The following is a 57,671-nucleotide window of genomic DNA, read 5'->3' on the forward strand; positions in this document are numbered from 1 at the left end:
TTCATCATCGTGCTGACGGTGATCGTGGTGCTGCTCATCCTCGTCGCACTGCTGCGGGCCATTGTCGCTCCGCTGTATCTCATTGGTTCGGTGATCATTTCGTACGCATCGGCAGTGGGTATCGGGGTGATCGCGTTCCAGTTCATCGGTGGACAACCGTTGAGTTGGAGTGTGCCGGGCATGGCGTTCATCGTGCTGGTCGCGGTGGGCGCGGACTACAACCTGTTGTTCATCTCGCGCATCCGTGACGAATCGCCCGACGGTATCCGTTCCGGGGTCATCAAAACGGTCAAGTCGACCGGCGGTGTGATCACCTCTGCCGGAGTAATTTTCGCCGCGTCGATGTTCGGCCTGCTGATCGGAAACCTGCAGTCGATGGTGGAAGCGGGCTTCATCATCGGCATGGGCCTGCTCCTGGACACCTTCCTGGTGCGCACCATCACCATTCCTGCTCTGGTCGTGCTGTGTGGGCAGGCCAACTGGTGGCCCTCTGCGATCGTGGAACCTTGGTTCCAGAAGCATTTTTCGCGCTCGAAGGTTGACGATCAGGATGCGGCAACGCCGGAGTTGGAGGAGCCCGAGTGTCCTAGCGGCGATCCGATACCCGAGGAGCCGCTGATTTCCGTTTCCCGCGAAGCCGAGCTCGCAGGCCGTCGATGACTATCGCGAGTCCGTCCTCGAAGTCGGCATCGAAGTCGGGCTCATAAAGCTCCGAGAAGACCTCCAAGATCGCCGGATACTTCTGCAGATCGAGCTTGGCGATCAGATTCTCTTCGGTGTACGGATTGGGCCCCGGATATTCCGAGCCATCGCGGGCCTGTTGTTCGATGGTGAAACCGATTGTGTAGTGGTGGATCACGGGAGATAGTCGGGCCGCTTCGCGAACAGTGAACCCGGCCGACGTCATGGCATCGAGCATCGGCTCCAGCATGTCGGCGGCGTTGGTCACAAAGGTGCCTGCCAGGATCCGGGCGCCCTGGTGGTAGCGCAGCATCGCCTGCCGTAGTGCACGAGCGCCGTTGGCCAGGAAGATATCCCATGGCGCCGAGGTGTCGTCGAAGGCATCATGGGCATCGCTCATGATCGCCTCACCCATGAGGTCGATGAGTTCGCGCCGGTTCTTCACGTGCCAGTACAGCGCCGGTGCCTGCACGCCGAGGGATGCCGCTAATGCCCGCATGGTTAGGCCGTCGCTGCCCTTTTCGTCGAGCAGGGCCAGCCCGGCTCGCGCGATCGTCTCCCGATTCAAAATCACGTTGACACCTTAACATTGTTAAAGTAATTATGGAGTCAATACCAATAACGACGTTAAGGAGAATTATGACCGAGCATGCAGTGGTCATCGCAGGTGGAGGCCCAACCGGGCTGATGCTGGCCGGTGAGCTGGCTCTCGCCGGTATTGACGTTGCGGTGTTGGAACGCCGGGGCAGCCACGAAGAGGTGGGATCACGTGCGGCGGGCGTGCATTCGCGCACCATTGAGGTGTTCGATCAGCGTGGGATCGCCGAGAGATTCCTCTCTCAGGGGATGACCGGCCAGGTCACCCATTTCTCGGGGATCTTCATGAGCATCGAGGATTTCCCCACCCGTCACCCCTACGCCCTGGGCCTGCTTCAGCACTACACCGAGAAGACCTTGGCGGCCTGGATCACCGACCTCGGCGTGCCGATCTACTACAACGCCGAGGTCGTCGGGTTTACCCAGGACGACTCCGGTGTCGATGTGGAGCTTGCCGACGGGAGTGCGCTGCGTGGGCTCTACCTGATCGGATGTGACGGCGGGCGCAGCACCATCCGTAAGGCGGCGGGGATCGGGTTTCCCGGACATGATCCGTCGTGTTCGGCGATGCTGGTGGACGCCGAGATCACCGAGCAACCGCTCGAGTTCGGTCTGCTGCGCAAGCCGGGACAATCGTTCCTCGGCATCCTGCCCTTCGAAGAGGGGTGGTGCCGGTTAGTGTTCAGCACCGATCTTGACCGACTGGGTGTCGAGCCGACATTGGAAGAGGCGAAGGAAGCGCTCATCGCCATCGCCGGAACGGATTTCGGGTTGCACAGTCCACGCTGGATGTCGCGGTTCTCCGATATGACTCGCCAGGCCGACCGCTACCGCGACCGTCGCTTGTTCCTTGCCGGAGATTCCGCGCATATTCACTTCCCGTTCGGCGGACAGGGGCTGAACACCGGTGTTCAGGACGCGGTGAACCTGGGATGGAAGCTGGCGGCGGTGATCAAGGGAGAAGCCCCCGACTCGCTGTTGGACACCTACCACTGCGAGCGCCATCCGGTGGCCGAAAGGGTGCTGCACAACACCATGGCCCAAACACCGTTGTCCGACGCCGGGCCGCGGATGGATGCACTGCGTGACATCGTGGCCGACCTGCTGGCGATGGATGAGCCACGCAAGCGCATCGCCGGCATGATGAGCGGCCTGGACATCCACTACGAGCTGGGCGAGGGGCATCCGCTGCTGGGGCGCCGCATGCCGGACCTAGACGTGGTCACCCCGGATGGGCCCACCCGCGTCTACCCCTACCTGCACGCCGCCCGTGCTGTGGTGTTCAACTTTGGCGAGCCACAGAGTCTGAACGTCGACAGATGGGCCGACCGGGTTCAGCTGGTTGACGCGAAATACTCAGGTGCATGGGATCTTCCGGTGCTCGGTGAGGTCTCGGCGCCGGATGCGGTGCTGGTGCGACCCGACGGGTACGTCGCCTGGGTGGGGGAGGGGTCCGATGCGGGCCTTGGCGAAGCGCTCACCCGCTGGGTGGGATCTCCCGCCCCGGCGTAGTGTGGCGCGGGTGGCCGAGACACTGGAGTTCGGAGTCTTCATCCCGCAGGGCTGGCGCCTGGATCTGGTAGGCATCGCGCCCGATTGTCAATGGGACGTCATGCGTGATCTGGTTCGCTATGCGGAGGACGGGCCGTGGGACTCGGTGTGGGTCTACGACCACTTCCATACCGTGCCGGTACCCACCGACGAGGCGACTCATGAGGCGTGGACGCTGATGTCCGCCTTCGCGGCGGTGACCTCGCGAATCAAGCTCGGGCAGATGTGTACGGCGATGGGATACCGAAACCCGGTGTATCTGGCGAAGATCGCCGCGACAGTGGACATCATCTCGGGCGGACGCACCCAGATGGGCATCGGCGGCGGCTGGTACGAGCACGAGTGGCGCGCCTACGGCTACGGCTTTCCGGACGCCGCCGAGCGCCTCGGCCGATTGCGCGAAGGGGTGCGCATCATGCGTGACGCCTGGCGGGATGGGCGTGTCACCCTGGACGGCACCTATTACCAGGTCGACGACGCCATCGTGGCGCCCAAGCCACTGCAGCCCAAGGGCATTCCGCTATGGGTCGCCGGTGGCGGCGAGAAGGTGACGTTGCGGATCGCGGCACGTTATGCCCAGTACACCAACTTCGGGCAGACTCCCGAGGAATTCGAACACAAATCGAAAATTCTTGCGGCGCACTGTAAGGACATCGGCACCGACTTCGATGCGATTGTGCGAAGCGCCAACATCAACGTCGTCATCGGTGCCGACGATGCCGAGGTGGCGGACCGGCTGGCTGCCATCAAGGCGCGGCTGGTGCCGGTTGTCGGCGAGGACATCGCCGATGTCACGGTTGGCAATCTGACCGCGACCGCCGGAACTCCCGAGCAGATCGCAGAGCGTCTGGCTCAGTTCCGCAGACTGGGTCTGGGCTATGCGATATGCAATTTTCCGGAAGCGGCGTACGACCGTTCCGGGATAGACCTGTTTGTGCGCGAAATAGTCGCCGCCCGTGTGTAATTGAGTTAATTAGACGCTTTGTCTATTACGGATTCATCGCCGGAGAATATCGCTTGAACGAATGCTCTGGTGATTCGAATTAATCCGATAGTACTTTGCGCGTGAATCGTTTTACGCCTGCTATCGGACAGGGTGTTCACGCTCATGAGAGTTCTACGGTTCTTGGTTGTCGTGTCCGTCCTAGTGACCATCGGGATAACATTTCCATCTGTCTCGCAAGCAGATACGGCCATCGAAGCAGAATCGATGTCCTATACCAGCGGCGGCGGGGGAGCCTGGGCGGACGGTAGCGCGTCCGGTGGCACCCTCCTGGGCCTATACGGTCAGAATGCTATTGCCACAAACACGGTGTGGCTCCAAACTTCGTCGAGAATAGTTATTCGGGCGCGTGGGCAGCAATGTTTGGGCGCGCCGGCCATGCGCATCAGCGTCGACAATGCCGAGGTGGGCAATTTCACCGTATCGGCAAATGGCCTGACCGATTACACGGTGGATTTGTCCATCGCCGAAGGGGCGCATTCCATCACCATTACGAACAGCGCGGCGTACAGCACCTTCTTCTGCGGGCGAATGCTGGTGCTGGACAAGGTGACGGTGGTGTGGACCGCGCCCACCACGACGCCGACAACCACCACGGCGCCGTCCTCGGACTGCGTTGTGAATGAGTACCAGGCCAGCTACTACAACAACACCGCGTTGAGCGGTGACCCGGTGGTGCGACAGTGCGAGACATCGGTGGGTGGCTACTTCCGAAGTGCCGCACCGGTATCCGGTGTCAACACGTCGAACTGGGGTGCCCAATATGCCGGAACGATCCACTTTCCGGTCAGTGGCAACTACGTGTTCAGTGCGGACACCGGGAACATGGCGGTGCGGGTGTGGCTTGACGGACAACTGGTGATCGACAAGGGGGCGGTGAGCTGGGGCCGAAATCTAGCTGCCAAGAACGTCACCGCGGGTGATCACGCGGTTCAGGTTGCCTTCTGGAAGTCGTCCGGCGATTCCTTCGAGTTCTTCTCCGTCTCGCAAATGGGGCCGGGCCCGGCCAGTACCAATGGCAACTACTTCTCGGCAGACTCCTTCTGGAACACACCGATCCCCGCCGACGCCCAGATCGACTCTCGCTCCGACGGTTGGGTGGCGATGCTGGGAAACCAGAATGGCATCTCGCTGAACAGCAGCACGTGGACGCAACCCATCTATGTCGCGCCAGCGGGCACCCCTACCCGCGCCATCCGGATCACAAACTCGAACAAGTACCTGACGGTTCCGTACCTGCCGTCCTATAGGGCGAGCCCTGACGGTGACAGCGCGCTGATCATCGTGGATCAGGCGAAGGGATGTGCCTATGAGCTGGAGATGTTCAATAATTCCTCCTCGGCGGTGGCCTCCGCCTCGTATCACGCCTACACGGGCACCGGCGGACACACATCGGGGCCGGCCCATGCGGGCGGCGAGCTATCTTGGCTGGCAGGGCTCATCAGATCGTCCGAGGTGAACGCGGGCGGCATCAACCATGCGCTGCGCTATGCGCTGCCTATCGGCTCACCACGATTCGCCTATCCGGGCACCCGTTCCGACGGCACCACGCCCGGCGGCATTCCGCAGGGGACCAGGATGCGACTCGACCCGTCTCTGAATCTGGACCAGTTCGCCCTGACTCCGTTTCAGCGGATGGTGGCTATCGCCTTGCAGAACTACGGCGGCTACAACGCCGATACCGCCGGGGTGCTCGCCGTCGCCACCGAGAACACCATGGCCTCAGCGCCTTTCAACCTGCCACTTTCGGGGTTGCCGCAGACCCTCATCCAGCATCTGCAGTTCCTCAAACCCACTGTGGCGTCTACTGACATCCGGTTGGACGAGCAGGCCGACCAGACCTGTGCGCAACAGCAGTAGGGCCCATTGTTTACAACCCAACCGATACCGTAAGTTACGGGAATGCCTTCGCTTGACGCAGTCGATGAAGCCTTCCTGTCCAGTGCTCCCGTGCGAGCCAGTCACACCATCTCGGTACCGGTGTCCGCCGACACCTTGTGGCGTGAGCTGACCAACGACACCACGTTGCGGTGGTTGGCGCCGGGTATCAGGGTTGTGTGGGGTAGCCCGCGCGCCGGGGTCGGAGCGGTGCGCAAGATCGGGCCGGCTGTGGGACCCAAGGTGAACGAGCACTACTTCCTCTGGGAGGAAGGACGTCGGAAGGCGTTCTACGTGACGAGCATGCCGGTGCCTGCTCCCGGCTTGCGTGCCTTCGCCGAGGACTACGTGGTGACGCCGACGGATCGCGGTGCCGACTTCACCTGGGCATGGGCCATCGACGGCACGGGACCGATTCGTAATGCCACCCCCGCGGTGAACGCCATCGTCGGATTCTCGATGAAGCGCACTCAGCGGTACTTCGACAAGATTGCCGCCGCCGGAAGGTAAGAGTTCGCCCGTACAGTGAATCCGTGCGTGCGTTCGTTCTGCTTACGGTGTTCCTGGTGGTGGCGGCGTGCGCGCCTGCCCGGAATGAGACGGATGCGGCAGCCCAGAATCCTTGCGATGTAGGCCAATACTGGACGCGGTACTACAACAACACCGAGCATTCGGGCACCGCGGTGCTCGCTCGATGCGAGTACTCGGTCGGTGGGAACTTCGCGGGATCTCCAGCACCGGGCGTACAGGCCGACGGATTCTCGGCCGACGCCATCGGCTCGTTGCGATTCCCGGTGACGGGTCAGTATCAGATCGCCTCGATGAGCGGTGGTGTCGTCGCGCGTGTATGGCTGGATGGCGAGCTGATCTTCGATCATGCCGATACCCGGGACTGGGGGACCGATCTCGCCACACGCACCGTGGAGGCTGGTGTACACGCGGTCCGCGTCAGCTATGCCGGGGCCAGCGGGCCTGCGGTACAAGAGTTCTCGGTGTCTCAGGTCGCGCTTGGTCCGGCTTCGGGCAACGGCAACTACTTTGCGGCGAATTCCTTCCTGAATCAGCCCCTCCCGCCCAATCCGGCGGTCGACCCGCGTTCGCCGAATTGGGTTGCCGCGCTGATGCATCACCCGGATGTCAAGGCAATCGACGTCAACGAGGACATCTGGACCACCGCCGTCTACCACGCGCCCGCGGGCACCCCGACACGGATCGTCGCCGTCCGCAACAGCGGGAAGTCGATCGAGATCCCCTACCTGCCGCATTATCTGCCCACCCAGGACGCCGACGCCCATATCGCGATCATCGACGACACCACCGGGTGTGAGTACGAGTTCCAGTCCTTCAAGCCGGATGCGATGTCGGCCATTGCCCAGGCCACCTACCGGGTGAACACCGGATCGGGCGGACATGTCAGTGGGCCCGCGCATTCGGGCGGCGAGCTGTCCTACCTGGCCGGGCTGATCACGCCGGAGGATGTGCAAGCCGGCGTGATTGATCACGCACTGAGATTCGCCATCCCGATCAACGCCCCCACCTACGTGTACCCGGGTACCCGGTCGGACGGCACGGTCCCCGATGGGGTGCCGGAGGGGATCAGAATTCAGCTTGATCCGGCCCTGGATTTGCGGACGCTGAAACTGAGCCCCTTCCAGCAGATGGTTGCGACGGCGCTGCAGAAGTACGGCGCGTTCGACGCCGATGTCGCCAAGACCTTCTCGCTGACGGCGCGCAGCGTGATCGACGGCACTCGGTACCCGATCCGGGTCGACGATCTGCCGCGCGAGTTGATCGGGCATCTTCGTTTCCTCACGCCGTCGATCAGCTCCACGGATATCCAGCTGGACACCGCTGCGGACCAGGGCTGCCGACAGCAGCGCTAGTCTGGTAACGCTGATACCCTTCTTTCGGTGTCGCGACGCTCTGTGGCTGCTTATGAGTGCTTTCTGGCCACGAGAAAATTCGGGGCCCTGGATGGCCTGCGGGCGCTGAGCGTCCTGGCGGTGATCTGGCACCACACATCAGGGACGCCCGGTCCGAGGATCTCGCACAGCGGATTCATGGGCGTGGACTTCTTCTTCGCGATCAGTGGCTTTCTCATCACCACGCTGCTGATGCGTGAACGAGATCGCACGGCGGACATCTCGCTGCGAAACTTCTATGCGCGCAGGGCGTTACGAATCTTCCCGCTGTACTACGCGGTGCTGGCGCTGTATGTCCTGCTGGTGTTCGCCACCGAACGCGATACGCCGAAGGGCGAGCAATTCTTCCGGAACCTGCCCGCGTTCCTGACCTACACCGTCAACTGGTTCGTCGACCTGTCCGCCGGTACCTCGGTGCCGTTCTACTTTTCGTGGTCGCTGTCCACCGAGGAACAGTTCTATGTGTTGTGGCCGCCCCTATTGGCCGGCGCGCTGCTCCTGGGCAAGGGAAGAATCGGGCCCCCGCTTGCCGTGCTGTTCATCCTGGTCGCGGTATCGGTGGGCGCAGGCATGTTTCTGGACACCCGGGTGCTGCCCTGGCGCATTCTCGCGAGCCTGTCCCTGCCCATCCTGCTCGGTGCCGCCTCCGCGATCGTGGTGAACACGCGTGGTGGCTACGCGGGAGTCTCCGCGGTGCTGGGGTGGTGGTGGTCGGCCCCGGCCGTGCTCGCGGCGATGATCGGCGCGCTGTGGTGCGGTGCCCCGCCCTGGTCGATACAGGTCATCATGGTCACCGCGGTCACCGCCGTGACCATCCGCGAGGACACCCTCATGCACCCAGTGCTGACCTGGCGGCCGCTGGCATTCATCGGTGTCATCAGTTATGGGATCTACCTGATGCACATGTTGTGCGCCAACGTCGTTCGCCGCGTGGTGCACGAGGAGCAAGGGTTGGTGCTGTGCGCCGGGACAACGGTTCTCGTCGTCGCCGTTGCCTATGTCAGCTTCCGGTACTTCGAGACCCCTCTACTGCGCATCAAGCGCCGCTTCGAATCACCTGCGGAGCGATCCGGTGACGAACTGTCCCGGACCGCTAACCAATTGCCGGTCCGAGCAGGTCGTCGGCATCGGTGATCCGGTAGCCGTAGCCCTGCTCGGCAAGGAATCGCTGCCGGTGGGCGGCGTATTCGGCATCGAGGGTGTCGCGCGACACCACCGAATAGAAATAAGCCTGCCCGCCGTCTGCCTTCGGCCGCAGCAGCCGCCCAAGTCGCTGCGCTTCCTCTTGGCGTGACCCGAACGTACCCGAAACCTGAACCGCTACAGCTGCTTCCGGAAGGTCGATGGAGAAGTTGGCTACCTTGGAGACCACCAGGGTGGCGATCTCCCCGCGACGGAAAGCGTCGAAGAGCGCTTCGCGCTCGGCGTTCTTGGTGGAGCCCTGGATCACCGGGGCGCCGAGCTCGGTGCCCAGCTCGTCGAGCTGATCGAGGTAGGCGCCGATCACCAGCGAAGGAACTCCCGGATGGCGGGCCAGGATCGACTTCACCACGTTGATCTTCGTGTGGGCTGTCGAGCACAGTTTGTATCGCTCGTCGGCCTCGGCCGTCGCGTAGATCATCCGTTCGTTATCGGTAAGGGTGACCCGCACCTCGATGCACTCAGCGGGGGCGATCCAGCCTTGTGCCTCAATGTCTTTCCACGGTGCGTCATAACGCTTGGGCCCGATGAGGCTGAACACGTCGCCCTCGCGGCCGTCCTCCCGGATGAGGGTGGCGGTCAGTCCGAGGCGGCGGCGCGACTGCAGGTCGGCCGTCATCCGGAACACCGGAGCGGGCAGCAGATGCACCTCGTCGTACACGATCAAGCCCCAGTCCCGGCTGTCGAAAAGCTCCAGGTGACGGTATTCGCCCTTGGTGCGCCGGGTGATCACCTGATAGGTCGCGATGGTGACCGGCCGGATTTCCTTGCGTTCACCGGAGTATTCGCCGATCTCCTCTTCGGTCAACGAGGTCCGCGCGATCAGCTCCCGCTTCCACTGCCGCCCGGCGACGGTGTTGGTCACCAGGATCAGGGTGGTCGCCTTGGCCTTGGCCATGGCCGCGGCACCCACCAGCGTCTTACCGGCACCACAGGGCAGTACCACCACGCCGGAACCGCCCGCCCAGAACGAGTCGGCTGCCATCTGCTGATAGTCCCGAAGCTCCCAACCATCCTGAGCCAGGCTGATCGGGTGCGCTTCACCGTCCACATATCCCGCGAGATCCTCTGCCGGCCAGCCGATCTTAAGCAGCAGCTGCTTGACGCGGCCACGCTCGCTGGGGTGCACCTGCACGGTGTCGTCATCGATGCGGGCGCCGAACATGGGGGCGAGCTTCTTGTGCCGCAGCACCTCTTCGAGGACGGCGCGATCCAGGCTCACCAGCGTCAGACCATGGGCCGGATGTTTGACGAGCTGCAGGCGTCCGTAGCGGGCCATGGTGTCGACGATGTCCACCAACAGCGGTTGAGGTACCGCGTACCGGGAGAAGGTGACCAGGGCGTCGACAACCTGCTCGGCGTCATGCCCGGCGGCGCGGGCGTTCCACAGCGCCAGCGGGGTGATGCGGTAGGTGTGCACGTGCTCGGGTGCACGTTCGAGCTCGGCGAAAGGGGCAATCGCCTGGCGTGCCGCGTCTGCCTGGTCGTGATCGACCTCCAGCAGCACGGTCTTATCGGATTGGACGATCAGCGGTCCATCGGTCATTCGGTCCAGGATAGTGATGCCCGGAGACATTGGCGGGTGCTGTATGCCCTGCTAGATTGCTGCGGTGACGACACCACAAGACCGCAGCACCCTGGCCGAGATTTGGCAGCGCCGGTTCGCGTTCTATGACCAGTACGCTGCGGCACCGACGAAGGAAGAGGCCAATGCCATCTTCCGGGCCGGGTCGTTCTGGACACGTATCCGCTTGACCAGTAATTTCCTGGCCTTTTTCTTTGGCCCGATCTACTTCTTCGTCAAGGGGATGTGGCGCAAGGGCCTCGTGCTGCTGGGGATCACCGTGAGTGTCAGCATCGCGTTGGGAGTGCTGGGAGCCTCCGACAGTGTGACGCGCGCGTTCTCCTTTGGCTTTGCTGCGCTGTTCATGGGAATCGCCAACCAGGCCTACTACCTGCATTGGGTGCGCAAGAGTGAGTCCTGGAACCCTTTCGAGGGTGTCCGCTGAGGGGTTAACCAGCCGTCACGGTCAGGACGGTGGGGAAACCGCGGTGATGCGGTGAATCGCGAAGTCGCGGATTCGCCCGGCGGCGGTATCGAAGGCCGACAGCTGCCCACCGCGCACGCTGATCGGATTGACCACGCGCGAGGACGCCACCCCGGCCGGGTCCACGTACCCGATCAACACGCTGGTTTGAGCCTTGGCGGACTGCTGCAACAAGGCCACCGCATGCGACGGCTCGATGCGAACGCCGTCGTGATCGCCAGCCGCCCGTAATGCCTTGACCACCGCGGCGGCCGCGGGCTCGCTGAGCACGGGTGGCGTCCAACCCATCCGGTGCGGCTGCGGTGTCACCCGCGCGCGGTGCGCCCGCAGCGCCACGATCGTTCCGGTGGCATCCTCGGCGGCGGGGGCGAAGCCCGCCGAGCGCAACCCGGCCACCAACTCGGCCAGGGGAGCCAAGGACACCGCGACCGTCGGCGCCAGCAGCCGCAGCCCCAGATCCTCGGCCACGGCCGATGCCATCACTTGCGTCAGCAGGGCCACGTCATCGCAGCGCAGGAACGAGCTGGCCACCCCGGCCCGAAGCTGCCCATGCCGTCGCGCGACATCGTCGATGAGATACGTCAGCGATTGGGGGACAGGGGTTTTGGAGCGTGAACCGAAGAAACTGTGTAGCGACGTCGCGGTCCGCCCCGAATCCAGCGCGCGGCGGATGCTTGCCTCGCTGACCCGAAAGACGCTGGCTGCCCCCGCCGATTCGAGGTCCGCCACCGCCGTCAGCTCCAGTTCCACTTCGCGCGTCAGCGGTCCGGGGGCGACGACCGTGAGATCGGCCTGCACCAGGAAGTGATCGATGGGGCTGGGCAGTGCCTTGTCCATCGCGGCCAGCGTCGCGCCCTCATCGCCGGCACTGTCCAAGAAGGTGCGCACGTGCGTCGTCAAAGCGCCGCGCCCGATCACTCCCATTGTCGTCGCCTCGAACAACAGGGCCGTTACCGGTTCCACGCCCAGCCGGCCGCCCCAACGCGGTCGGCGCCACCGCATTACCCGCGACGTTTCCTCGGCCCGCAGTCCTTGCCCGGGCTCCAGCTCGCCGAGGATCTGCAGCAGTAGCTTGCGATCATGTGGCGCTGCGGTCGAGCGCAGTGAATCAGAAAGCGCCGCAATGGGTTTGTCCTCGCTGGTGCGCTTACCTATCAGATCCGGCCGCGCCGCCAGCATCAGCCAGGCCGACATCAGCCGTAACCAGCGGGTTGCGGTGGGCAGCTCGGCGAAACGGTCGGCCTGTACGGTCGGCGCCCAATGCCAGCCCTCGGCATCGGTCTCGATATCGGGGTCACCGACCGCGATCAGCTCCGCTGCCGCCAGCACCTCCAGCAGTAGTCCCATCCGGCTGTCGTCGATCCCCGTCGTCTTCGCGAGCCGTTTGACCTCGCGCACCCCCAAACCGCCGCTGCGCAGCTGCGGCGCCGGGTTGACCCCGAGCTCGTCGAGCAGCAGGCCGACCTCGCGCAGGAGATCGAGGGCGGCACCGGCGGCAGCGGCGTCGGCTTCAGCCTGGGTGGCCGTCGTGATTTCCACGATGGGGGGCTGCAGCCGGTCTGGCTCCTCACCACGGAGCAGCTGTGCCACGAATCTCGGCAACAGCACCGTCTCGTCGTCGATGCGCTGCAGCAGCCCGGCGGCCAGTAGCCGCTGCACCGGGCGATCTGGTGGGGCGTCGGGCGCAGCATCCCGGGTGCGGCCGATCGGGGATCCCGCGATGAGCGCCCGCAGCAGCTCCATCCCGCGTTCATCGGTCGCTTCCAGGGCGGCACGGGCAGCGTCGTAGGAGGCCGGAGTCTGCTCGCTGATCACCTGACCAACAACCCAGGGCAGACCCAACCGCGTTTCTCCCGCCAGGTGCAGTTCGCGATCCCCCCACACCAGCGCCAGCTCGCGCAGCCGATCCAGGGTGGCGCGCACCTGCAGTTCAGTGGCGCGACCGTCGACCTGGGCGAGCACCTCCGAGAGCGGAACACCAGTGATGTCCGCACGTGCCACCAGCAGCGCGTCCAGCACCGCCAGGGTCAAAAAGTCCAGGCTGTCGGTCGCCGCGCGCACCGATTGGCGTGAGAGCGCCCGGCCCGCCAGCGCCGCCAGCGAACCCGGAGGTGGCGAGGCCAAATCGGGTCGCAACTGGACCAGCCGCACCAACTGTTCGTCTGGCAGCTGGCGCAACCAGGTAGCCAATGCCGCATCCTCACTCATCGGTCACCAGCGTAGAGGCGGGTTGGGTTCGCCGTCGGCCCCCCGGCCTGCCACAATGGCTTCGTGGCTGACAAAGAGCAATACGTCGACAACGGCTGGCCCGCACATGTGGACGGTGAGCACGCGGTCTCCGAACTCGCGGCCGACCGCACCGGAGCGCTGTCACCCTTCGGCGACATCGAGTTCCCGGTGGAGTCCGTGCCCTACGTGCACCCCGTCACCGTCATCAACAAGTAACGGTGTCCGACGGTCTTCGCGGCAGCGAGGGGTCCCCACCTGACCGTCTCTCCCACATCGACGAGCACGGGTCCGCGCACATGGTCGACGTGTCGGCCAAGCAGGCCACCGCACGCGAGGCGGTCGCGGCCGGATGCTTCGTCACCACCCCGGACGTCCTGAAGTTACTGGCTGATGGCGCGCTCCCGAAGGGCGACGCCATCGCCACCGCTCGTCTGGCCGCCATCATGGCCGCCAAGCGCACCAGCGAGCTCATCCCGCTGTGCCATCAGATACCGCTCACGGGCATCGACGTCGACTTCCAGATCGACACCGCCAACGGGTCCGTTCAGATCACCGCCACCGCGCGCACCCGGGACCGGACCGGGGTCGAGATGGAAGCGCTGACCGCGGTGACGGTCGCCGGACTGACCCTGCACGACATGGTCAAGGCGGTCGACCCGGCATCGCGCATCGACGATGTCCGGGTACTGCGCAAAGAAGGCGGCAAGACCGGAACATGGACCCGACCCTGAGATCTGCGCGGGTTATCGTGGCCTCGACCCGGGCGGCCACCGGCCAATACCCCGACAAGACGGGGCCCGTCATCGCCGAATGGCTTGGTGCGCAAGACTTTCATGTTGAAAGGCCGATCGTCGTGCCGGACGGCGACGCGGTAGGGGAAGCCATTCGTTCGGCGTTGGCCGATCGGGTTTCACTGGTCATCACCACCGGAGGTACCGGGCTGTCGCCCACGGACGTCACTCCCGAACAGACCGCCGCGCTGCTGGACCATCAGATACCCGGCTTGGCCGACGCGATCAGACGCTCGGGACTGCCGACCGTACCCACCAGCATCCTTTCCCGCGGCGTGTGTGGAGTCGCCGGTCGCACTTTGGTGGTCAACCTGCCCGGTTCCACCGGCGGGGTGCGCGACGGGCTTGCGGTGCTCGGGGGCGTGCTGGGCCATGCACTCGACCAGATAGCCGGGGGTGATCACGTATGAGCGCTAGCGTCACTCGAGCGCTATTGACCGGGGAACGCATCTCACTGATCGAGCACGAGCAACTCGTCGATCACGAATCAGCAGGGGCTACAGTCGGATTCGTAGGGAACGTGCGTGACCACGACGCGGGTAAGACCGTGCTGCGGCTGGAGTACTCGGCGCATCCGTCGGCTCAGCAGGTGCTGACCGATGTGGTGGAACGCATCGCCGCGGAGGCCGAGGGTGTGCGCGCGGTGGCGGTGAGCCATCGCATCGGCGCACTGACAGTCGGCGAGGCAGCCTTCGTAGTGGCGGTGAGCGCCGACCATCGTCGTCAGGCATTCACCACCTGTCAGCGCCTCGTCGACGATGTGAAGGCTGCGCTGCCGGTATGGAAGCACCAGTTCTTCGCCGACGGCAGTGACGAGTGGGTGGGGTCGGCCTGAAAAATCCGGTCACCGATTGGGGTCTGGTACCTAAAAACCCAGATCAGGGCACTGATGGTCCAGTGGGTGCAGTAACTTCCTTGGTTCATGAGCACTCCAGTGCAACCGAGACACCGCAATACGGCTCCTGCACCCCAGATTTTCCCGCACCCCGGTAAACGTCCGGCGCGGCCCGACGACGATCCCTTTCATCTCCCACCTGATGGCTTCTGGGACGCTGAGCCCGGAACAGTTCTGCGTGCCCGCCCGGCAGACGTCGGATTCCTGGGGCTGTTACGTCAGCGAGTGACGGCCTGGCAGTTGCTGTTTCGCACCACAGATCCGCATGGCGCGCCTGAAGTCTCGGTTACCACGGTGCTGGTGCCTGCGACCCATGACCCGCACTCTCCACGCCTGTTGGCGTATCAGTGTGCGATCAACTCCAGTCAGCGATCCTGCTTTCCCTCCTATTGCCTGCTACAGGGTGCACGGGGACCTTTCGCCAACCCACAGATCGAATTGCTGCTGATGGCCGCCGGGTTGCGGCAGGGGTGGATCGTGAGCGTCGCGGACCACGGTGGACAGCCCGGCCGCTATGTCGTCGCGCGTCAACCCGGCTACCACGTACTTGACGGTTTGCGCGCCACGCAACAGTTCGCCGAGCTGCGGCTTCCGTCCGATACGCCGATCGGGCTGTGGGGATATTCCGGTGGCGGGCTTGCCAGTTCGTGGGCGGCGGAAATGGCACCTAGCTATGCTCCCGAGCTCAACATCGTCGCGGCGGCGTTGGGCTCACCGGCGTCGGACCCCGGCAAGATCTTGGATCGGGCCGACGGAGGATTGTTCGCCGGGCTGGGCTTCGCGGCCATTTCTGCCTTGCGCGGTAGCTATCCGGCGCTGGATTCTGTTTTGACGCAACACCTTACGCCCAAGGGTGAGAAGATCATGACGACGGTGCGGGGACTTTCGACGGGACAGGCCGTCGGACGGTATGTGATGCGTAACCTCGACCGCTATGTAGACCTGCCCATCGCCGATCTGATGGCGCTGCCCGATGTCGCGGCCATGAGTGAAGATCTGCGTCTGGGCAAGGCGGCGCCAACCTGCCCTGTGTACATCTACACCGCAGTGCGCGATCAGCTCGTGGGTATCGACGAGGTGGATCGCCAAGCCGATTTCTACGCCACGCACGGCACCGACGTCACCTACCGGCGCGACATGCTCAGCGAGCATGTGTCACTGGCCCTCCTGGGCGCACCTGCCGCCCTGCGCTGGCTGGCGCAACGCTTGGAGGGCATGGAACCCGAATCCGGTACCCGCACTGTGGGATCCATGCTCGCCTCGATACCCGCGCTATGGACCTTCTCGGTGATGTCCGCGGCCGCGGCCCGCGTACTTGGGGGCCGCCAACTGTAGGTCTACGCGCGTTCTGCGATCACCGTGTACACGGGGATGTAGAGCAGCGGATCGTCGATATCTTGTTCCAGCCGGTCGAGTATTTCGGGGTCTCCGCGGTAGGTTCCGCGAATCGTGTTGAGAAACTCGGTCTTTGGTGCGGCCATCGTGGTGGGATTCAGCTGCAGCACGGTCCACCCATTGGCGGTCAGCGTCTGTTCGATCTGCTCCGCCCGCAGGGCGTTCTGGAACGGTGTCGGCACGCCGTGTACTCCACCGTGTGCGAAACACCATATGTACCAGCGTGCTCCGGGGCGTGTGGCGCGGTGCAGAGCACTCGCGTACTTCGCGTTTCCCTCATTGTCGAAGCAGTGATAGACGCCGCTGTCGATCACGGTGTCGAACCTCGATTCCCAGCCGTCGAGCTCGGTCGCATCGGCAACCTGGAAGTCGATGGTGACGCCTGCCGCGGCCGCCCGACCCTTGGCTTGTTCGATTGCCGAAGGTGCGAAGTCCAGTCCGGTGACGTTAAAGCCCTGTTGGGCAAGGTAAATAGCGTTATCGCCGAGCCCGCAGCCGATATCCAGGACCTCGCCGCGGACCGCGCCGAGTAGAGCCAGTTCTTTGATGCGAGGTTTGGCGTCCTTGGAGTCCCACGGGACGATGGGCCCGCCGTCCTTGATGCTCTCTCGGTACAGATCCTCAAATGTGTTCTGGGTGGGTGCGGTCATGATGTTTAGCCTCTTTCTGCGACGATACTGAAAAACGGCATGTGGATGATGTCGTCATCCAGCTGCTGGAGACGCTCGAAGGTCTGCTGTGCTTGTTCTGCCACGCCCGGGCGCTGAGAGCGCTCGCGCATATCGGCGGGCATCCGCTCGGGATCGATGCCGGCCAGCGCGGCACCGACGAATGCCGCTCGCGATCCGAGATAGGTTGTCCGGCCGAAGTATTGGATGTTCCAGTTGGCGTCGGACAGTACCGTCTTGATCTCTTCGGGGTCTTGCACGCCGAATGGCATCGCGATGCCATTGACGGTGCCGTCGCCAAAGCAGGCGATGAACCAGCGGGCACCCGGCCGGGTGGCCCGGTGCAGTGCGCTCGCGTACTGCTGATGACCTTCGTGATCGAAACAGTGATACACGGCGCTGTCGATCACGGTGTCGAACCGCCCCTCCCAGCCGTCAAGCTTTGTCGCATCGGCGACCTGCAGATCGACGGTCACACCCGCGGCGGTGGCCCGTTGTTTCGCCTGCTCGATGGCGGAGGGAGAGAAGTCCAGACCGGTGACCGACAGGCCTTGCTGAGTGAGATAGATGGAGTTCTCGCCGAGCCCGCAGCCGATATCCAAGATCTCTCCGCGCAATGCGCCGTACGCGGCGAGTTCTTTGATCCGCGGTTGTGCGTCCCTGATATCCCAGGGCACGCCCGCGGCGGGGGCGCCCTCGAACATGGGTTTGCCGTTGTAGACCGCTTCGAATGTCTCTTGACTGGGAACGTCCGGGGGAGTGGTCGGTGCCGTCATGCCCACCAAAGTACGCCTCGAAGCTGGGGCGTCAACCCTCTTGACACTGGGCCTACACTTCGCGCCGAAAGGGTTACCCCGCAACGACAATCGCCCCGGCCGTGAGGGCCGGGGCGATTGTCTGGTGTACGAGTTAGCGCTGGGCCAGGGCCAGGATTGCGTCGCTGGCCTTGACATCCTGCGTCTGCATGGCGAAGACGATGTCCTTGAGGTACGACACTCCGCGACCATCGCCGGGCGCGACGTCCGTGGTACCGGGGGGCAGGTTGTTCGGATCGGGCAGATGCCGGACGACACCGGCGATCGCTTCGGGGCTGGTCGGCACACCGTTGGAGGCCACCGGGCCGGCATCGAACGCGGCCTTACCGGCGGCGAAGCCGATGTCCGCGGCGTCCGGGACACCCGCGGGAAGCGGGATCTCGGGAGCAGCAGCCGGGGCCGGCGCGGGCTCGGGAGCCGGGGCGGGCTCGGCGGGCGCCGGGCCGGACTGGAACTCGTACGGCAGGACCTGGTCCTCGGCGGCGGGGGCTTCGGGAGCCGGTGCCTCTTCCGGGGCGGGAGCCTCGTCGACGACAGGTGCTTCGGGTGCCGGGGCGGCGATAGCTTCGGGTGCTTCAGGAGCCTCGGGCTCGGGGGCCGGGGCGGGCTCGGCGGGCGCCGGGCCGGACTGGAAGTCGACGTCCTGGGCCTCGGGGGCAGGCGCTTCTTCGGGGGCCGGGGCCTCTTCCACGACGGGTGCCTCGGGGGCCTCGGCGACGAACTGCTCATCAGCCTCGGGCGCCGGAGCGGGCTCGGGTGCTGGGGCGGGCTCGGCAGCGGCCTGCTCCTCGTGGTGAGCGGCAGGGGTGATGTTCGCCGCGGGAGCGGTCCGGGGGGTGGCGCCGGACAGGCCACGACCGCAGACCGGCCAGGCTCCACGGCCCTGACCCGCGAGCACCTTCTCGGCGATCGCGATCTGCTGCTCCTTGGTGGCCAAGTGAGCGGACGGGGCGTACTGGCCGCCACCGCTGTTGATCCAGGTGCTGGGCGAGAACTGCAGTCCGCCCTGGTACCCGTTACCCGTGTTGATGGCCCAGTTATTGCCAGATTCGCAACGCGCGACCTGGTCCCACTCGCCATCGGTGGCTGCGTTGGCCGTTGCGGCCATCATCAGACCGCCACCGACAAGGCCTGCACCTGCTACCGCGACCTTGGCCGCTTTAGCGCCCGCCTTGGTGGGCTTACTGTGCCGTCCACTCATATGTCCGTCGTATTCCTCTCTGTGACGCACCTGCGAAGTGAGCTGTCGGGTTCGAGCGAGAGGTCGCCCGGCCCGGTTTCCCGGGCTTCACCCCAAGAACCATGAAGGTTCATGCTGGAGATCAAGATCTCCGGCGGTTGGGTTCCCCGCCTCCGTCCCTTGATTTACCGACGAGGTGCCACACCCGAGGGACGGAGCTCGGTGCGCGGGTATGGACTGCGGATGACGGTACGTGTCGATCCGCATCTCGTCATGTTGGACATTTCACGGTGTTTCGTCCACGGCGGGGTGGGTTTATTCCCGTTGCCGGTGAGGTCTGTGCAGGTTATTGCGTAGCTCCACCGCCCCGTGTCTACGCCGTGACCGTACTGTGACCTTGGGATGTGTGTCGTAGATCACGAAATTGTCTAGGTATCTCTATATGCAACTCTCAGAGATGCCTTAGAGCTTCCTTAGGAAATTGGCGGGCCAGCGCTCTTCTATCCGCCAGCGAACGGAGGCAGAACATCCACGACAGACCCTGATTCCGGCCGGTGGGAGCGGTCGCGGACGGCCACGCCGTCATGAAGGAAGGAACAACGCGCCAATACGCGTTCCAGTTCCGGCCCTTTTGCGGCCAGCTGGCGCGTCAGGTCATCGAAAGATGCCCCCGCGGGGAGCTCCACGGTCTCTTCTTCGATGCCTGCGGCGTTCGCGGCAGCGGCGAAGTATCGGATTCGGATGCTCACCTAACCGCCGATCGCGCTCATGGGACGGTCAGGCTGCAGGAACGACGGGTCATTGATCCCGTGGCCCGGTTTCTTTCCCCACATGGCGGCCTGCCAGGCCGAGGCCACCACATCGTCGTCGGCACCCGAGCGGAGCAGCCCGCGCAGATCCGTTTCGGTGGTGGCGAACAGGCAATTGCGTACCTGACCGTCGGCCGTCAGCCTGGTGCGGTCGCAGTCTCCACAGAACGGTCTGGACACCGACGCGATGATCCCGACCGTGGCGGGGCCCCCGTTGACCAGCCAGCGTTGTGCTGGGGCGCTGCCACGGGGTGCCGGATCCGCGCTCAGCGTGAATTCCCGGCTCAGGGCGGCGTGGACCTCGTCGGCGGTCACCATGTGAGCGCGGCTCCAGTGATGCCCGGCATCCAGTGGCATCTGTTCAATAATCCGCAGCTCGAAACCGCGCTCCAGACTGAACCGCAGCAGCTCGACCGAGTCCTCCTTGTACTGCTCGGGGGTCAGCACCGCATTGATCTTCGTCGGGGTCAGCCCGGCAGCGCTCGCGGCTTCCAGGCCGGCGAGAACGTCGGTCAGCCGGTCTCGGCGGGTGATCGCGGCGAAGCGGTCCGCATCCAACGTATCCAGTGACACGTTGATGCGGTCCAGCCCGGCGTCCCGTAGTGCCGCGGCCTTACGGTCCAGACCGATGCCGTTGGTGGTCAGCGCGATATCCGGGCGTGGTGACAGTGCGGCCACCGCGGTGATGATTCGCTCCAAATCCTTGTATATCAACGGCTCTCCGCCGGTGAACCTGACGCTACGGATTCCGAGTTCGGTCACCGCGATGCCGATCAGCCGGATGTATTCCTCGGCGGTGAGCAATGCGTCGCTGCGCAGCCAGTCCAATCCCTCTGCCGGCATGCAGTACGTGCAGCGCAGATTGCACCGGTCGGTCAAGGACACCCGTAAGTCGGTCGCGATGCGGCCGAACGAATCGATTAACGGGGTCATAAGTCCAGCGTAGCGACCACTTGCGTGCGCCGAGTAGGATGACCAGTCACCGCGTCCTATTTGGGGCGCGTTAATCATGTGAGGTGAGTGCAGTGCCAACCGGCAAGGTCAAGTGGTACGACGCCGAGAAGGGCTTCGGCTTCCTGTCGCAGGAGGACGGCGAGGACGTGTACGTCCGGTCCTCTGCGCTGCCTGCTGGCGTTGAGGGGCTTAAGGCCGGTCAGAAGGTCGAGTTCGGCATGGCCGCGGGCCGGCGTGGCCCGCAGGCGCTGAGCCTCAAGTTGATTGACGCGCCGCCCTCTGTGCAGAAGACGCGCCGCGAGAGCAGCGGGCCGGTGAACCACAAGCACACCACCGATGAGCTACACGGCATGATCGAGGACATGATCACCCTGCTGGAGGGCACGGTGCAGACCGAGCTTCGCAAGGGGCGCTACCCGGATCGCAAGATCGCCCGCAAGGTTTCCGAAGTTGTGCGCGCCGTCGCCGCTGAGTTGGACGCCTGACCTGACACCCCTGCGCGCCGAGGATGTGATCGCGGCGCTCGATGCCGCCGGTGACCCCGGCCGGGCCCAGAAATCGGCACGGTTCTTCAAGACCGGGCCGGGCCAGTACGGCGAGGGCGACGTCTTTGTCGGTGTGTCGGTGCCCGATCAGCGTGCGCTGGCACGGCAATTCCGTGGCATCGGACGTGATGCGGTGGTGCGGCTACTGGCCAGTGAGGTGCACGAGCACCGATTGACCGGGCTGATCCTGGCGGTATGGGAGTTCGCGCATGCCGAGGGCGCCGAACGTGACGCGTGGGTGCGGATGTACCTGCAGCAGGTCCGCGGAGGCCGGGTGAACAACTGGGACCTGGTTGATTCCTCGGCTGAGCAGATTCTGGGGGAATGGCTTGTCGGCCAGGACTATTCGCTGTTGCTGGAACTAGCGGCAGAAGATGACCTTTGGCGCCGGCGGGTGGGCATCATCGGCACCTTCGCCTTTACCAAACGCGGTGACGCGCAGCCCCTCCTCGCGGTGGCGCCGCTGGTGATCGACGACCGGCGTGACCTCATCCAGAAGGCCTACGGCTGGATGCTGCGTGAAGTTGGAAAGCGTTGTGGAGCAGATGTTCTCACCAGTTATCTCGATGCGCACGCCGCGGCGATGGGTCGTACCGCACTCGGTTATGCCACCGAACACCTTGATGCCGTGGCACGTGCGGAGTATCGCGCTCGGCGCTAGTTCTGCCAGACTGTGGCCACGGACCAGATTGCGTGGGTGACCTCCAGCAGGTCGCCGGTCTCGGTCTGAACCACCGTCGGGAGCTTGATTTCCAGGCCCAACAGCCGCCGTCCCTCGCTGTCGATCGTCGGGATGGTCACGGCGGTCCGATGGTCGCGGTACACGCTTGATTCGGCCCGTTTGTGGTCGACGTCGTCTACCGGCGCATAGATTCTGGACAACATCCATGGCGCCTGGGCGATGCGCCCATCTACCGAAAGCTGCACGGGTTCATGAGCGTTGACGGCCAACTGGACGGTGTGTCCGGGCGGGTCGCACTGGTCCAGCTTGTTCTTGTCGCAGTACTGATAGGGCGCGGCGTGGATGACGGTGCCGTGGGTGAATGCGCTGATCTCGGGCCGCTCCGCCGGGCCTTCTCTGTGCTCGTGCAGCTGCCAGGCGATGAACCCCACCATCGCGGCAGCGGTCAACACCAGGACGGCGGCAAGTGCCGCCAGTTTTGCCTTCACGCGACTACCTTGCCACCCTCTTGTTCGGCCATCACCGGGCGGTTACCGCCCAGGCCCGGAACGAGGGAGGCGCCACGGAAGCTGGCCAGTGTCTGCGCCAGGCCGAGGATGAGCACCGCGGATATCACCGTGAACCCCACCCACAGATCGGTGTAGATCATCACGCCGATGGCGCCACCGAGTACCCAGGACAGCTGCAGCAGCGCCTCGGAACGCCCGAAGGCCGACGCCCGGGATTCCTCAGGCAGGTCATCTTGCAGCGAGGCATCCAGGGACGCCTTCGCGATGGCGCTGACTCCCGATGTCACCAGCGTCGCGAACACCACGACCGCCAGCACCCCGGTGACCGCCGCCGCGAGCGCCACCACCGTGACCGCACCGGCGCACCGCACGACAAGCAGGGCTGGGCGGCCGAGCTTGAGCCGTGCGCTGGTGGCGTTGCCCGCGAAGTTTCCGATGCCGGCGGCGGCGCCGATCATGCCGAGCATCGCGAGCTGTTGAAAGCCGTGCGCGTCATGGGACTTGGCGACGAAGGCGGGGTACAGCGTGAGGAAACCGACCATCACCTTGATGGTGCTGTTGCCCCACAGCGCGGTGATGATGTTGCGGCCCAGTGGCTGGCGGATCTTGTCTTGCTGCTTGTGGGAGCGCCGGAGCAGGATCGTCGGGTGTTCACCGTCGTCGCCGTGGTAGCCGAAGGTGGTGGGCACCTCACCGGCGGTCACCTCGACCCACTTGGGGATGCGCATGGATGACCAGGCGCCCACCGCCGCCGCGGCCATCACGGCGAAAAGTGCTCCGGGCAACTGGAACACCCGGGTGAACGTGAGCTCGCAGGCCCCGGCGATGGCGCCGCCCACGATGGTCCCGCCGACCAATCCGAAGGTCGTAAGCCGTGAGTTGACGCGCACCAGGTCGATGGTCGGCGGCAGCACCCGCGGCGTCACGGCGCTACGCAACACGCCAAAGGACTTGGACAGCACCAGCATTGACAATGCGCACGGATACAGCACCCAGGGAGGGAAGCTTCCGCTGGCGCCGTCGTAGTTGGCGATCATGATGACGGCCAGCGCGATGCGCAGCCCGAATGAGGCCGCCAACGCCGCCCGGCGCCCGTGTTGCAGGCGATCCAGCGCAGGGCCGATCAACGGGGCGATAACGGCGAACGGCGCGATGGTGATGAGCAGGTACAGCGCCACCTTGCTCTTGGACTCAGCGGTGGCCGCGGCGAAGAAGAGTGTGTTGGCAAGGGCCACCGCCATGGCGGCATCCACCGCGAAGTTGGCCATCACCGGATAGGTGAGCGCGGTCAGGCCAGATTTGTCGGCGCCGTCGGCGGTCGCGGCCTTGTGGAACAACCCGTACATCCGGGAGCCCATCTCACGGCTGCGCATCGCGGCCACCCGGGTGACCGTCAGCTTTGGCGGGATCTCCCGCTCAGGCCGGGGACGTCGTCGCGACTCGTCCCGGCGTTCCTCGCCCAGGGGCGGCAGATACCGGTTCGATGAGCCGCCGGCACGACGAGGATCCCGCTTGGCACCGCCCGTCGGATAGTTGGCCATACCGGGGTGGGAGTTTGCGTCGCGCGGATCCTGATTTCGGCGGCGAGATGGGGAGTCGCTACTGCCTTGGCGGTTCCCGAACCGCGCGTAGTCGTCCCGCACGCATCGATTGTCCCTCACGGTGAGAAGATGGTCAGCGATGGACATCACTATCTCCGGCCGCGACGCCCTCTACACCTGTATCGACCAGGCTCGTACGGCCATCGTCGAGTTCAGTGGGGAGACCGTGGGCAAGTACCTCGGGGCCTCCTCCGAGAGCACGGATCTGCACGCGTTGACCCACCGCTTCGAAGCCGATCTGCCGGGATACCGCGGATGGCACTGGGAGGTGGTGATGGCCGCGGCACCCGGCGCCACCGTCGCGACCGTCAGTGAGGTGGTGCTTGTTCCGGGAACCGAGGCGCTGCGCGCGCCGAACTGGGTGCCGTGGGAGGAGCGCATCCGCCCGGGTGACCTGGGCCCGGGCGACCTGCTCGCCCCGCCGCCTAACGATCCTCGCCTGGTACCCGGATACACCGACAGCGGAGATGCACAGGTAACCGAGACCGCCGGCGAGATCGGGCTGGGGCGTAAGCAGGTGCTGAGCCTGACCGGGCGTGTCGACGCCGCGCAGCGCTGGTTCGACGGCGACTGGGGTCCGGACACCGAGATGGCGCGCGCCACCCGCCGGGTCTGCCGATCCTGCGGCTTCTACCTGCCACTGGCCGGCTCGCTGGGTGTCGCCTTCGGGGCGTGTGCCAACTCGATGTCGGCCGACGGCCGCGTCGTGCACATCGAGTACGGCTGCGGCGCCCATTCCGATACGCCGCAGCCACTCAACGCCGCGATGCCGCTGTACGAGCCCTTCGATGACGGCGTCCTGGATCTGGCGGACTAAACGCCTTCTGCGGCCGCTTTGATCCTGGCCAGCGATGTCCGCATGCCCTCCAGCAGTGCCTCGTCGAACACCTCGGTGCCGCCGAGCATCAGATTCTGCAGGTTGGTGGAGATCGCCGAGCGCTTCTCACCCATCACGCGCCGTTCGGTGACCCTGGTGCCACCGGCCGCGGTGGGCTCCAGCTCGTAGCTCCACTCGCTCAGGTTGTCTTTGACGTGCCAGGCCAGCCGCTTGTTGGGCTCGACGGCAGTCAGCACGGCGCGTGTCGGCCAGACCTTCCAGCCCTTGCGGTTGTAGTTGACGACATTGGTGCCCGCCTGCACAGGACCGCGCACGAACATCTTGCGGGTCTGTGGGCTCCACCGTGGCATGTTGTCCAGGTCGGCGATCAATCCCCACACCTTCTCCACCGGTGCATCGATCTCGACGGCGGTTTCCAGCAGTGATGCGTTGGGCATGAGATTGCTCCTCTTTCCGGGATATTGCGGGGTTGATTCGGCTACAGGCCGGTTTGCGCGCCGCGTGAGCCGCGCCGCACCGCACGAACTTGTAGCAGGACGATGGTGGTGCCCAACGCGCCGGTACCCAGTCCGGCGAGCGTGACGGGACGCCAGCTCTCGAGCGCAGGAATGGTGAAGGCAAGGATGTTGGCAATGAGCCACAGCACTGTGCCTGCGACGACAACCGGCCACGGATTGAGCAGTGCGGCCGGGAGCGGGGGCGGTTGGGGCGCGGGGGTGTCCACTAGATGCGCAGCATACGTGCCACGAACTACACCGGGCTAGGTCCCTGTGAAAGCCCTGGACGTGCCGTAAGGTTTGGGCCGTGAGCGACCCCGATGCCCGGTTGGCCAGCGATCTGTCGCTTGTTGTCATTCGCCTGGCCCGGCATCTGCGGTTCCGGCGCGCGGATTCGCCGGTCTCGTTGACGCAGCTGTCGGCATTGGCGACGTTGCTTAACGAAGGGGCGATGACCCCGGGTGCGCTGGCCGCCCGCGAGCGCGTACAGCCGCCGTCGATGACGCGGGTGATCGCCTCGTTGGCCGAGCTCGGGCTGGTGGAGCGCTCGGCGCATCCGACCGACGGCCGCCAGGTAGTTGTCTCGTTGTCGGAGGCGGGTGCCGATATCGTGCAGGCCGATCGCAGCGCCCGCGAGGAGTGGTTGCGCGAGCACCTGGACGATTTCACCCCGGAGCAACGAGCCGTGCTGCGGCAGGCGACCGACCTGCTGTCGGCGCTGGTCAATGAAAACGGTTAGCTGACAATCTCGTTAGTCTCTAAAATGATTCACCGTGGCTGACCGCGGCGGGATATTCGTATCGCTGCGCACACGTAACTACCGGCTATGGATCAGCGGTCAGATGGTGTCGCTCGTCGGCACCTGGATGCAGCGCGTCGCGCAAGACTGGCTGGTGCTGGACCTCTCGCACGGCAACGCCTTCCTGCTCGGTGTGGTGATGGCGCTGCAATTCGGGCCGACGCTGCTGCTCTCGGTGTGGGGGGGAATGCTGGCCGACCGCTACGACAAGCGCCGGATGCTGATGCTGACTCAGGCATTGATGGCGCTGTTCGCGTTGACCGTGGGGCTTCTGCAGATCACCGGTCTTGTCCGGATCTGGCATGTGATGGCGGTGGCCTTCGCGATGGGATGTGCCGCGGCGATCGAGGCACCCACCAGGCAATCCTTCACCATTGAGATGGTGGGTCCGGAGCATCTGCCCAACGCGGTCGGTCTCAACTCCATGGTGTTCAACCTCGCGGGCATCATCGGGCCGGCGATCTCGGGAGTGTTGATCGGGCTCGTTGGTACCGGCTGGGTATTCCTGCTGAACTTCGTCAGTTTCATTGGTGTGGGTATCGCGTTGTGGCGGATGCGGCCCGCGGAGCTACACCCGAGTGACCCGGTTCCGCCCGCAAAGGGCCAACTGCGTCAGGGCTTTTCGTATGTATGGCACCGCCGCGATCTGTTCATGATCATGCTTACCGTGTTCCTGGTCTCGACATTCGGGCTGAACTTCTCGCTGACACTCGCGGTGCTGGCGCGAGAGACCTTCGGTCGTGGCGCGGAGTCATACGGGCTGCTGTCGACGGCGCTGGCCGTCGGCACATTGTTAGGCGCCACGCTGGCTGCCCGGCGCACCGAGAAGGTGCGTATGAATCTGTTCTACAGCGCCGCTATGGCTTTCGGGGTTTCCGAGGCTGTCGTCAGCGTGATGCCGACCTATCTGTCGGTGGCCGTCGCGCTCATCCCGACGGGTCTGCTTGCGCTGACGTTCACCACGTCGGCGATGAATATCATTCAGCTGTCCGTGGATTCGCAGCTGCGAGGAAGGGTGATGGGCATTTACATGGTGGCTTTCCTGGGCGGCACCCCGCTGGGCAGCCCGTTGGTGGGCTGGCTGGCCGATCTGCACGGCGGACGGATGCCGCTGCTGATCGGCGGGGTGGTATCGGTGGCTGCCGGGCTGACCTGCGCGGTGTATCTGCGCCGTCATCCGTGTCCGGTTGTGGCCGAGGTGGTTCCGGAAGCCGGCCAGATACGTGCCGGGCTGGTTCCGCCTGCTCCGGTCGCTACCCCGGTGTGCGAACCGACGCCGCTGGCGAGGCGGACGTAGATGCTGGTCATCGATATCGACAACGCTGCCGACCCTCGTTTGGACAGCTTCCGCGATCTCAATAGTGTCGACCGCAGGCCCGATCTGCCCAGCGGGAAGGGGCTGGTGATCGCCGAGGGTGTGTTGGTGGTGCAGCGCATGCTGGCGTCACGATTCGCACCTTTCGCACTTTTGGGTACCGACCGTCGATTGACCGAGCTCGCAGCCGATCTCGAGCCTGTCGATGTTCCGTACTACCGGGCAAGTCCCGAGGTCATGGCGGAGGCCGTCGGCTTTCATCTCAACCGCGGAGTACTTGCCGCGGCGAGGCGCCCCGTGGAACTGTCGGCGACCGAACTCATGCAGACCGCGCGCACGGTGGCGGTGCTGGAGGGCGTCAACGACCACGAGAATCTGGGTTCGATTTTTCGCAACGCCGCGGGAATGGGGGTCGATGCGGTGCTCTTTGGCAGCGGGTGCGCGGACCCGTTGTACCGGAGGGCGGTGCGGGTGTCGATGGGGCACGCGCTGCTGGTGCCGTTCGCTCGTCTTCCCGAATGGCCGAAGTCGTTGTACAGATTGCGGGACAACGGATTCCGATTGTTGGCGATGACGCCTGCCGGAGACTCGCGGTCGCTGGCCGATGTGATTCCGCCGCTTCAGAACGAGAGGGTGGCGCTGATGGTGGGTGCCGAGGGACCTGGGTTGACCGACGTGGCTTTGCGTGCCAGCGATTTCCGTGTACGCATCCCGATGGCTAATGGCACCGACTCGTTGAACGTGGCCACCGCTGCGGCGCTGGCGTTCTATGAGCGCGCTAGGCTCGCGCCGTGACCGGCGATAAGCAGCCCGTGCGGCGGGCAACGAGCTCGGCGGAATCCGACACCCCGTGGGTCGAGGGCATCGTCTCGGCGATGTGTGTGGCCGTGGTGGTCGCGGTGGGCGTGGTGGTGCTGAGCCTCGGTCTTGCGAAGGTACATCCGTTGTGGGCAGTGCTACTCAATATTGTTGCAGTGGGCGGTCTTTCGCCAACATTATGGGGTTGGCGGGAACGCCCGGTGTTGCGATGGTTCGTGCTGGGCATCGCGATCGGGATCGCCGGCGGATGGCTGGCGGCCGTGGTGACCGCCCTGATCACCTAGGGTGCGGTCTCGCTAGTTCTGGCCGCTGGAGCGAACCCCGAGCAGCACGTCTTCCCAGGTGGGCACCGCGGGCTTGCTACGCCGTGAGCGGCGCGGCGCGGGAGTCGGCTGGGCGTCGTTGACTTCCTCGACCGGCTCCGGCTCGCGGATGGGCTCGGGCTGCGGCGCGGGGCGCTCGGTGAACAACTCCGGTTCGGGCTCGGGGAGAAGCGGAGCCACCGGCGCAACAGTGCGCAGGCTGCGGGTGAACGTCGGGTCGATGAGCTCGCGGGCGGAATCATCGAGCGCGGTCACTGTGCCGCCATGTGCCCCGGGGGTGAACCGGAAGTGTGCCTTGTTGTCCGACCGGCCCGCACGCCACTGCAGCTGGACGGTCCATCGTCCGTCCTCGACCTTCCAGGCGTCCCACTCGATGGCGTCGGGGTCTAGTCCCCGCGCGAACATTGCGCCGGCCACGGTATCGGCGAGCGAGTTGACGGTGGGGCCGTCGCTGCGGACGGGGTGGGCCGCGGTTGCCATCTCGGCAGCGCGCTGCCGTTCCAGTAACACCGGATGGGCGAACCGTTCGATCCGCGCGACATCGACTCCGGCGGCGGTGGCGACCTGCTGGACGGTGGCGCCGGCCCGGATGCGGGCCTGAATTTCCCGGGGTCGCAACGAGCTCTCCATTTCGATCTGAATCTGCCCGAGGCGGGACAGATCACCCCGGGCAGCTGCACGGAGCCTGTCGTCGGCGTCGATGACGAACTTGTCGCTGCCGTTGGCATCCTGGCAGACCACCCGCTTGCCGTCGGCTGATAGGCCGATGACTTTCAGTTCGCGCACGATGTCCTCCTCGCCCTGGTCTGGATGACCCAGTTCTTGGGACCTTAGTGCAGGTAGAGGGCTATTCCGCGGTGACACGCGGGGGTGTGGGCTACTTGCTTTTACGGACAGTTCGCGCTATGTGACGCATGTGGCAGGTGTTGTTTGCCACTGGTATCGATCGCGCTGACCCGACGGGGCCGGTCTAGCCGGGTAGCGCGGATCCGTCGCAGTTACCCGGCTAGACGCCCAACTGCCTTATGGGCAGGTGACCTCGATTTCGAAAGGCTTCTCGACGGGCTGCATCGGGTTGGCCATGTCGACGCCGGTGGCCGTGCCGCTGATGTTGTACTTCTTCCCGTCCTTCTTCACGGTGGCCTTGCCGCCCGGCGCGCCCTCGGTGTAGCCGAGCGAGACGCCGTTGATGTTGCCGAGGCCCACCGAGGTGACGGAGGGTGAATCGCCATCGCTCAGTACGGCCGCGATGGCCTGGGCCCCGCTGCCGATGCCGATGTTCATCTTGCCGCCAACGGTGCTGCAGGCCACGGACCCTTCGATCTTCTGCTCCTTGCCGTCGATCACGACTTTGGCGGTGCTGTTGGTGGCGACGGCGCCGCCATTGCCACTCACCGTGGTGCTGGACTTATCGCTCGAACAGCCGACCAAACCTGCGGCGATAATCGCCGCGCCGCCAATGGCGACCACAAGCCCACGCTTCATTGCGTTCTCCTTATGTGTGATGGGGGTGGAGCCGAACAGGAGAAGTATGAGGTCGTGAGGGGGTCTGGTCTGCGGAATCGCAGGTATACCTACGTACCCAGATTTGCGATGTCGATACCGGCCGACAGCAGGATCACCGCGACCACAGTCAGGGTGGTCAGTGCGATGGGCCTGCCGCCGTGATGCCAGTGCCCTCGCGCCAGCGCGTGATGGCGCACGGTGCTGATGGCGGCGATTCCGAGTACAACCGCGGTCGCGACCAATGAGGCCACCGCGGTCTGCTTGTGGATGAGCGCGTGGGTCAGGAATACCGCTGCGGCTCCGGCGGCGGCCAACCCGGTGCGAAGCCAGGCCAGCGCCGTGCGTTCGACTGCGTGCGTCTCGGTGTCGGTTCTCATCGGTAGAACACGGCAATCGATGCCAGGATCGCGACGAGTCCGATGCTGACCGCGAGCAAGGGCACCAGCAGGGTGCCCTTGAGGGGCTGGTCCCGATCCATCCGGTCTTTCACGTCGCGCCAATGAACGTATGCGCCAATGGACACCACCACGGCCAGGGCCAGGCAGGACGCCGCCAGTACATGCCGGACCCCGGCGTGGTGAAACGGTTGGACGAGGGTTTGTACTGCCACACCACCGGCGAGCAAACCGAGGGCGGTCCGAATCCAGGACAGGAACGTGCGCTCGTTAGCCAGCGTAAAGCGGTAGTCGATCTCGTGATCTTCGTGCGGTTCCGTCACCCCGACCAACTTACCGAGCGTGAGACCGATGCCCGGACGAGTTGAGCATCACGTCAGATGCGCGCGCGGCGGAGCGCCGTGCCAGCGCGTGTAGGCATGTGTGAACGCCGCGGGTTCGGAGTACCCCAGACGGTCGGAGACCTCTTTCACGGTGAGGCCGTTGGCGAGGAGTTCCTTGGCCAGGGTCTCGCGTACCTCGTCGAGCAGTGCCCGATAGGAGGTGCCCTCGCGTGCCAGCCGACGGTGCAGCGTGCGCTCGGCGATGTGCATGCCCGCGGCGATGTGGCCCATGGTGGGCACCTGCCCGGGGACTCGAAGCAGCTGGTGGCGCACCTCACCGGCGATACCGTCACGGGAACGCCGTTGTTCGAGCAGCTCCTCGCACTGGCGCACGCACAGGGCGGCCGTATGCGGATCGGCGGTCGGCAGCGGTGCCGCCAGCAGCTCGGTGGGGAACACCAGGGCATTTCGGGGCGATTCGAATTCGACGGTGAGTAGTTCGGCCAGGAGGCGCAGGGGTGTATCCGGGCCGCTGCGAAGCTGTACGCGTGCCCCTGTCGGCATCGCGCCGCCGAACAGGATGGGAACTATGCCGGCGATCGCGGCCAGATCGCGTTCCAGTAGAAACCGGCGGACATCGGGCGGGATTTCGCTCTCGTCGAGATCGAAAATGCTGTCCTCGTCGCCGATGGTCAGCGTGAAGCGGTGAAATGTCGAACTGAGCTGGCTGAAACGTAACCCGACCGCGAGCGCGTCGCGCATGGTCGGGCTGGACAGTAGGGCGAATCCCAGGATTCCGGCACTGGCGATTTGATAGCGGGTGCCCACCTCGATCCCGAGCCCCACCGGATCTCCCGTGAGCGCCAACAAGTTCCGCACGATCTGCAGTTCCTGAGCCCCGCCCACGACGGCGTCGGGCCCTACCAGGTCGGCGTCGGTGAGACCCGTCTCCGCCAGGCATGGGCCTGTGCCGTAACCGCGGTCTCTGGCCGCTTCGACGAGGTTCCGTGTCGCGGTGGGTGAGCGCGGATAGTCCCAGAATGGGCGACCACCATCATCGGACACTGTCCGAATTTATCAAGTCTTTGGCGGATGAAGTCATTCAATGCCAGATGTGCGATCAATACGTTCAGGCCATGACAAGGACGTCTGATCACATGTTCGGGCAGGTGGCGGTCATCACCGGCGGTGCCAATGGCATTGGTGCCGAGGTGGTGCGGCAGCTCTCGCGGCGGGGAGCTTCGGTGGCGGTGCTGGATCGGGACGCCGCCCGGGCGGATGCATTGGCTGCTGAGTTGGGGGACGGGGTGGCCGGGTTCGCCGCCGATGTCACCGATCCCGAATCGATCGCCACGGCAATGGACGCTGTTGTCCAACGATTCGGTGGAATCGACATCGTGCTCGCGAACGCGGGTATTGCGGGCCCCATCGCGACGGTCGCGAGCGTTCGGCCGCAGGAGTGGCAGCAGGTGATCGATGTGAACCTGGTGGGCGTGTTCCACACCGCGCGGATCGCTATTCCGCACGTTCGGGCGCGACGCGGATACGTGATGGTGGTGGCCTCTGCGGCAGCCGGGCTTCCCGGTCCGACCTTCAGCGCCTACATGGCCGCTAAGTGGGGTGTTGAGGCACTGGCGCGTGCATTGCGAATCGAGCTGTCCGACAGTGGTGTTGGTGTCGGTATCGCGTATTTCGGGCTGATCGACACCGAGTTGGGTAATTCGATAGCACGCAACCACGGTCTCGGGGCCATCATGTCCACCCTCCCGGATTTTGTTGGCAAGGCTGCTCCCGTCAGCGCCGCCGGCACGGCGATTGTCGAGGGCATTGCACGGCGCAGTCGTCGGGTGTACGCACCACGCTGGGTGCCATTGTTGTTGGACCTAAGGACAGCCGTCTATCACCTGGACGGACTACTCGGTCGAAATAGACGACTGCGGAAGGCGATTCGTGAAGCGGATGCGGGGATAGCGGCATGATGCGCCGGTCACCTTCCGTCGCGATCGTCGGAGCAGGCATGTCCGGTCTGTGTATGGCGGCGATGCTGCACCAGGCGGGCGTTGCCGATATCACCATTCTGGAGAAGGCGGATGAGGTCGGCGGCACCTGGCGAGACAACACCTACCCCGGCCTGAGCTGTGATATCCCTTCTCGTTTTTACCAATTCACCTTTGCGCCGAAGCCGGACTGGACCAGGTTCTTCTCGCCAGGGGGTGAAATCGGTGAGTATTTCCGGCGTTTCGCCACCGAGTTCGATCTTCGCCGACGCATTCGGTTCGGTACCACGGTCACCGAGGCCCGGTTCGAGGACGGCCGGTGGCGGGTGTGGACCGATCAAGGCGATGTCTTTGTCGTCGATTTTTTGATCTCGGCTACCGGCATCTTGCGGGAACCGCGATATCCGGCCATCGACGGGCTCGCCGATTTCCACGGTCCGGTGATGCACTCGGCACGCTGGGACCACTCCTTCGACCCCACGGGGAAACGCGTCGCGGTCATCGGTACCGGATCGACGGGGGTGCAGATCGTCTGCGGCCTCGAACCGGTTGTGGGCGAATTGAAACTGTTTCAGCGCAGCGCCCAATGGGTGGTGCCCGTCCCCAATCCGTCGTACACGAAGCTGGCGGACATGGTGCGTGCCAAGGTGCCGATCCTCAGTGCCGCGGCCTACCACGGCTACCGCAGTGTGTTCGAGTTCCTTGCCGCGGCGTTGGTTCGTCCCGGCTGGCAACGCCGCCTGATTTCTGCGCTGTGCAGGGCCAACCTGCGGACCGTGACGGATCCGGACCTGCGGCGCAGGCTCACCCCGGACTACCAGCCGATGTGCCGAAGGCTGGTGATCTCCGCGGGGTTTTATCGTGCGATGCAGCGTCCCCACGTCGCCCTGGTGGACACGGCGATCGATCACGTCGAACAACAGGGGATAGTGACTGCCGGGGGTCGGCTACATGAGGTGGATGCCATTGTGCTGGCCACCGGATTCGATGCCCATGCTTTCATGCGCCCGATGAATCTCATTGGGCAAGAGGGTCTTACGATCGATGCGCTGTGGTCCGACGGGCCCGTGGCACATCTGGGGGTGGGCCTGCCGGGTTTTCCGAACTTCTTCATGCTGATGGGTCCGCATAGCCCAGTCGGCAACTATTCACTCACCGCGATCGCCGAGCACCAGTGCGAACACATCCTGCGCTGGGTCCGTCGCTGGCAGGACAATCAGATCGACGCGGTGGCACCCTCTGCTGCCGCGACGGCGGCATTCAATGCCGAGATGCGGGCCGCCATGCCGGGCACGGTGTGGGCCACGGGTTGCACCAGCTGGTACCTGGGCAAGGACGGCGTCCCCGAACTGTGGCCATGGACGCCCGATGCGTATCGGCATCGACTGGCAGCCGAGCCGAACCCATCCGACTATGACCTTGTGACGCCGGATGCCAGATTGGTCGAACACCTGCGAAAGTAACCCCTCACAGGAAACTCACAGTGGCGACCCAGTTGTGTCAGAGCGGGGAGCACCATTGTCACTCTTGTGACCAGTGTGATGCAGCCGATCGACACCGCGACGGCACCGACCGCAGTACTCGCGTCGACCCTCGACATCGTGATCCCCGTCTACAACGAGGAGAACGACCTGGAGCGGTGCGTTCGCCGACTGCACGCGTTCCTTGCCAACGAGGTTCCGTACACGGCTCGCATCACCATCGCCGACAACGCCAGTACCGATGGCACCCTGCAGATCGCGCACCGGCTCGCCGCCGAACTCGACCATGTCGACGTGCTGCATCTGGAGGAGAAGGGGCGGGGACGGGCACTGGCCGCGGCGTGGCTGTCCTCGGACGCGGAGGTTGTGGCGTACTGCGATGTGGATCTGTCCACCGACCTCAACGCACTGATGCCGCTTGTCGCACCCCTGATCTCGGGACACTCGGATGTCGCCTACGGTTCCCGGCTCAACCGCAATTCGCGGGTGGTACGCGGGCCCAAGCGCGAATTCATCTCACGCACCTACAACCTGATTCTGCATGCCTCACTGCAGGTCCGGTTCTCCGACGCCCAGTGCGGATTCAAGGCGATCCGCACCGACGTGGCGCGCCAGCTGCTCCCGTTGGTCGAGGACAAGGAATGGTTCTTCGACACCGAACTGCTGGTGTTGGCCGAGCGGGTTGGCCTGCGCATCCACGAGGTGCCGGTCGACTGGGTGGATGACCCGGACAGCCGAGTCGACATCGTCGACACCGTCCGCAAGGACCTGCTGGGCATCTGGCGACTGGGCCGGGCACTCATGCTCGGCACCCTGCCGCTGGAAGAGCTGCGTCACAGCCTCGGGCGTGAACCCCTCGTCGAGGGCGTGCCTGCCGGCATGGTCGGCCAGTTGGTCCGGTTCGGAATCATCGGTGTGGCAAGCACATTGGCTTATGCCTTGCTATTCCTGGTCTTCCACGGAGCGGTGGGGGATCAGGCCGCCAATTTCCTGGCGCTGCTCATCACCGCGGTGCTCAACACCTCGGCCAACAGGTTCTTCACCTTCGGCGTGCGGGGTCGGCGCGACGCGGCCAAGCATCAGTTCCAGGGGCTTGTCATCTTCGGCATCGGGTTGGCCCTCACCAGCGGATCTCTGGTGGCCATGCACCACCTTGTCCCCGACGCCTCTAAGCATCTGTTGCTGATCGTGCTGACCGTGGCCAACCTCGTTGCCACCCTCGTTCGGTTCGTCGGATTGCGGTGGGTGTTCCGAAGCGCGAGCATCCGCTAGTGCGGGAACAGTCCCGGGAGCGGATCAGCGTTGCTCTCCTGCTGATCGGCACCGCGGCGGCGTATCTGGTCAATCTCGGCTCCAACGGCTGGGCCAACTCCTTTTATTCTGCTGCGGTGCAGGCGGGTTCGGTCTCGTGGAAGGCCGCGTTCTTCGGATCGTCGGATGCCGCCAACTCGATCACTGTCGACAAACCGCCGGCCTCGCTATGGCTCATGGAACTGTCCGCGCGCATCTTCGGGCTCAGTAGTTGGAGCATCCTGGTGCCCCAGGTGCTTTTGGGCGTGGCATCGGTCGGGCTGTTGTACGTGACCGTTCGCCGGTACTTCGGTCATGGGACGGGTCTGCTGGCCGGTCTGGTGCTTGCGGTGACGCCGGTCGCGGTCCTGATGTTCCGCTTCAACAACCCGGACGCGCTGTTGGTCTTTCTGATGATCGCCGCGGTATGGGCGATGATGCGCGGTATCGAGGATGGCCGCACGCGCTGGCTGCTTCTGGTCGGCGCGCTGGTCGGATTCGGCTTTCTCACCAAGCAGCTGCAGGTGCTGCTCGTCATCCCGCCCATCGCGCTGACGTATGTGATCGCCGCGCCGGTGGGTGTGGGGAAGCGATTGGCGCAGCTTGCCGGATCGGCTGCCGCGGCGGTGGTTTCGGCAGGCTGGTGGATTGTCACGGTGGAGCTGTGGCCCCCGGGCTCGCGCCCATGGATCGGCGGATCGCCCGATAACTCGATTCTGGAGCTCACCCTCGGCTACAACGGGTTGGGCCGGCTCAACGGCAACGAGAAGGGCAGCGCGTCCGGTCCGCGCGACGAGATGTACGGCTTCGGTGGCCATTTCGGGAGCGAACCGGGCTTCGGCAGGTTGTTCCAACCGGCGCTCGGTGGGCAGATCGCCTGGCTGCTCCCGACGGCGGTGGCCCTGGCGGTGCTGGCTTTGGTCTTGCTGCGCAAGGAATCCCGAACGGACACACGCCGCGCGGTGCTGATTGTTTTCGGGTTGTGGGTGCTCACCACCGGCACCGTTTTCAGCTATATGCAAGGAATCTTCCACCCCTACTACTCGGTGGCGCTGTCGCCTGCGGTCGCCGCACTTGTGGGGGCGGGATCGTCCATCACCTGGCGAGAGCGTGAACGATCTTGGGTGCGTTGGTCTTTGGTGGCCGCGCTATTGCTCACGGTGGTGATGGCCTGGATCTTGCTGGGGCGTTCCCCGGAGTTTGTGCCCTGGCTGCGCTGGGTGATTCTGATCCTGGGGCTCGTCGCTGTCGTCGGCCTGGTCCTGAACAGGTATCCCAAGGCTGTCGCCGCCGCCGCGCTCATCGTGGCGTTGGCCGGCCCGGTCGCATACTCGGTCCAGACCATCGCGACTCCACATAGTGGTGCGCTTCCCTCGGCCGGGCCCGAGGTCAAGGGCGGCGGATTCCCCGACTTCCCGGATATGCCCGGGCGAGAGCATCGTCCGGAATTCGAGGCCGGCTCGAAACGTGGCGGAGGTCTGCTCGACGGCAGTGATCCGGGCCCCAAGATTGTTGCCGCGCTGGAGGCCAACGCTGACCGCTACACCTGGGTGGCTGCTGCCGTCGGCTCCAACAAGGCGTCGGGCTATCAGCTGGCCACGGGCCGTCCGGTGATGCCTATCGGTGGATTCAACGGGACCGACCCGTCACCGACGCTGGCGCAGTTTCAGCAATACGTGGCCGACGGGCAGATCCATTACTTCATCGATGGGGAGGGCGGTGGCCATGGTGGCGAGGGATTCAGCCCCCCGGGCAGTGAGACCTCGAAAGCCATCCAGGAGTGGGTGCAGCACACGTTCGCCAAACAGACCATCGACGACGTCGATGTCTACGACCTCACGGTGCATTAGCACCCGGTCGAGTGGGAACCTGACGCGGTTTTTGTGGTGTTTTTCCTCGTCAGGTTCCCACTCGGGGCGTAAGGCGTTGAATCAGAGACGCTCGACGACCCAGTCGATGCACTGTGTCAGCTGGGAGATGTCCTCGGGGTCGATGGCCGCGAACATCGCCACCCGCAGCTGGTTGCGGCCCAGCTTGCGATACGGCTCGGTGTCCACCACGCCATTGGCGCGCAACACCTTCGCAACGGCGGCCGCGTCCACGTCGTCGTTGAAGTCGATGGTGCCCACCACCTGTGAGCGCTGTGCCGGGTCCGCCACGAATGGTGTGGTGAACGACGTCGCTTCGGCCCAGGAGTACAGCCGCGATGCCGAATCGGCGGTCCGCTTGGTGGCCCAATCCAGACCGCCATTGCTCAGCAGCCAGTCGACCTGATCGGCCAGCAGCAGCAGCGTGCCGATGGCCGGCGTGTTGTAGGTCTGGTTCTTGAGGCTGTTCTCCACGGCGATCGGCAGCGACAGGATGTCGGGCACCCAACGTCCGCTGCCACCGATCTCCTCCACCCGCTCCAGGGCGGCCGGGCTCATGAGTGACAGCCACAGTCCGCCGTCGCCGGCGAAGTTCTTCTGCGGTGCGAAGTAGTACGCGTCCACCTCGGACAGATCCACCGGCAGTCCGCCGGCGCCGGAGGTGGCGTCGATGAGCACCAGCGCGTTCTCCGAGCCGGCCGGACGCTGGACCGGAACCATGACACCGGTCGAGGTTTCGTTATGCGCCCAGGCGATCACATCAGCGGACGGATCCGAGACCGGAGCGGGAGCACTGCCCGCATCGGCGACCACCTTGATCGGGTCACCGACGAACGGGTTCTTGGCCACACAGGAGGCGAACTTCGCGCTGAACTCGCCGAAGGTCAGGTGCAGCGACTTCTCGCGGATCAGGCCGAACGCGGCAGCGTCCCAGAACAACGTCGAACCGCCGTTGCCGAGGATTACCTCGTAGCCCTCGGGAGCCTTGAACAGCTCTTTGAGGCCCTCGCGGACGCGGCCGACGAGGTTTTTGACGGGTGCTTGCCGATGAGACGTGCCAAAGAGGGCGGCTCCTGCGTCCACGAGCGATTGCAGCTGTTCGGGACGAACTTTGGAGGGGCCGCAGCCGAAACGTCCGTCGGCGGGCAGGAGGTCAGCGGGGATGGTCAATTCAGCCACGGCTACCAGCCTAAACGGTGGCCCATTGAGACCTGCCTCACACAAAACAAAGCCCGCAGAGAACGTCACATGGGACGTTTCGTCCCAAACCTAGATTGGGCCTTCTCGCCCTGTTTACACTCGCCCAGAGCTTGTAGACTTTCAAGTAGCCCCAGAACGTAAAAGTTTGCAGGTCCGTTACCTAATCAAAGGAGATAGGCATGTCCCTCCGCGAGAAGTTGCGCGCGAAGAAGGAAGTGCGTGGCGACGCTAAGTACGTCCAGGTGCTGGAGACCCTGTCGCACGGATCGACGAACCGGAACTTCGATCCGTTTATCGACATCGACTGGGACTCGCCCGAGTACGCCGTCGTCCCCAATGACACCCGCTGGGTGCTCCCGCATCGCACCGATCCACTCGGCCGGCACCCCTGGTACCAGGCGCAGCCGCTGGAGAAGCAGATCGAGATCGGCATGTGGCGCCAGGCCAACGTCGCCAAGGTGGGTCTGCACTTCGAGAGCATCCTGATCCGTGGCCTGATCCAGTACGCCTTCAGCGTGCCCAATGGTTCACCGGAGTTCCGCTACCTCAACCACGAGTCCATCGAAGAGTGCAACCACACCCTGATGTTCCAGGAGATGGTGAACCGCCTCGGTGTCGACGTGCCGGGTATGCCGCGTCTGCTGCGCTGGCTGTCCCCGTTCATTCCGCTGGCTTCCACTGTCGCACCCGAGACCTTCTTCATCGGTGTGCTTGCCGGGGAAGAGCCCATCGACCACACCCAGAAGAACGTGCTGCGCGAGGGCGACAATCTGCACCCGATCATGCGCCGCGTCATGGAGATCCATGTCGCCGAGGAGGCCCGGCACATCTCGTTCGCGCATGAGTACCTGCACAAGCGCGTCCCGGCCATGCACTGGTTCAACCGGTTTGTGCTGTCCATCAGCACCCCGATCATCATGCGTGTGCTGATGGGCGCCATCATGACGCCGCCGCGCAGCTTCGCCCGGAAGTTCGACATCCCGCAGGACGTGATGAAGGAGATCTTCTGGAAGAGCCCTGCCTCGCGCCAGACGATGAGCGAGGTCTTCTCTGACGTCCGGATGCTGTGCCGCGAGGTTGGCATGATGAACCCCATCGCCAAGCTGGTGTGGCGGGTGTTGCACATCGATGGCCGTGCAGCCCGTTACCGCAGTGAGCCGCAGCGTGGCCCGCTGGTGAACTACTCGGCTCCCGAAGCCGCAGTGGCTGATTCACACAGCGCTGTTCCCGCCTGATGCCGCACGTAGTTACCCAGGCGTGCTGTAACGAGGGCTCGTGCGTTTACGCATGCCCGGTGAACTGCATCCATCCCACGCCGGATGAGCCTGATTTCCTCAAGGCGGAGATGCTGCACATCGATGCATCGGCATGCGTCGACTGCGGTGCCTGCGTTGCGGCGTGCCCGGTCGATGCCATCAAGCCGGACTCGGTGCTCAAGGAAGAGCAGCTGCCCTTCCTGCGGATCAACTCCGAGTTCTATCCGCGCGAAATTCCCCGGGCCAGCTTGGCTCCGGTCATTCAGGCGCCGCCCGTCCGCTCCAGCGGGCGCGGACTGAAGGTGGCCATCGTCGGCTCCGGCCCCGCGGCCATGTACGCCGCTGATGAACTGCTGACCCAGCCGAACGTGAAGGTCAGCATGTTCGAGAGGTTGCCTGCTCCTTACGGTTTGGTGCGCGCCGGGGTGGCCCCCGATCACCAGCAGACCAAGCGGGTGACCAAGCTCTTCGACACGATGGCCGCGCAGCCCAACTTCGAGTTCTTCCTGAACGTCGAGGTGGGCAAGGACGTCAGCCATGACGAACTGCTGGCACATCACCATGCGGTGATCTACTCCGTTGGAGCGTCCTCCGATCGGCGCCTCGATATCCCGGGGATCGCACTGCCGGGTAGCGCCACCGCCACCGAGGTTGTCGCGTGGATCAACGCCCACCCCGACTACACCGACTTCCGGGTTGATCTCGATCACGAACGTGCCGTCGTGATCGGTAACGGGAACGTGGCCCTGGACGTAGCGCGTGTGCTCACCGGGAGCACCGACCGCCTCGCACGTACGGATATCTCGGATACCGCACTGACCGCGTTGCGCAGCAGTGCACTGCGTGAGGTGGTCATCGTCGGGCGCCGTGGGCCGGAACACTCCGCGTTCACGTTGCCTGAGCTGCTTGGTCTCGTGGGGTTGCCCGATATGACGGTGGTGATCGACGACGAAACGGCCAAGCTGGTCGACGAGGCGCTGCAGACGCATCTGGAGCCGCTAACCCGCCAGAAGCTGGAGGTGCTGAGCACCTGCCCGCGCGAGGCGCGGGAGCCGGGCGGTAAGACCATTCGTTTCGCCTACAACCGCACCCCCGTCAAGGTCTTAGGGGAGGGGCGCGTGACGGGCATCGAGTTCCAGCACGGCGACGCCGTCGACACCATCGATGCGGGACTGGTGCTCACCTCGATCGGTTACCGCGGCGTGCCGATGCCTGATGTGCCGTTCGACGATCAGCGTGCGGTGATCCCGAATGAGCAAGGGCGCGTGACGGATCCGGACACCGGCAAGGCGCATCCCGGAACCTATGTGGCGGGATGGATCAAGCGCGGTCCGACCGGATTCATCGGGACCAACAAGTCCTGCTCGCAGCAGACCGTTACCTCGCTGGTAGAGGATTACAACAACGGACTGCTCGCTGATCCCGTGCAACGGCTGTCAGGCTTGTCCAAGCTGATCCAGCGGCGCCAGCCCACGATTGTCGATCACGATGGCTGGCTGGCGATCGACCGTGCGGAGATTGCGCGCGGCAAGGGCGAAGGCCGTCCGCGTGACAAGTTCGTCTCGGTGCCGGAAATGCTTCGCGTGGCCGCGAACGCCCCACAACCACCGTTGTGGCGCAAGGCAATCCGCGGATCGGCGTTGGAAGAGCTGCTCCGGTAGGGCCTACTCGCCGCCACCGGCGACGTACTTCTTGAGGTCTTCGGGGTTGACGATCTTCACCGGTTGGCCCAATGACCACAGGTGCCCGAACGGGTCCTTGATGACGCCGAAGCGGTCGCCCCAGAACTGGTCTTCGAGTGGCATCTCGATGCTCGCTCCGGCGTCGACGGCACGGCTGAACCAGTCGTCGACATTGGGCACCGTGAGGTGGATGGTGACCGGGGTGCCGCCGAGGGCGGTAGGCGTGCTGGATTTGCCGTCGTTGTACTCGGGAAAATCGTCATTCATCATGATGGTCGTGCCGTTGATCTTGACGGCGGCGTGCATCACCTTGCCGTCGGGAGTCTCCAGTAGTCCGAGCTCTTCGGCACCAAAGGCCTTCTTATAGAACTCGATCGCCGCGCGCGAATCCTCGACGATGATGTAGGGAGAGACGGAGGGTTCTACTGGGGGGAGGTCGGGAGGGGTCATAGGCCCCACCCAACCACCTCACGCGTAGTGACGCCAGAAGTTCAGGTTATGCGTCTACCCGAGAGCGCAGCAGCCCGAACCCTTCCACGGACTCGATCGGACGCGGCCCGGGCCCGACATACAGTGCGGCCGGTCGCACCAGCTTGTCGAGACGCTTCTGCTCCAGGATGTGCGCGCTCCAGCCCGCGGTGCGGGCACAGGTGAACATCGCCGGCATCATGCGGGTCGGCACCTGCGCGAAGTCGAGTATGACCGCTGCCCAGAACTCGACATTGGTCTCGATGACACGGTCGGGACGACGTTCGCGCAGCTCGGTGAGGGCGGCCTGCTCAACGGCGGCGGCCACCTCGTAGCGAGCGGCGTCGAGGCGCTTGGCGGTGCTGCGCAGCACGCGCGCCCGCGGATCCTCGGCCCGGTACACCCGGTGGCCGAAGCCCATGAGCTTCTCGCGGCGATCCAGGATGCCCTTGATGACGCCGCGAGCGTCGCCGGTCTTTTCCGCCTGCTCGATCATGGGCAGTACGCGGGCGGGTGCGCCGCCGTGCAGCGGACCGCTCATCGCGCCCACCGCACCGGAGAGGGCGGCCGCCACATCGGCGCCGGTGGAGGCGATGACCCGGGCGGTGAAGGTTGAGGCGTTCATACCGTGTTCGGCGGCTGACACCCAATAGGCGTCGATGGCCTCGACGTGCTTGGGATCGGGATCGCCCTGCCAGCGGGTCATGAAACGTTCTGTCACGGTGGAGCATTCATCGATCAGGCGTTGGGGTACGGCGGGTTCGGCGTTGCCTCGTGCGGACTGGGCGACGTACGAAAGCGCCATCACCGAGGCGCGGGCCAGCTGATTTCGCGCGACGGATTCCTCGGTGTCCAGCAGCGGCTCAAAGCCCCAGATGGGAGCGAGCATGGCCAGCCCGGCCTGCACGTCCACGCGGACGTCACCGGTGTGAACCGGGATGGGGAAGGGCTCGGCCGGTGGGAGGCCCTGGCCGAACTTACCGTCGACCAACAGTGCCCATACGTCACCGAAGGTCACCCGCTGGGTGACCAGATCCTCGATGTCGACACCGCGGTAGCGCAGGGCTCCGCCGTCCTTATCGGGCTCGGCGATTTCGGTGGCGAAGGCCGTCACGCCCTCCAGTCCAGGTGCGAAATCCGCTGGTAGCGGCGCTGCAACCGTCATGATTCTCGACTCCCTACCTGTGGGTAACAACTCGGTAAAGGCGATTCTTGCACCTGCAAATAAGGGTGATTCTTAGTCACCTTGATCTCTCTTAGACGCTCGCCTGTAGCGTGATTTTCGTGACCGAATGGCTGCGCTCGGACTACCGTCCCGGAGAAAAGGACGGCAGTGGCGATCTGGATGTCGATTGGCTGGCCGAAGGCTGGCTTCCCTTGTTGCGCAAATGGTTTGACCTTGCGGTGTCCTCGGGTATCCCCGAACCGAATGCGATGGTGCTTGCCACTGTCGATGGCGGCCGGCCCGTGACGCGCACGGTGCTGTGCAAGGGGTTCGACTCCGCGGGTGTGACGTTCTTCTCAAACTATGACTCCGCCAAGGGGCGCCAACTCCAGCAAGCGCCCTACGCGAGCGTCACCTTTCCCTGGTACGCGCTGGGGCGGCAGGTCCACGTGCGTGGCGCGGTGACCAAGGTCGATCCGGCCCAGACCGCCAACTACTGGACCAACCGTCCGCGCGGATCGCAGCTGGGGGCCTGGGCCTCACAGCAGTCGGCGCCCATCGAATCGCGAGCGGCACTGTTGGCTCAGCTTGATGACGTCACTGCCCGGTTCGCCGATGTGGAGACGGTGCCGGTGCCCCCGCAGTGGGGTGGCTACGTGATCGCTCCGGAGACGGTGGAGTTCTGGCAGGGCCGTGAGAACCGCGTACACAACCGGATTGTCTTGCAAGACGGGCGGATTGAGCGGCTGCAGCCCTGACATATGTGGATCACATTGCTGGTGATGGCCCTTGCCGTCAGCTTCGAACCGTTCCGGCTGGGCATGACCGTGCTGATGCTGAATCGGCCGCGCCCCCAGCTGCAGCTGCTGGCGTTTCTGTGTGGTGGGTTCGTCATGGGGACGACCGTGGGGCTCGTGGTGCTGTTCACTTTCCGGCACGTGTCGACTGGATCGGCGCAGTTCACGTTGCCGCGGGTGCAGATCGGCATCGGGGTGGCGGCACTGCTCGTTGCCGCGTTACTGGCGTCGCGGGTGCGGGGTCCGTCGTCAAATGCGCAGTTGGACAAGGTCACCGGGCGTATTCAGTCCATCGCGACGGGCGGATCGCTGTGGGTGGCATTGGTTGCCGGGCTGGGAATCGCCCTGCCCTCGGTCGATTTTCTGGCCGCGCTGGCCGTGATCGTGGCCTCGGGCACCCCGGCGGCCACGCAGGTCACCGCCCTGCTGATGTTCAACATCATCGCCTTCGCGCTGATCGAGGTTCCGCTATTGGCTCATGTTGTGGCGCCGGAGCGCACGGCTGAGGTGATGGCGAGGCTCAACAGCTGGATACAGTCCAACCGTCGCCGCAACATCGCGCTGGTGCTGGCCGTAGTCGGATGTGTGCTGCTCACCGTCGGGTTAGCCGCGATCTGACGGCATTCGCCAGTCGCGTCGGGGTCAGGAAACCCCGACGCGAGTGTCCGAGTCCAGTCGGGTGAACTCGTCCTGGAGATACTGCTCGACGCAGGCCGCGCGCCGGATTTTGCCGCTCGTCGTGGTGGGAAGTGACCCGGCTGGCACGAGCACAAGGTCTCCGACATTCACACCGTGCGCGTTGGCTATCGCCGAGGTGACCTCGCTCTTGATCTCATGGAGCCAGTGCGCCACCGAGCCGTCAGAATCTGCGCGCTTCTTGAGCTCGATGACGGTCACCAGCTTCTCGGTGCTGTCGAACGGAACCGATATCGCCGCGACTCGACCGCGCGTGATCTCTTGAACCGTCGCCTCGATGTCCTCGGGGTAGTAGTTACGCCCGCGGATGATCAGCAGGTCCTTGATGCGGCCGACGATGAACAGCTCGCCGTCGGAGATGAACCCGAGGTCACCGGTTCTCAGCCAGGGGCCTTCCGGAGTGCCGGGCGACGGCTCGGTCACCTTCGCGCCGAAGCACCGCTGCTCCTCGAGTGACTTGCGCCAGTAGCCGGAGGCGACATTCTCGCCGTGCACCCAGATCTCGCCGACCACCTCCGGTGCGCACTCCCGGTGTGTGTCACTGTCGATGATCCGCACCGTGGGGGATTGCGGCACATGGTATTTGACCAGCGCCGTGCCGGTCCCGGCCGGGCAGCGCCGCACGCGGCCCGCGGACAGCTCCTCGACGTCGAAATGAGCGGCAGGCTCGGTCTCGCTCCAGGTGCCCGAGGCCACGAAGACGGTGGCCTCCGCCAGCCCATAGGAGGGGCGCATCATGTGGTCCTGGAAGTTGAAGTGCGCGAACCGATCGACGAAGCGCCGCAAGGTGGCCTGCTCGACGCGTTCGGCGCCGCTGATGATGCCGAGAACTCCGCCTAGATCGAGCCCGGCCAGGTCGGCATCGGTCGTCTTGCGGGCCGCCAAATCAAAAGCGAAGTTGGGTGCCGAGGACCACGCGTGTGGGTTCTTGGCCAGTGCTCGCACCCACCGCGAAGGGCTTTCCAAGAATGCGATCGGGCTGGTCAAGTCGGCGTGGTAGCCGCCCAGGATCGGGGCGCAGACACCCAGCACCAGACCCATGTCGTGATAGAAGGGCAGCCAGGACACGATGGTGGCATCCGCCGGAATCCTGGAACCGGTGTCCACGAAGAAGCTGCGCATCAACTGCTCGAAATTCGACTGAAGATTGCGGTGGGACAGTACGACGCCGGTGGGTGTTCGGGTCGAACCCGAGCTGTACTGCAGGTACGCGATGTCCGGTACGTCGGCCGGAACGGTGCTCGGCCCGCCGTCGATGTCGAGCCGCAGCGTGTCGATCTCGATGATCTTGGGGGCGATCTCGAGGCGCGACTGGTCGACATAGTCGCCCACATCTGAGGCAACCGCCGAGGTCGTGAGAACCACCGAGGGCGAGGTGTCATCGAAGACGGCACTCACTCGGTCAAGGCTCGAACCGCGGTGTGGCAGCGGGAGCGGCACGGCGATCAGCCCGGCTTGCATGGACCCCAGGAAGGCCAGGATGTACTCGAGGCTTTGTGGAGCCAGGATGAGCGCCCTGTCGCCGGCTGCCGCGTGCTGGCTGAGTTCGCGAGCCACGTTGAAGGTACGACGCGACAACTGTGACCAGGTGAGGCTTTCGGCGACGCCCGTTGGGCTGTGGCTGTAGTCGGTAAAGGTGAACGCGATGTCATCCGGGCGCAGGCTCGCCCGGCCGTGCAGCATCGACAGGATGGATGACTGGGTTGAAGGTGTCATGGTGTCACGTCCGTACTAATTGGGAGGGGCTGAGCGTGTGCCGTTGCCCAGCACGGCGAGAGCGCCGCTGGTGATCTGTGAAAGCGGATCGGCACCGCCGCCGAATGTCGCTTGTGAGGCCGGCGCCGTGACCTTGGCGGGGTCAAAACCGCGCACCGGGTCCACCGCGATCGGCGCCGTCGCCGGGTCATCGTTACGGGAGTAGCCCGCATCCACTCGAGGCTGCAGTATTGCGTCGAGCCTGTTCAGCGTCTCCTCGGGAACTCCGAGGTATTTGAAACCCAGCACCAGAGGAAGGTGCTGTTCGGGGATGAAGTACGTCGTTGTCGTTCCTCCCCGGGAGTTAACTTCCGTCCGGATGTTCTGCGGCGGAACCATTTTCGGATTGGTGAAGGCAATCGCCGTATGGCCGGTGGCCAGACCCGCGATGGCATTGGCAACCGCAAACAGGTTGTCCGGCCGGTCCGGCCAGTCCGCGATGCTGTCGTACGCGGAGATGAATTGGTCGGTGTGGTACTGGCTTTCGACCGGAGCCGGCACGGTGTAGTCCATGAACGGCACCACCGATCCGGGTGCGAAGTTCTGCGTCAGGAAGCTCTCACCGAACGGGTGCCGCGCGACCGGATCGCCGAACGTCGCGAACGTCAGTGAGTCCGGCGCCGGCGCGGTCGGATCGCTTGCCAGCGCTGACTTAACGGCGTTGAGTACGAGCGCTCCCTCGGATAGACCCATCGCGGTGCCGGGACCGCCTGTGCGAATGGCGTTTTCGAGGTTGGGTTCGCCGACGTCGATCGACTCGCCGATGCTGGGGCCGTCCAGACCCAGGCCGGGCATGATCTTCTCCCCGACCGGACCGATGCCGGGGAACAGGCGCTCCAGGGTGTGACCCTGGACCTGCCCAGCGGGGTACCAGATGTTTTCCCGCTTCATGCCCGGGAACCAGTCCTTGCCGGTCATCCGGATGTACTCGTCGTAGGGGATGCCGAGCACGTGCGCACCGCCCAGGGCATATGCGGTCCGATCCGGCGATACCGGCGCGGCCATCGCCGTCCCGTCTGCCGCGATTCGGGGGATAGGCGGTCCGGGCACCTGTGGGTCATCGGCAACAGCGGACGGGATGCCAAAACAGCCTGTCATGCTGGCGACTACCAGCAGGGCCGCTCCTGCGAGGAGGTCTTTCATCCGTGCTCCTGACCGCTCGGCTTCATTTTCAGTGTCACATACATTTCTGGTGCTAGCCCGCCTGCGTCGCGGGTGCTGCGGGTGGCGGTGACGCCACCGATGGTCTTTGGCGCTTGCTGACCCGTGACGGCCACCAGTTGGCCCAGCCCACCAACGCCGCGATGGCGGGCACGGTGATGGTCCGGACGACGAAGGTGTCCAACAGAATTCCCACGCCGATCACGAAGCCGCCCTGGACCACGATTCCAATGCTAGAGAACAGCAGGCCACCGACCGACGCAGCGAAGATCAACCCGGCCGCGGTGATCACGCCACCTGTGGAATTCAGGGCGCGGATGATCCCGTAGCGCACACTGTTTGTCGACTCGTCCCGCATTCGTGACACGAAGAGCATGTTGTAGTCGGCGCCCACCGCGACCAGCACAACGAAGGCCAAAGGCGGCACCGTCCAATGCAACTGCTGGCCGAGCAGGAATTGGAACGTGAGCACCCCGATACCGATGGCCGCGAAATACGACAGCACCACCGACCCGACGAGATACAGGGGCGCCACGATCGCCCGCAGCAACACCATCAGTGTCAGCAGCACGACGATGAGTGTCGCCGCGATGATGAACTGGATGTCGTGCTGGTAGTAGTCGCGCGTGTCGCGCAGGGCAGTCGGAAACCCGCCCATCGAAATCGTGGCATCGGCCAGCGTGGTGTTGGGCTGAGCACCCTTGGCGACATCGCTGATTTGGTTGACCTGGTCCATCGCCTCGGGGCTGAACGGGTTGAGCTTCGTCTGAACGAGGTACCGCACGGAATGGCCGTCCGGTGAGATGAACGCCTTGGCCGCTCTTTGGAAGTCCGGATTGTTCAGCACTTCGGCGGGAATGTTGAATCCCGCTTGCGACGGGTCCGCGGCATTGGTCTTCATTGTCAGCAGGAAGGCCGACGCCTGGTTGAGTCCGTTGACGATCACCTTGATCTGCCCGACGAGCTGATCCACACCGCCGGCCACCTGCTGGCTACCGCCGGCCAGGCGGTCGGCCCCCTGCCGCAGCTGGTTGAGTCCGGCTTGCGGACCGCCGGGCTTGTCCAGGCCCATGGCCTGCAGCCCGTTCATGACGCTCATGAGCGAGGCGTTGAGCTTGGTTACCGTCGCGGAAAGTGTTGCTTTGTTGCCCGGTGAATTCCCGAGCTGATGAGCGAGCTGATTGATTTCGTCGAGGCGTCCGCTGTTGCGTTCGCCGACGAGTCGCTCGAACTGGCCGCGGGTGGTGGCGCAAGAGACATCGGCATCGCAGACCGGGTTGGCCTGTAATGCGTTCAGCACCGGGTTGATCCACGCGAACATGTCCTTTGCGGCGGAGAAGTTCCATCCCATGTCATTGGCAAGCGCGTTGATGGCATCGACGAGCTTGGCGGCGTTGTCCACATTCCGCACCAGTTCGTCGCCGCCCGATTTGGTCTTCAGCGAGTTGGACGCGTCGAGCAGGCTCTGCAGACCGGGGACGATCTTGTTGAGCTGGGTGCGCAGGTCGCCGAGGCTGCCGGCCAAGGTGTTGGCGCCGGCGGTGAGCCGGTTGAGGTCGCTGCTGCGCTGGCTGATCTGGTTGGAGCCGTCGGCCAGCCGGGTGCCGACGAGCCCTGCCTGATAGGTGGCTCTGAACTCGGGTGGCACCTCGCCGAGCGGGCGGGTGACGCCGCTGACCAGGCCGACGTCGGGGAGCTGAGCGATGCGGGACGCCATCTGTTCCAAATCGGCGAGAGCCTGTGGGGTGCGCAGGTCACGCGGCGACTGGATGAGGATGTATTCGGGAATGGACTGGCTGAGCGGGAAGTGCCGTTCCAGCGCGGTGTACCCGACCGAACTGGGTGCCGACGGCGACACGGCCTTGCGGTCGTCGTAGTTGTAGCGCGCCAGCAGGGCGCAGCTCCCCAGCAGGGCCAGGACCACCACACTGGCCACCAGATGTGGAATCGGACGACGAACGATACGTATGCCGGACCGCCGCCAGAACTGCGCAGTGAGTTCGCGCCGCGGCCTGACCCAGCCGCGTGGTCCGGCTAGTACCAGGATTGCGGGCAGCAGGGTCATTCCGGACAGGTACGCGACACCGATCCCGATGGCCGACGACACTCCGACCGTCTGGAAGACGCCCATCTTGGCAAAGCTCAAGAGCAAGAAGGTGATACCCACCGTCGTGGCGGACGCGGTGATCACCTTTCCGATCGACATCATCGCGGCGCGGACCGCCTGGTCGTAGGTCTTACCCGCCCGCAGATAGTCGTGATAGCGACTGATGAGGAAGACCGCATAGTCGGTGCCCGCGCCGGCCAGGATCGCGCTGAGGAACACGATGGACTGGTTTGAGACGCCGGCCCCGGTCAGCTGCGAGTAGGCCGCCACCACGGACTGCGCGATCACCAGCGAGGACCCGATTGTCACCAGTGGAAGCATCATCGTCAGTGCGCTGCGATAGACCAGCAGCAGCACCGCGAGCACCAAGATGGCGATCGCGAGTTCGATCGGTAGCCGGTCCTGTTGTCCTGCGACGGTGAGGTCGGCGACCGTGGCCGCCGGACCGGTGATGTGCACGGTCGTCGGACTGCCCTGGGCGCTGCGCTGGATGAGGCCGGTCACCCGGTTGTACGAGTCGAAGGCCTTGGGCGTACCCAACTCGCCCGCAAGGCCGATCGGCAGGATCCAGGTTTTGTTGTCCTGACTCGTCAGGAACTTTCGCAGCTCGGGTGTGCCGATGAAGTCCTGGACCGACACGACGCTGGTCAGGTCGTGTCGTACCGCATCCACCACCTTGCGGTAGGTCGTGGCATCCTCGGGTCCCAGTCCGTTCTCGTTGATGAACACGACCAGGAGCAGGTCGTCATTGCTCGATTCGTGAAACGCCTCGGTCATCTTCTTGGCGGCCACGCTCGACGGAGCATCGGCCGGCAAAATGGCGAGCGGATGCTTCTCCGCCATTTCGGTCAGTGAGGGGAAGGTCAGCGGCAGGGCGATGGCCAGCGCCACCCAGGCGCCTATCACCGCCCATGGCCATCGCACCACGAGATCGGCTAGCCGCCGCATATCTTCCTCACCCTCATTCTGATGTCGCTCAAGCTACGCGACGCGTCCCCAGTGACCGCTGTCCGCGACTCGCCCGCACACCGACTTCATGGCCTCCATGTAGCGCAGCGCCGACTTCTCGGCGATCGGGTTATCGGGATGCATGATCGCCATCGCTGTCCCTTCCCCGTACCGGAATATGTAGATGGTCAACTGGTAGGAGAATCGGCCGTCCGGATAGATGCCGATGTTGTCGGCAAGCCCCAGCTCGCCCGCCGCGAGGATGGCGTTGAGCGGAGCGGCGCCACCGTGGAAGAAGTTCGACACCGGAAAGTTCGGTTCCGGCCACTTCAGCCACGGCGCCAATTCCAGGACCCGGTAGTACGGCACCCGGGACATGTCCAGACTCGAATCGAAGGCGGTCTGTGCGGCGTACGCCGCATCGTTGAAAGAGGTTGCCGCGATCGGAACGGTGATCGGGATCAGGCCGGTAAACCAGCCTTGCGTCATGAAATTGTCGCTAGCTGTGCGTGAATCCCTCGGAGTCAGACCGTAATAGGTGACCGCCCCGGTGAATTCGTGCTCGACCAGGCCGAGGCAGGCGAAGAGACCACCGACGAACCGTGAGCCGGCAGTCGAGCAGGCGGACTCGAATCGGTCCGTCTGCTCCGGGCTCATCAGCGACAGGGAGGTCATGGTGCTGGTGGTCGCTTCGGCCGGGTTGCCCAGTGGAAGCGGGAACTCGGGAAACGTCCCATTGTTGTTCTCGGCAAAGTCGATCCACGCGCGTACCCCGGGCGAATCCAGGGTTAATGCCGATGTGAACTCGCGCTCGCGAGTACAGAAGTCGTCGAAGCTGCCGGCATCGGGAAGCGTGAGGGCCTGCCCGCCTCCGCTCAGCGCGGAGTACATTCCGTTGGCTTCCATCATGGTGGTGCCAATCAACGTCGCATCACCATGCACGTGGTCCATGGCAGCGAAGAACGTGAAGTGGTTCTCGCTCTGGATGATTCCAAAGGTGAAGCATCCCCATTCCAGTGGGCTCGGTATGTCGATGACGTGGCTGCGTATCTCATCGACCGTCATATGCCCTTGTGTTACAGGCGCGAACTCGATTTCGCTTGGATCGCTGATGGAGTGCCGTACGAACGTCCCGTCCTCGGCGCGCTCGAACCAGCTGCGGAAGGTGTCATGCCTACGCAGGTATGCGTTGAGGGCATGGTCCATCGCGGCGATGTCGCACTGGCCCGCGACATCGCAGCTGGCGATTATTTGGCGCGAGAAGTTTAGGCCAGCTTCGTTCCGTTCGTAGTAATTTCGCAGATGTTGGCTCTGCATGTAGCTGACTGGCACCAAACTCACAGGTGCTTGCCGGGCGTTCTCGGCCGCGGCTGGGGTGGGGTGCCACGAGGTGACGGAGCCGGGGCTCAACGTCCATTCGTCAAGTGCGCCAACAGTTATCGTGCCAATGCGCAAAGCGCCGTCCTCTCGCTCGGCCGGCCCCGCTCCGGCATCTCTCGTCGGTGGCCCAACATACCCTCGGTTTGACCGCACAACGCGCGGTCGGCCAAGACCCGGAAACCCCATGCGCCACATGGCATACCGGGAATAACTAGAACTTACTGTCCTAGTTACCACGAAGTTTGGGAACAACAGTGCGCACGATACTTGTTCGGCTAGAGTCGCGTTCGCACCCGCCGATGTCCAGAGTCACATTCTTGGTCCGACGATGTCGAGGGCCACTCTCCCCACCCGCCGACGCAAGGAGGCCACAGCATGGAATCCGCTGACCATCCGATCAATCCCGCCCCACGTTTTGCAATCATCGGATATGCAGCGCGTTTTCCCGGTGCCGCCAACGCGGACGAGTTCTGGGACGTGCTGCGTGAAGGCCGTGACGCGATATCGGAGGTACCCGCTGACCGGTGGGATGCCGATGAATTCTTTGACTCTGAACCCGGAGCTCCCGGCAAGGTCGTAACCCGTCGTGCCGGCTTCGTCGATGACGTGACGGGGTTTGACGCGCCGTTCTTCGGTATGTCGACGCGCGAGGTCAGGCTGATGGATCCGCAGCACCGACTGTTGCTGGAGATGGCATGGCGTGCAGTGGAGCATTCCGGAATCGCCCCAACGGATTTGGCCGAGACCAACGCCGGCGTGTTCGTTGGTTTGGCCACCCATGACTACCTGGGAATGGCGTCCGATGAGCTGACTTTTCCGGAGATCGAGGCCTACATGGCCATCGGCACCTCCAATGCCGCGGCCGCCGGCCGCATCAGCTACCGGCTGGGGTTGCAGGGACCCTCGGTTGCCGTCGATACGGCGTGCAGCTCGTCATTGGTAGCAATTCATCAAGCGTGCCAAGCACTTCAACTCGGAGAGTGCGATCTCGCGCTGGCCGGCGGTGCGAATGTCCTGCTGACCCCGGCCACAATGATCACGTTCTCGCATGCGCACATGCTGGCGCCCGACGGCAAGTGCAAGACATTCGACGCGGCCGCGGACGGCTACGTGCGTGGTGAGGGATCCGGCGTCATCGTCATCAAGCGCCTTGAGGATGCGATCCGCGACGGTGATCGCATCCGGGCCGTGATCAGGGGCAGTGCGATTAACCAGGACGGTGCATCGGGCGGGTTGACGGTGCCCAATGGCGTTGCTCAGCAGCGTGTTATCGCCGATGCGCTCAAGCGTGCCGGTGTCGTGCCGAGTGACGTCGGATATCTGGAGGCGCACGGCACCGGAACATCGCTGGGCGATCCGATTGAGGCCCAGGCCGCTGGCGCGGCCTACGGCATCGGCCGTGCGGCGAACGATCCGTTGTTGATCGGCTCAGCGAAGACGAACATCGGACATCTGGAGGCGGCCGCGGGTATCGCGGGCGTCATCAAGGTCGTGCTGTCACTCGAGAACGAATTGTTGCCGCAGCACCGCAACTTTCAGAATCCGTCGCCGCACATCCCCTGGGACAGGCTCCCGGTGGAGGTCGTCAAGGAGGCCACCGCGTGGGAGCGCAACGGGCGCCCACGTATTGCGGGAGTTAGCTCGTTCGGGTTCGCCGGAACCAATGCTCACGTCATTCTCGAAGAGGCTCCGGTAGCGGCCGAGATCGAAACGGCCGAAGAGCCGGAGTCGACGGGGGACCGGTTCAGCATTCTGCCGCTGTCGGCGCGCACACCCGCCGCGTTGGTGCAGATCGCCGATCAATACCGCAGCTGGCTGAACGGGCACCCCGAGGCTACGTTGGCGGACCTGTGCTTCACCGCCGGAGTGGGGCGCGCACATTTGGAGCACCGCGCCGCGCTGGTGGTCAATTCCCGTGAAGCCGCCGTGGAGCTGCTCGGCGCCGTCGCCGATGACCGCCCTGCCCCGGGCCTGGGGCGTGGAGAATCCCATGACACGCCCAAGACAGCGTGGCTGTTCACCGGCCAGGGCAGCCAGTACCCGGGCATGGCCCGTGAGCTGTTCGACACCGAGCCGGTGTTCGCCGAGACGCTGAAGCGTTGCGCGGCGGTGGTGGCCGATGTTCTCGAAAAGCCGTTATTGGATGTCATTTTCGATGTAGACGGTCCAGATGCCGAGGCGACGCTGCGGCAGACCGCCTATGCACAGCCCGCCTTGTTCGCAGTGGAGATGGGCTTGGCTCGGCTCTGGCAATCGTGGGGCTTCGAGCCGGATGTGGTGCTGGGTCACAGCGTTGGCCAGTACGCGGCAGCCTGCGTCGCGGGCGTGTTCAGCCTCGAGGACGGCGCTGCGCTGATGGCCGAGCGCGGCCGCTTGTTCGGCAGCTTGCCCGCCGGCGGGCGGATGGCAGCGATATTCGCCGCCGCCGAGCGAGTGGAGAGCCTGACTGACGATTTCCCCAGTCTGTCGGTTGCCGCTTACAACGGTGCCAACACCGTATTGTCAGGTCCTGCACAGGATCTGGAAAAGGCGGTGGCGGGGCTGGTCGCCGAGGGCATTCGGTGTGACTTCCTGGAGACCAGTCATGCGTTCCACTCGGCCTTGCTCGACCCGATCCTCGACGAGTTCGAGGCGTATGCCGGCAGGTTCAATTACAAGACACCACAACGCATCCTGATCGACAACCGCACGGGCACCGCGCTGGGCAGAAGCGTGAAACTGGACGGTGCGTACTGGCGCAGGCACGCACGCCAACCGGTGGAGTTCGCCAAGAGCGTGCGCACCCTCGCCGACATGAATTGCAAGGTGCTGTTCGAGATCGGCCCACAACCGGTACTCACCGCCGCCGCGCTCCGCGCCTGGCCCGACCCGGCCACCGCGCCGCGGGCGATCGCCTCCTTGCGTCGAAACACCGCGGACCACAGGCAGATCACCGAAGCCGCTGCCGACGCGTACGTCCTGGGGCACCTGCCCGATTTCGGTGCGTTCCGGCACGGCCACGCGCGAAAGCTCGACCTGCCCACCTATCCGTTCGAGCATCGCCAGTACTGGTTCAGTGATAAGCGAAACGCCGACAACCGCGAGGCCACGAACCAGCAACAGCCGGCTTCCGGGCCGCGCACCGAGGCCGTCCGTCTGCTCGAGGACGGAAAGATCGAGGAACTCGCGAACCTGCTTGGTGGTACAAGCGGCGACCAGCAGACTCTGGCTGTCCTCACAAAGCTTGCGGCACAACATAACCAGCAACGCACCACGCAGACGATCGCGGATGCTCGCTACCAGTTCCGGTGGGACAAGTCGCCCACGCCGCTCGCGGGTGCGGATACCAGCACGGCTACCACCTGGCTTCTCGTCGGAGATGTAACCGGTGCGGCCGCGCCGCTGGTTGATGCGCTCACCGCACGTGGACAGCAGTACCGGGTTCTCGGGTTGCCGACGTCCGACCCCGACGAGCAGCAGCTTGCCGACGCGTTCCGTTCCGCGGTATCAGGCGATTCCGCGCTCCGCATCGTGCATGTCGCGGCCCTCGATGGCGGTACCTCCTCGGCGCGGTCGTTGCTGCGGATACAACACCAGATACTGGGCGGAACGCGACGGCTCTTCCGCGCGGCAGCGGCTGCTGAACTGCGGGCACCCATCTGGGTGATAACCCGTGGCGCCCAGCGAATCACCGATACCGACACCGTGGCGCCAGAACAGAGTGCCCTGTGGGGATTCGGCCGTGCGGCAGCCCTTGAGCTTCCACAAGTGTGGGGTGGACTTGCTGATCTGGCCGATGCCAGTGCTGCCGAATGGTCACAGTTCATCAGCCGAGCTTCCGCATCGAGCGATGCCGCAGCCAGGGAGGACCAGATCGCATTGCGCGATCAGTCGGTCTACGTTCCCCGGCTCGTGCGGCGGGAGAATCTGCCCAGCGGTACTCCGCTGGAAATCCGCGACAACGGAACCTACTTGGTCACCGGCGGGTTGGGTTCGATCGGGCTGGAGATCGCCGGGTACCTGGCCGCGTGCGGCGCCAAGAATCTGGTGCTGACCAGTCGGCGCGAACCGAACGAGGCGGCACAGCAGCGCATCGACGCACTGGGTGCGCAGCACGGCTGCGAGGTCCGGGTGGTCACCGCCGATGTCGCGGACGCACATGACGTGGCACGCCTGCTGGCAGGCGTGCAGGCCGAGTTGCCGCCGCTGGCGGGCATCGTCCATGCCGCGGGGGAGATCGGCACCACCCCGCTCAGTGATCTCGACGACACCGAGGTAGATCGTGTCTTCGCCGGCAAGGTCTGGGGCGCCTGGCATCTGAGCGAAGCGGCGGCCGATCTGAAGCTCGACTTCTTCATCAGCACCTCCTCCATCGCCTCGGTGTGGGGTGGCTTTGGCCAGACCGCGTACAGCGCGGCCAATGCCTTCGTCGATGGACTTGCCTGGCGTCTGCGTGAACAGGGCGTCGCGGGGACCAGTGTCAACTTCGGTCCGTGGACGGCAGGCATGGCCGACGCGGAATCCCGGGCGCGACTGGAACAACGTGGAATCAAGACGTTGTCCCCGTCCGATGCGCTGGCCGGCTTGGCGGATGTGGTGGCGGCTTCCCAATCGAACGGTGGGGCGCAGGGCGTCGTCGCCCGCATCGACTGGGCCCGTTTCCTACCGCTCTACCAGCAGGCCGGGAGGCGAGCATTCCTGGCGGAGCTGGAGCGTGAGGTGCCCTCGCATCTGGCCACATCTCAGGGTGTCGCCCAGTCGGGTACGACGCAGCTGGTCGAACGGCTTGCGGGCGCTCCGGTACAGCAGCGCAAGAAGCTTCTGACGGACTACCTGCGCGATGCGGTGGCCGAGGTGACGCGCGTGGACGTCTCGGAGATCCGTGAGGACGCGGGGTTCTTCGATCTCGGCATGGATTCCCTGATGGCCGTCGAACTGCGCCAACGCATGGAACAGGGTGTGGGCAAGGAGATTCCGGTCACCCTGGTGATGGATCATCCGCGTATTTCCGATGTTGCCGACTATCTGCTCGGCGAGGTGCTGGGCCTCAGCGAACAAGCCAAGCCGGCGTCACAACAGGTATCGGCTGTCACGGATCGCACCGACGAGCCGATCGCGATCGTCTCGGTGTCATGCCGATTCCCCGGCGCGCCGGATCCGGAGGCCTTCTGGGAGGTGCTTTCCGGAGGCGTCGACGCGATTCGTGAGGTGCCCGAGGACCGCTTCGACATCGACGAGTTCTATGACCCGGATCCGGAGACCGCCGGCAAGACGTACACACGCTTCGGCGGATTCCTGGACGGTATCGATGGATTCGATCCCGAGTTCTTCGGCATTTCCCCGCGTGAGGCCGTCTGGATCGAGCCGCAGCAGCGACTGATGCTCGAAACGGTATGGGAGGGCTTGGAACGCGCCGGATACTCGCCGGCCGCGTTGCGCGGCAGCCGAACCGGCATCTTCGCGGGCGTAGGTGCCAACGAGTACGCGCACCTGCTGTCGTCGGAATCGATCGACAAGATTGAGCCCTACTTCATCACCGGTAACGCGCTCAACGCGATATCGGGACGTGTTGCGTTCGCGCTGGGATTCGAGGGACCCGCGGTGGCAGTGGACACCGCGTGCAGCTCGGCGTTGGTGGCGGTCCACCAGGCCGTGCAGGCCCTGCACTCCGGT

53 protein-coding genes and 1 riboswitch (1 of these 54 running past the window's edge) are annotated in these 57,671 nt (G+C 64.6%); of the genes, 29 read left to right on the forward strand and 24 right to left on the reverse strand.

The window, feature by feature from the left end:
- Positions 1 to 660 (forward strand): MMPL family transporter (locus RHO23_RS00005; protein ID WP_423488478.1); only part of this gene is annotated, 660 nt, incomplete at its 5' end.
- On the opposite strand, the gene RHO23_RS00010 is transcribed toward RHO23_RS00005, so the two are convergent.
- Positions 587 to 1,255 carry a TetR/AcrR family transcriptional regulator C-terminal domain-containing protein gene (locus RHO23_RS00010; protein WP_030094307.1) on the reverse strand — a complete coding sequence of 223 codons (669 nt, stop codon included), beginning with the start codon at positions 1,253 to 1,255 and terminating at the stop codon, positions 587 to 589. The genes RHO23_RS00005 and RHO23_RS00010 overlap by 74 nt on opposite strands.
- 65 nt (positions 1,256 to 1,320) lie before the next feature.
- Between RHO23_RS00010 and RHO23_RS00015 the strand changes: the two genes are divergently transcribed.
- The 6 genes from RHO23_RS00015 to RHO23_RS00040 all read left to right on the forward strand — a co-directional run bounded on the left by RHO23_RS00015 (position 1,321) and on the right by RHO23_RS00040 (position 8,766).
- Positions 1,321 to 2,790: an FAD-dependent monooxygenase gene (locus tag RHO23_RS00015; protein ID WP_423488479.1), complete on the forward strand. Its 1,470-nt coding sequence runs from the start codon at positions 1,321 to 1,323 to the stop codon at positions 2,788 to 2,790.
- A gap of 1 nt (position 2,791) precedes the next feature.
- Positions 2,792 to 3,793, forward strand: a complete 1,002-nt coding sequence (locus RHO23_RS00020) for an LLM class F420-dependent oxidoreductase (protein WP_423489292.1) — start codon at positions 2,792 to 2,794, stop codon at positions 3,791 to 3,793.
- Between the two features lie 417 nt (positions 3,794 to 4,210).
- A complete protein-coding gene (locus RHO23_RS00025) occupies positions 4,211 to 5,692 on the forward strand; it encodes a PA14 domain-containing protein (RefSeq protein WP_423488480.1) in 1,482 nt (493 codons plus the stop codon).
- A 42-nt stretch (positions 5,693 to 5,734) separates the two neighbouring features.
- Positions 5,735 to 6,220: an SRPBCC family protein gene (locus tag RHO23_RS00030; protein ID WP_423488481.1), complete on the forward strand. Its 486-nt coding sequence runs from the start codon at positions 5,735 to 5,737 to the stop codon at positions 6,218 to 6,220.
- A 23-nt stretch (positions 6,221 to 6,243) separates the two neighbouring features.
- Entirely contained in the window at positions 6,244 to 7,593 is a 1,350-nt protein-coding gene (locus RHO23_RS00035) for a PA14 domain-containing protein (protein WP_423488482.1), read from the forward strand.
- A 27-nt stretch (positions 7,594 to 7,620) separates the two neighbouring features.
- Entirely contained in the window at positions 7,621 to 8,766 is a 1,146-nt protein-coding gene (locus RHO23_RS00040) for an acyltransferase family protein (RefSeq protein ID WP_423488483.1), read from the forward strand.
- On the opposite strand, the gene RHO23_RS00045 is transcribed toward RHO23_RS00040, so the two are convergent.
- Positions 8,726 to 10,378 carry a DNA repair helicase XPB gene (locus RHO23_RS00045; protein WP_423488484.1) on the reverse strand — a complete coding sequence of 551 codons (1,653 nt, stop codon included), beginning with the start codon at positions 10,376 to 10,378 and terminating at the stop codon, positions 8,726 to 8,728. The two genes, RHO23_RS00040 and RHO23_RS00045, sit on opposite strands and share 41 nt — an antisense overlap.
- A 64-nt stretch (positions 10,379 to 10,442) precedes the next feature.
- Here RHO23_RS00045 and RHO23_RS00050 point away from each other — a divergent pair, with 64 nt between their 5' ends.
- Positions 10,443 to 10,841, forward strand: coding sequence for a DUF2628 domain-containing protein (locus RHO23_RS00050; RefSeq protein WP_030094315.1), 399 nt, complete (start codon positions 10,443 to 10,445; stop codon positions 10,839 to 10,841).
- 21 nt (positions 10,842 to 10,862) lie between these two features.
- Here the strand turns inward: RHO23_RS00050 and RHO23_RS00055 are convergent, their stop codons facing one another.
- Entirely contained in the window at positions 10,863 to 13,088 is a 2,226-nt protein-coding gene (locus RHO23_RS00055) for a helicase-associated domain-containing protein (RefSeq protein WP_064407852.1), read from the reverse strand.
- 63 nt (positions 13,089 to 13,151) lie between these two features.
- Between RHO23_RS00055 and RHO23_RS00060 the strand changes: the two genes are divergently transcribed.
- The 5 genes from RHO23_RS00060 (at position 13,152) to RHO23_RS00080 (ending at position 16,130) form a co-directional block, all read left to right on the forward strand.
- Complete coding sequence (locus RHO23_RS00060; protein WP_044104154.1) at positions 13,152 to 13,325, forward strand: hypothetical protein; 174 nt, start codon at positions 13,152 to 13,154, stop codon at positions 13,323 to 13,325.
- Between the two features lie 80 nt (positions 13,326 to 13,405).
- On the forward strand, positions 13,406 to 13,840 hold the full coding sequence (gene moaC, locus RHO23_RS00065; protein ID WP_423489293.1) for a cyclic pyranopterin monophosphate synthase MoaC: 435 nt from the start codon (positions 13,406 to 13,408) through the stop codon (positions 13,838 to 13,840).
- Positions 13,825 to 14,310: a MogA/MoaB family molybdenum cofactor biosynthesis protein gene (locus tag RHO23_RS00070; protein WP_418035992.1), complete on the forward strand. Its 486-nt coding sequence runs from the start codon at positions 13,825 to 13,827 to the stop codon at positions 14,308 to 14,310. The genes moaC and RHO23_RS00070 overlap by 16 nt, the downstream gene beginning before the upstream one ends.
- Positions 14,307 to 14,735 carry a molybdenum cofactor biosynthesis protein MoaE gene (locus RHO23_RS00075; protein ID WP_057965687.1) on the forward strand — a complete coding sequence of 143 codons (429 nt, stop codon included), beginning with the start codon at positions 14,307 to 14,309 and terminating at the stop codon, positions 14,733 to 14,735. Before RHO23_RS00070 ends, RHO23_RS00075 begins: the two co-directional genes overlap by 4 nt.
- A gap of 87 nt (positions 14,736 to 14,822) precedes the next feature.
- Entirely contained in the window at positions 14,823 to 16,130 is a 1,308-nt protein-coding gene (locus RHO23_RS00080; RefSeq protein WP_423488485.1) for a lipase family protein, read from the forward strand.
- A gap of 2 nt (positions 16,131 to 16,132) precedes the next feature.
- Here the strand turns inward: RHO23_RS00080 and RHO23_RS00085 are convergent, their stop codons facing one another.
- The 5 genes from RHO23_RS00085 to moaA all read right to left on the reverse strand — a co-directional run bounded on the left by RHO23_RS00085 (position 16,133) and on the right by moaA (position 20,595).
- Complete coding sequence (locus RHO23_RS00085; protein ID WP_264921837.1) at positions 16,133 to 16,840, reverse strand: class I SAM-dependent methyltransferase; 708 nt, start codon at positions 16,838 to 16,840, stop codon at positions 16,133 to 16,135.
- 5 nt (positions 16,841 to 16,845) lie between these two features.
- The gene (locus RHO23_RS00090) at positions 16,846 to 17,640 is read right to left on the reverse strand and encodes a class I SAM-dependent methyltransferase (protein WP_423488486.1); all 795 of its coding nucleotides are present in this window, start codon (positions 17,638 to 17,640) and stop codon (positions 16,846 to 16,848) included.
- A 127-nt stretch (positions 17,641 to 17,767) separates the two neighbouring features.
- Entirely contained in the window at positions 17,768 to 18,874 is a 1,107-nt protein-coding gene (locus tag RHO23_RS00095) for a transglycosylase family protein (protein ID WP_064407858.1), read from the reverse strand.
- A 10-nt stretch (positions 18,875 to 18,884) separates the two neighbouring features.
- Positions 18,885 to 19,057, reverse strand: a riboswitch (cyclic di-AMP (ydaO/yuaA leader).
- Positions 19,058 to 19,353: 296 nt separating this feature from the next.
- Positions 19,354 to 19,602, reverse strand: a complete 249-nt coding sequence (locus RHO23_RS00100) for a MoaD/ThiS family protein (protein WP_030094324.1) — start codon at positions 19,600 to 19,602, stop codon at positions 19,354 to 19,356.
- Entirely contained in the window at positions 19,603 to 20,595 is a 993-nt protein-coding gene (moaA, locus tag RHO23_RS00105; protein WP_057968774.1) for a GTP 3',8-cyclase MoaA, read from the reverse strand.
- A gap of 92 nt (positions 20,596 to 20,687) precedes the next feature.
- Between moaA and RHO23_RS00110 the strand changes: the two genes are divergently transcribed.
- Entirely contained in the window at positions 20,688 to 21,101 is a 414-nt protein-coding gene (locus RHO23_RS00110; RefSeq protein ID WP_030094326.1) for a cold-shock protein, read from the forward strand.
- Positions 21,102 to 21,129: 28 nt separating this feature from the next.
- A complete protein-coding gene (locus RHO23_RS00115; protein WP_070917209.1) occupies positions 21,130 to 21,822 on the forward strand; it encodes a DNA alkylation repair protein in 693 nt (230 codons plus the stop codon).
- On the opposite strand, the gene RHO23_RS00120 is transcribed toward RHO23_RS00115, so the two are convergent.
- The gene (locus RHO23_RS00120) at positions 21,819 to 22,331 is read right to left on the reverse strand and encodes a DUF2771 domain-containing protein (protein ID WP_030094328.1); all 513 of its coding nucleotides are present in this window, start codon (positions 22,329 to 22,331) and stop codon (positions 21,819 to 21,821) included. The genes RHO23_RS00115 and RHO23_RS00120 overlap by 4 nt on opposite strands.
- Positions 22,328 to 23,995 (reverse strand): MFS transporter, encoded by a 1,668-nt coding sequence (locus RHO23_RS00125; RefSeq protein WP_101312406.1) that lies wholly within the window; start codon positions 23,993 to 23,995, stop codon positions 22,328 to 22,330. The genes RHO23_RS00120 and RHO23_RS00125 overlap by 4 nt, the downstream gene beginning before the upstream one ends.
- Before the next feature lie 37 nt (positions 23,996 to 24,032).
- Here RHO23_RS00125 and RHO23_RS00130 point away from each other — a divergent pair, with 37 nt between their 5' ends.
- Positions 24,033 to 24,770 (forward strand): DUF3027 domain-containing protein, encoded by a 738-nt coding sequence (locus RHO23_RS00130; RefSeq protein WP_030094330.1) that lies wholly within the window; start codon positions 24,033 to 24,035, stop codon positions 24,768 to 24,770.
- Here RHO23_RS00130 and RHO23_RS00135 read toward each other — a convergent pair.
- A complete protein-coding gene (locus RHO23_RS00135; RefSeq protein WP_046252616.1) occupies positions 24,767 to 25,228 on the reverse strand; it encodes an SRPBCC family protein in 462 nt (153 codons plus the stop codon). The two genes, RHO23_RS00130 and RHO23_RS00135, sit on opposite strands and share 4 nt — an antisense overlap.
- Before the next feature lie 41 nt (positions 25,229 to 25,269).
- Complete coding sequence (locus RHO23_RS00140; RefSeq protein ID WP_423488487.1) at positions 25,270 to 25,515, reverse strand: DUF2530 domain-containing protein; 246 nt, start codon at positions 25,513 to 25,515, stop codon at positions 25,270 to 25,272.
- Positions 25,516 to 25,595: 80 nt separating this feature from the next.
- On the opposite strand from RHO23_RS00140, the gene RHO23_RS00145 reads away from it, so the two are divergent.
- From RHO23_RS00145 to RHO23_RS00160, 4 genes are all read left to right on the forward strand, one after another.
- Positions 25,596 to 26,027 (forward strand): MarR family winged helix-turn-helix transcriptional regulator, encoded by a 432-nt coding sequence (locus tag RHO23_RS00145; protein ID WP_030094333.1) that lies wholly within the window; start codon positions 25,596 to 25,598, stop codon positions 26,025 to 26,027.
- Between the two features lie 34 nt (positions 26,028 to 26,061).
- On the forward strand, positions 26,062 to 27,384 hold the full coding sequence (locus tag RHO23_RS00150) for an MFS transporter (protein ID WP_423488488.1): 1,323 nt from the start codon (positions 26,062 to 26,064) through the stop codon (positions 27,382 to 27,384).
- Positions 27,385 to 28,197 carry a TrmH family RNA methyltransferase gene (locus tag RHO23_RS00155; RefSeq protein WP_064407863.1) on the forward strand — a complete coding sequence of 271 codons (813 nt, stop codon included), beginning with the start codon at positions 27,385 to 27,387 and terminating at the stop codon, positions 28,195 to 28,197.
- An 80-nt stretch (positions 28,198 to 28,277) separates the two neighbouring features.
- Positions 28,278 to 28,505 (forward strand): DUF2537 domain-containing protein, encoded by a 228-nt coding sequence (locus tag RHO23_RS00160; protein ID WP_044104505.1) that lies wholly within the window; start codon positions 28,278 to 28,280, stop codon positions 28,503 to 28,505.
- A gap of 12 nt (positions 28,506 to 28,517) precedes the next feature.
- On the opposite strand, the gene sepH is transcribed toward RHO23_RS00160, so the two are convergent.
- The 5 genes from sepH to RHO23_RS00185 all read right to left on the reverse strand — a co-directional run bounded on the left by sepH (position 28,518) and on the right by RHO23_RS00185 (position 31,833).
- Positions 28,518 to 29,330 carry a septation protein SepH gene (sepH, locus tag RHO23_RS00165; RefSeq protein ID WP_064407864.1) on the reverse strand — a complete coding sequence of 271 codons (813 nt, stop codon included), beginning with the start codon at positions 29,328 to 29,330 and terminating at the stop codon, positions 28,518 to 28,520.
- Positions 29,331 to 29,567: 237 nt separating this feature from the next.
- Positions 29,568 to 30,029, reverse strand: coding sequence for a lipoprotein LpqH (locus tag RHO23_RS00170; RefSeq protein ID WP_070918479.1), 462 nt, complete (start codon positions 30,027 to 30,029; stop codon positions 29,568 to 29,570).
- An 89-nt stretch (positions 30,030 to 30,118) separates the two neighbouring features.
- The gene (locus RHO23_RS00175) at positions 30,119 to 30,427 is read right to left on the reverse strand and encodes a DUF202 domain-containing protein (protein WP_423488489.1); all 309 of its coding nucleotides are present in this window, start codon (positions 30,425 to 30,427) and stop codon (positions 30,119 to 30,121) included.
- Positions 30,424 to 30,768, reverse strand: a complete 345-nt coding sequence (locus RHO23_RS00180; RefSeq protein ID WP_030094340.1) for a YidH family protein — start codon at positions 30,766 to 30,768, stop codon at positions 30,424 to 30,426. Before RHO23_RS00180 ends, RHO23_RS00175 begins: the two co-directional genes overlap by 4 nt.
- 48 nt (positions 30,769 to 30,816) lie before the next feature.
- Positions 30,817 to 31,833: an AraC family transcriptional regulator gene (locus RHO23_RS00185; protein ID WP_423488490.1), complete on the reverse strand. Its 1,017-nt coding sequence runs from the start codon at positions 31,831 to 31,833 to the stop codon at positions 30,817 to 30,819.
- A 71-nt stretch (positions 31,834 to 31,904) separates the two neighbouring features.
- Here RHO23_RS00185 and RHO23_RS00190 point away from each other — a divergent pair, with 71 nt between their 5' ends.
- From RHO23_RS00190 to RHO23_RS00205, 4 genes are all read left to right on the forward strand, one after another.
- On the forward strand, positions 31,905 to 32,747 hold the full coding sequence (locus tag RHO23_RS00190; RefSeq protein WP_423488491.1) for a short-chain dehydrogenase/reductase: 843 nt from the start codon (positions 31,905 to 31,907) through the stop codon (positions 32,745 to 32,747).
- Positions 32,744 to 34,228, forward strand: coding sequence for a flavin-containing monooxygenase (locus RHO23_RS00195; protein ID WP_423488492.1), 1,485 nt, complete (start codon positions 32,744 to 32,746; stop codon positions 34,226 to 34,228). Before RHO23_RS00190 ends, RHO23_RS00195 begins: the two co-directional genes overlap by 4 nt.
- 66 nt (positions 34,229 to 34,294) lie before the next feature.
- Positions 34,295 to 35,518: a bifunctional glycosyltransferase family 2/GtrA family protein gene (locus tag RHO23_RS00200; protein ID WP_081346275.1), complete on the forward strand. Its 1,224-nt coding sequence runs from the start codon at positions 34,295 to 34,297 to the stop codon at positions 35,516 to 35,518.
- On the forward strand, positions 35,518 to 37,386 hold the full coding sequence (locus RHO23_RS00205) for a glycosyltransferase family 39 protein (protein ID WP_081346341.1): 1,869 nt from the start codon (positions 35,518 to 35,520) through the stop codon (positions 37,384 to 37,386). Before RHO23_RS00200 ends, RHO23_RS00205 begins: the two co-directional genes overlap by 1 nt.
- 81 nt (positions 37,387 to 37,467) lie before the next feature.
- Here RHO23_RS00205 and serC read toward each other — a convergent pair whose 3' ends face one another.
- A complete protein-coding gene (serC, locus tag RHO23_RS00210) occupies positions 37,468 to 38,583 on the reverse strand; it encodes a phosphoserine transaminase (protein ID WP_064407869.1) in 1,116 nt (371 codons plus the stop codon).
- A 200-nt stretch (positions 38,584 to 38,783) separates the two neighbouring features.
- Between serC and RHO23_RS00215 the strand changes: the two genes are divergently transcribed.
- Positions 38,784 to 39,839: an AurF N-oxygenase family protein gene (locus RHO23_RS00215; protein WP_057968325.1), complete on the forward strand. Its 1,056-nt coding sequence runs from the start codon at positions 38,784 to 38,786 to the stop codon at positions 39,837 to 39,839.
- Positions 39,839 to 41,521, forward strand: a complete 1,683-nt coding sequence (locus RHO23_RS00220) for an FAD-dependent oxidoreductase (protein WP_418035976.1) — start codon at positions 39,839 to 39,841, stop codon at positions 41,519 to 41,521. The genes RHO23_RS00215 and RHO23_RS00220 overlap by 1 nt, the downstream gene beginning before the upstream one ends.
- Positions 41,522 to 41,524: 3 nt before the next feature.
- Here RHO23_RS00220 and RHO23_RS00225 read toward each other — a convergent pair whose 3' ends face one another.
- Positions 41,525 to 41,992 (reverse strand): VOC family protein, encoded by a 468-nt coding sequence (locus RHO23_RS00225; RefSeq protein ID WP_046252628.1) that lies wholly within the window; start codon positions 41,990 to 41,992, stop codon positions 41,525 to 41,527.
- 46 nt (positions 41,993 to 42,038) lie between these two features.
- Positions 42,039 to 43,175: a citrate synthase 2 gene (locus RHO23_RS00230; RefSeq protein WP_030094350.1), complete on the reverse strand. Its 1,137-nt coding sequence runs from the start codon at positions 43,173 to 43,175 to the stop codon at positions 42,039 to 42,041.
- A gap of 110 nt (positions 43,176 to 43,285) precedes the next feature.
- Between RHO23_RS00230 and pdxH the strand changes: the two genes are divergently transcribed.
- Positions 43,286 to 43,933 carry a pyridoxamine 5'-phosphate oxidase gene (gene pdxH, locus RHO23_RS00235; RefSeq protein WP_030094351.1) on the forward strand — a complete coding sequence of 216 codons (648 nt, stop codon included), beginning with the start codon at positions 43,286 to 43,288 and terminating at the stop codon, positions 43,931 to 43,933.
- Positions 43,934 to 43,936: 3 nt separating this feature from the next.
- Entirely contained in the window at positions 43,937 to 44,590 is a 654-nt protein-coding gene (locus RHO23_RS00240; RefSeq protein WP_423488493.1) for a GAP family protein, read from the forward strand.
- A 24-nt stretch (positions 44,591 to 44,614) separates the two neighbouring features.
- Here RHO23_RS00240 and RHO23_RS00245 read toward each other — a convergent pair whose 3' ends face one another.
- The 4 genes from RHO23_RS00245 to RHO23_RS00260 are packed head-to-tail and all read right to left on the reverse strand — an operon-like array spanning position 44,615 to position 52,094.
- The gene (locus RHO23_RS00245) at positions 44,615 to 46,384 is read right to left on the reverse strand and encodes an AMP-binding protein (protein ID WP_423488494.1); all 1,770 of its coding nucleotides are present in this window, start codon (positions 46,382 to 46,384) and stop codon (positions 44,615 to 44,617) included.
- Between the two features lie 15 nt (positions 46,385 to 46,399).
- On the reverse strand, positions 46,400 to 47,566 hold the full coding sequence (pe, locus tag RHO23_RS00250; protein WP_030094354.1) for an acyltransferase PE: 1,167 nt from the start codon (positions 47,564 to 47,566) through the stop codon (positions 46,400 to 46,402).
- A 52-nt stretch (positions 47,567 to 47,618) separates the two neighbouring features.
- Positions 47,619 to 50,639, reverse strand: coding sequence for an RND family transporter (locus tag RHO23_RS00255; protein WP_423488495.1), 3,021 nt, complete (start codon positions 50,637 to 50,639; stop codon positions 47,619 to 47,621).
- Positions 50,640 to 50,672: 33 nt separating this feature from the next.
- On the reverse strand, positions 50,673 to 52,094 hold the full coding sequence (locus RHO23_RS00260; RefSeq protein WP_081346273.1) for a condensation domain-containing protein: 1,422 nt from the start codon (positions 52,092 to 52,094) through the stop codon (positions 50,673 to 50,675).
- A 300-nt stretch (positions 52,095 to 52,394) separates the two neighbouring features.
- Here RHO23_RS00260 and RHO23_RS00265 point away from each other — a divergent pair, with 300 nt between their 5' ends.
- Positions 52,395 to 57,671, forward strand: the beginning of a protein-coding gene (locus RHO23_RS00265) for an SDR family NAD(P)-dependent oxidoreductase (RefSeq protein WP_423488496.1). It continues 5,838 nt past the right edge of the window; the window shows 5,277 of its 11,115 coding nt (coding positions 1-5,277); it begins with the start codon at positions 52,395 to 52,397; its stop codon lies off the right edge, out of view.

This window comes from Mycobacteroides sp. PCS013, from assembly GCF_049532645.1.
Lineage (GTDB): Bacteria > Actinomycetota > Actinomycetes > Mycobacteriales > Mycobacteriaceae > Mycobacterium > Mycobacterium gwanakae.

What these genes read in the sequence shown, in the direction of transcription:
- pe (WP_030094354.1), bottom strand. Translation starts at nt 47,566, where the DNA reads ATGAAAGACCTCCTCGCAGGAGCGGCCCTGCTGGTAGTCGCCAGCATG.
- RHO23_RS00220 (WP_418035976.1), top strand. Translation starts at nt 39,839, where the DNA reads ATGCCGCACGTAGTTACCCAGGCGTGCTGTAACGAGGGCTCGTGCGTT.
- RHO23_RS00160 (WP_044104505.1), top strand. Translation starts at nt 28,278, where the DNA reads ATGTGTGTGGCCGTGGTGGTCGCGGTGGGCGTGGTGGTGCTGAGCCTC.
- RHO23_RS00155 (WP_064407863.1), top strand. Translation starts at nt 27,385, where the DNA reads ATGCTGGTCATCGATATCGACAACGCTGCCGACCCTCGTTTGGACAGC.
- RHO23_RS00080 (WP_423488485.1), top strand. Translation starts at nt 14,823, where the DNA reads ATGAGCACTCCAGTGCAACCGAGACACCGCAATACGGCTCCTGCACCC.
- RHO23_RS00240 (WP_423488493.1), top strand. Translation starts at nt 43,937, where the DNA reads ATGTGGATCACATTGCTGGTGATGGCCCTTGCCGTCAGCTTCGAACCG.
- RHO23_RS00075 (WP_057965687.1), top strand. Translation starts at nt 14,307, where the DNA reads ATGAGCGCTAGCGTCACTCGAGCGCTATTGACCGGGGAACGCATCTCA.
- moaA (WP_057968774.1), bottom strand. Translation starts at nt 20,595, where the DNA reads ATGACCCCGTTAATCGATTCGTTCGGCCGCATCGCGACCGACTTACGG.
- RHO23_RS00085 (WP_264921837.1), bottom strand. Translation starts at nt 16,840, where the DNA reads ATGACCGCACCCACCCAGAACACATTTGAGGATCTGTACCGAGAGAGC.
- RHO23_RS00130 (WP_030094330.1), top strand. Translation starts at nt 24,033, where the DNA reads ATGGACATCACTATCTCCGGCCGCGACGCCCTCTACACCTGTATCGAC.
- RHO23_RS00030 (WP_423488481.1), top strand. Translation starts at nt 5,735, where the DNA reads ATGCCTTCGCTTGACGCAGTCGATGAAGCCTTCCTGTCCAGTGCTCCC.
- moaC (WP_423489293.1), top strand. Translation starts at nt 13,406, where the DNA reads ATGGTCGACGTGTCGGCCAAGCAGGCCACCGCACGCGAGGCGGTCGCG.
- RHO23_RS00215 (WP_057968325.1), top strand. Translation starts at nt 38,784, where the DNA reads ATGTCCCTCCGCGAGAAGTTGCGCGCGAAGAAGGAAGTGCGTGGCGAC.
- RHO23_RS00170 (WP_070918479.1), bottom strand. Translation starts at nt 30,029, where the DNA reads ATGAAGCGTGGGCTTGTGGTCGCCATTGGCGGCGCGGCGATTATCGCC.
- RHO23_RS00055 (WP_064407852.1), bottom strand. Translation starts at nt 13,088, where the DNA reads ATGAGTGAGGATGCGGCATTGGCTACCTGGTTGCGCCAGCTGCCAGAC.
- RHO23_RS00015 (WP_423488479.1), top strand. Translation starts at nt 1,321, where the DNA reads ATGACCGAGCATGCAGTGGTCATCGCAGGTGGAGGCCCAACCGGGCTG.
- RHO23_RS00190 (WP_423488491.1), top strand. Translation starts at nt 31,905, where the DNA reads ATGACAAGGACGTCTGATCACATGTTCGGGCAGGTGGCGGTCATCACC.
- RHO23_RS00245 (WP_423488494.1), bottom strand. Translation starts at nt 46,384, where the DNA reads ATGACACCTTCAACCCAGTCATCCATCCTGTCGATGCTGCACGGCCGG.
- RHO23_RS00255 (WP_423488495.1), bottom strand. Translation starts at nt 50,639, where the DNA reads ATGCGGCGGCTAGCCGATCTCGTGGTGCGATGGCCATGGGCGGTGATA.
- RHO23_RS00025 (WP_423488480.1), top strand. Translation starts at nt 4,211, where the DNA reads ATGCGCATCAGCGTCGACAATGCCGAGGTGGGCAATTTCACCGTATCG.
- RHO23_RS00095 (WP_064407858.1), bottom strand. Translation starts at nt 18,874, where the DNA reads ATGAGTGGACGGCACAGTAAGCCCACCAAGGCGGGCGCTAAAGCGGCC.
- RHO23_RS00175 (WP_423488489.1), bottom strand. Translation starts at nt 30,427, where the DNA reads ATGAGAACCGACACCGAGACGCACGCAGTCGAACGCACGGCGCTGGCC.
- RHO23_RS00230 (WP_030094350.1), bottom strand. Translation starts at nt 43,175, where the DNA reads ATGACGGTTGCAGCGCCGCTACCAGCGGATTTCGCACCTGGACTGGAG.
- RHO23_RS00045 (WP_423488484.1), bottom strand. Translation starts at nt 10,378, where the DNA reads ATGACCGATGGACCGCTGATCGTCCAATCCGATAAGACCGTGCTGCTG.
- RHO23_RS00070 (WP_418035992.1), top strand. Translation starts at nt 13,825, where the DNA reads ATGGACCCGACCCTGAGATCTGCGCGGGTTATCGTGGCCTCGACCCGG.
- RHO23_RS00225 (WP_046252628.1), bottom strand. Translation starts at nt 41,992, where the DNA reads ATGACCCCTCCCGACCTCCCCCCAGTAGAACCCTCCGTCTCTCCCTAC.
- RHO23_RS00135 (WP_046252616.1), bottom strand. Translation starts at nt 25,228, where the DNA reads ATGCCCAACGCATCACTGCTGGAAACCGCCGTCGAGATCGATGCACCG.
- RHO23_RS00195 (WP_423488492.1), top strand. Translation starts at nt 32,744, where the DNA reads ATGATGCGCCGGTCACCTTCCGTCGCGATCGTCGGAGCAGGCATGTCC.